At 70.7% G+C, this 57,307-nt stretch carries 52 protein-coding genes (1 of these 52 cut by a window edge); 26 read left to right on the plus strand and 26 right to left on the minus strand.

Features of this window, described 5'->3' with window-relative positions:
• Window positions 1–122 precede the first annotated feature (122 nt).
• Window positions 123–1,085: a hypothetical protein gene (locus tag RR49_RS04900; RefSeq protein WP_045246952.1), complete on the minus strand. Its 963-nt coding sequence runs from the start codon at window positions 1,083–1,085 to the stop codon at window positions 123–125.
• A 222-nt stretch (window positions 1,086–1,307) separates the two neighbouring features.
• The gene (locus tag RR49_RS04905; protein ID WP_045246953.1) at window positions 1,308–2,120 is read right to left on the minus strand and encodes a CPBP family intramembrane glutamic endopeptidase; all 813 of its coding nucleotides are present in this window, start codon (window positions 2,118–2,120) and stop codon (window positions 1,308–1,310) included.
• Between the two features lie 243 nt (window positions 2,121–2,363).
• Here RR49_RS04905 and RR49_RS04910 point away from each other — a divergent pair, with 243 nt between their 5' ends.
• The 3 genes from RR49_RS04910 (at window position 2,364) to RR49_RS04920 (ending at window position 6,799) form a co-directional block, all read left to right on the plus strand.
• Window positions 2,364–4,130, plus strand: coding sequence for an ABC transporter family substrate-binding protein (locus RR49_RS04910; protein ID WP_045246954.1), 1,767 nt, complete (start codon window positions 2,364–2,366; stop codon window positions 4,128–4,130).
• A gap of 201 nt (window positions 4,131–4,331) precedes the next feature.
• Window positions 4,332–5,789 (plus strand): ABC transporter permease, encoded by a 1,458-nt coding sequence (locus tag RR49_RS04915; protein ID WP_245610956.1) that lies wholly within the window; start codon window positions 4,332–4,334, stop codon window positions 5,787–5,789.
• On the plus strand, window positions 5,789–6,799 hold the full coding sequence (locus RR49_RS04920; protein ID WP_045246956.1) for an ABC transporter permease: 1,011 nt from the start codon (window positions 5,789–5,791) through the stop codon (window positions 6,797–6,799). Before RR49_RS04915 ends, RR49_RS04920 begins: the two co-directional genes overlap by 1 nt.
• A gap of 5 nt (window positions 6,800–6,804) precedes the next feature.
• Here RR49_RS04920 and RR49_RS04925 read toward each other — a convergent pair whose 3' ends face one another.
• On the minus strand, window positions 6,805–7,431 hold the full coding sequence (locus RR49_RS04925) for a PH domain-containing protein (RefSeq protein ID WP_045246957.1): 627 nt from the start codon (window positions 7,429–7,431) through the stop codon (window positions 6,805–6,807).
• 77 nt (window positions 7,432–7,508) lie between these two features.
• On the opposite strand from RR49_RS04925, the gene RR49_RS04930 reads away from it, so the two are divergent.
• Both RR49_RS04930 and typA read left to right on the plus strand, forming a co-directional pair.
• Window positions 7,509–9,269 carry an ABC transporter ATP-binding protein gene (locus RR49_RS04930; protein WP_045246958.1) on the plus strand — a complete coding sequence of 587 codons (1,761 nt, stop codon included), beginning with the start codon at window positions 7,509–7,511 and terminating at the stop codon, window positions 9,267–9,269.
• A gap of 87 nt (window positions 9,270–9,356) precedes the next feature.
• Window positions 9,357–11,267 carry a translational GTPase TypA gene (gene typA / locus RR49_RS04935; protein WP_045246959.1) on the plus strand — a complete coding sequence of 637 codons (1,911 nt, stop codon included), beginning with the start codon at window positions 9,357–9,359 and terminating at the stop codon, window positions 11,265–11,267.
• 18 nt (window positions 11,268–11,285) lie between these two features.
• On the opposite strand, the gene RR49_RS04940 is transcribed toward typA, so the two are convergent.
• Window positions 11,286–11,636: a DUF2200 domain-containing protein gene (locus RR49_RS04940; protein WP_045246960.1), complete on the minus strand. Its 351-nt coding sequence runs from the start codon at window positions 11,634–11,636 to the stop codon at window positions 11,286–11,288.
• 57 nt (window positions 11,637–11,693) lie between these two features.
• Here RR49_RS04940 and RR49_RS04945 point away from each other — a divergent pair, with 57 nt between their 5' ends.
• From RR49_RS04945 to ddaH, 7 genes are all read left to right on the plus strand, one after another.
• On the plus strand, window positions 11,694–12,428 hold the full coding sequence (locus RR49_RS04945) for an AzlC family ABC transporter permease (RefSeq protein WP_045246961.1): 735 nt from the start codon (window positions 11,694–11,696) through the stop codon (window positions 12,426–12,428).
• Window positions 12,425–12,739, plus strand: a complete 315-nt coding sequence (locus RR49_RS04950; protein ID WP_045246962.1) for an AzlD domain-containing protein — start codon at window positions 12,425–12,427, stop codon at window positions 12,737–12,739. The genes RR49_RS04945 and RR49_RS04950 overlap by 4 nt, the downstream gene beginning before the upstream one ends.
• Before the next feature lie 9 nt (window positions 12,740–12,748).
• Complete coding sequence (locus tag RR49_RS04955) at window positions 12,749–13,141, plus strand: DUF6113 family protein (protein WP_048809217.1); 393 nt, start codon at window positions 12,749–12,751, stop codon at window positions 13,139–13,141.
• 13 nt (window positions 13,142–13,154) lie between these two features.
• Entirely contained in the window at window positions 13,155–13,475 is a 321-nt protein-coding gene (gene fdxA, locus RR49_RS04960; RefSeq protein WP_045246963.1) for a ferredoxin, read from the plus strand.
• A gap of 2 nt (window positions 13,476–13,477) precedes the next feature.
• On the plus strand, window positions 13,478–14,590 hold the full coding sequence (gene dapC, locus RR49_RS04965; RefSeq protein WP_045246964.1) for a succinyldiaminopimelate transaminase: 1,113 nt from the start codon (window positions 13,478–13,480) through the stop codon (window positions 14,588–14,590).
• Between the two features lie 147 nt (window positions 14,591–14,737).
• The gene (locus RR49_RS04970) at window positions 14,738–16,033 is read left to right on the plus strand and encodes a citrate synthase (protein ID WP_048809218.1); all 1,296 of its coding nucleotides are present in this window, start codon (window positions 14,738–14,740) and stop codon (window positions 16,031–16,033) included.
• A 4-nt stretch (window positions 16,034–16,037) separates the two neighbouring features.
• Window positions 16,038–16,799, plus strand: a complete 762-nt coding sequence (ddaH, locus tag RR49_RS04975; protein ID WP_045246965.1) for a dimethylargininase — start codon at window positions 16,038–16,040, stop codon at window positions 16,797–16,799.
• Here the strand turns inward: ddaH and ppk2 are convergent.
• Both ppk2 and dapD read right to left on the minus strand, forming a co-directional pair.
• Window positions 16,768–17,610 carry a polyphosphate kinase 2 gene (gene ppk2 / locus RR49_RS04980; protein WP_048809219.1) on the minus strand — a complete coding sequence of 281 codons (843 nt, stop codon included), beginning with the start codon at window positions 17,608–17,610 and terminating at the stop codon, window positions 16,768–16,770. The two genes, ddaH and ppk2, sit on opposite strands and share 32 nt — an antisense overlap.
• Before the next feature lie 84 nt (window positions 17,611–17,694).
• Entirely contained in the window at window positions 17,695–18,636 is a 942-nt protein-coding gene (gene dapD / locus RR49_RS04985; protein ID WP_045246966.1) for a 2,3,4,5-tetrahydropyridine-2,6-dicarboxylate N-succinyltransferase, read from the minus strand.
• Between the two features lie 53 nt (window positions 18,637–18,689).
• Here dapD and dapE point away from each other — a divergent pair, with 53 nt between their 5' ends.
• The 3 genes from dapE to RR49_RS15375 all read left to right on the plus strand — a co-directional run bounded on the left by dapE (window position 18,690) and on the right by RR49_RS15375 (window position 21,253).
• Window positions 18,690–19,763, plus strand: a complete 1,074-nt coding sequence (gene dapE, locus RR49_RS04990; protein ID WP_045246967.1) for a succinyl-diaminopimelate desuccinylase — start codon at window positions 18,690–18,692, stop codon at window positions 19,761–19,763.
• A complete protein-coding gene (locus RR49_RS04995; RefSeq protein WP_045247004.1) occupies window positions 19,748–20,986 on the plus strand; it encodes a putative hexosyltransferase in 1,239 nt (412 codons plus the stop codon). Before dapE ends, RR49_RS04995 begins: the two co-directional genes overlap by 16 nt.
• Window positions 20,987–21,079: 93 nt before the next feature.
• A complete protein-coding gene (locus tag RR49_RS15375) occupies window positions 21,080–21,253 on the plus strand; it encodes a DUF3117 domain-containing protein (protein ID WP_019179788.1) in 174 nt (57 codons plus the stop codon).
• Between the two features lie 63 nt (window positions 21,254–21,316).
• Here the strand turns inward: RR49_RS15375 and RR49_RS05000 are convergent, their stop codons facing one another.
• Window positions 21,317–21,955: an O-methyltransferase gene (locus tag RR49_RS05000; protein ID WP_045247005.1), complete on the minus strand. Its 639-nt coding sequence runs from the start codon at window positions 21,953–21,955 to the stop codon at window positions 21,317–21,319.
• Between the two features lie 72 nt (window positions 21,956–22,027).
• Between RR49_RS05000 and RR49_RS05005 the strand changes: the two genes are divergently transcribed.
• Window positions 22,028–22,396 carry a twin-arginine translocase TatA/TatE family subunit gene (locus RR49_RS05005; RefSeq protein ID WP_045246968.1) on the plus strand — a complete coding sequence of 123 codons (369 nt, stop codon included), beginning with the start codon at window positions 22,028–22,030 and terminating at the stop codon, window positions 22,394–22,396.
• On the opposite strand, the gene RR49_RS05010 is transcribed toward RR49_RS05005, so the two are convergent.
• The 3 genes from RR49_RS05010 to RR49_RS05020 are packed head-to-tail and all read right to left on the minus strand — an operon-like array spanning window position 22,375 to window position 25,404.
• On the minus strand, window positions 22,375–23,550 hold the full coding sequence (locus RR49_RS05010) for an Mrp/NBP35 family ATP-binding protein (RefSeq protein WP_045246969.1): 1,176 nt from the start codon (window positions 23,548–23,550) through the stop codon (window positions 22,375–22,377). The genes RR49_RS05005 and RR49_RS05010 overlap by 22 nt on opposite strands.
• The gene (locus tag RR49_RS05015; RefSeq protein ID WP_048809220.1) at window positions 23,537–24,139 is read right to left on the minus strand and encodes a DUF1003 domain-containing protein; all 603 of its coding nucleotides are present in this window, start codon (window positions 24,137–24,139) and stop codon (window positions 23,537–23,539) included. The genes RR49_RS05010 and RR49_RS05015 overlap by 14 nt, the downstream gene beginning before the upstream one ends.
• Window positions 24,139–25,404, minus strand: a complete 1,266-nt coding sequence (locus tag RR49_RS05020) for a magnesium transporter MgtE N-terminal domain-containing protein (protein WP_045246970.1) — start codon at window positions 25,402–25,404, stop codon at window positions 24,139–24,141. The genes RR49_RS05015 and RR49_RS05020 overlap by 1 nt, the downstream gene beginning before the upstream one ends.
• A gap of 71 nt (window positions 25,405–25,475) precedes the next feature.
• Between RR49_RS05020 and RR49_RS05025 the strand changes: the two genes are divergently transcribed.
• Window positions 25,476–26,048, plus strand: a complete 573-nt coding sequence (locus RR49_RS05025; RefSeq protein ID WP_045246971.1) for a YflT domain-containing protein — start codon at window positions 25,476–25,478, stop codon at window positions 26,046–26,048.
• Between the two features lie 15 nt (window positions 26,049–26,063).
• Here the strand turns inward: RR49_RS05025 and RR49_RS05030 are convergent, their stop codons facing one another.
• Entirely contained in the window at window positions 26,064–27,473 is a 1,410-nt protein-coding gene (locus RR49_RS05030; protein WP_045246972.1) for an aminopeptidase P family protein, read from the minus strand.
• Window positions 27,474–27,504: 31 nt separating this feature from the next.
• Window positions 27,505–28,527, minus strand: coding sequence for an endonuclease/exonuclease/phosphatase family protein (locus RR49_RS05035; protein WP_045246973.1), 1,023 nt, complete (start codon window positions 28,525–28,527; stop codon window positions 27,505–27,507).
• A gap of 77 nt (window positions 28,528–28,604) precedes the next feature.
• Between RR49_RS05035 and RR49_RS05040 the strand changes: the two genes are divergently transcribed.
• Window positions 28,605–29,474: a PHP domain-containing protein gene (locus tag RR49_RS05040; RefSeq protein WP_045246974.1), complete on the plus strand. Its 870-nt coding sequence runs from the start codon at window positions 28,605–28,607 to the stop codon at window positions 29,472–29,474.
• Between the two features lie 28 nt (window positions 29,475–29,502).
• Here RR49_RS05040 and RR49_RS05045 read toward each other — a convergent pair whose 3' ends face one another.
• Together RR49_RS05045 and RR49_RS05050 are read right to left on the minus strand one after the other, a co-directional pair.
• Window positions 29,503–30,918: a DEAD/DEAH box helicase gene (locus tag RR49_RS05045; RefSeq protein ID WP_045246975.1), complete on the minus strand. Its 1,416-nt coding sequence runs from the start codon at window positions 30,916–30,918 to the stop codon at window positions 29,503–29,505.
• Between the two features lie 233 nt (window positions 30,919–31,151).
• Window positions 31,152–31,526, minus strand: coding sequence for an SPW repeat domain-containing protein (locus RR49_RS05050; RefSeq protein ID WP_045246976.1), 375 nt, complete (start codon window positions 31,524–31,526; stop codon window positions 31,152–31,154).
• 67 nt (window positions 31,527–31,593) lie between these two features.
• On the opposite strand from RR49_RS05050, the gene RR49_RS05055 reads away from it, so the two are divergent.
• A complete protein-coding gene (locus RR49_RS05055) occupies window positions 31,594–32,313 on the plus strand; it encodes a ferritin-like fold-containing protein (protein WP_137877841.1) in 720 nt (239 codons plus the stop codon).
• Window positions 32,314–32,355: 42 nt separating this feature from the next.
• Here RR49_RS05055 and RR49_RS05060 read toward each other — a convergent pair whose 3' ends face one another.
• Together RR49_RS05060 and RR49_RS05065 are read right to left on the minus strand one after the other, a co-directional pair.
• Entirely contained in the window at window positions 32,356–32,646 is a 291-nt protein-coding gene (locus tag RR49_RS05060; RefSeq protein ID WP_045246977.1) for a hypothetical protein, read from the minus strand.
• 5 nt (window positions 32,647–32,651) lie between these two features.
• The gene (locus RR49_RS05065; protein ID WP_045246978.1) at window positions 32,652–32,876 is read right to left on the minus strand and encodes a DUF3107 domain-containing protein; all 225 of its coding nucleotides are present in this window, start codon (window positions 32,874–32,876) and stop codon (window positions 32,652–32,654) included.
• 164 nt (window positions 32,877–33,040) lie between these two features.
• Between RR49_RS05065 and RR49_RS05070 the strand changes: the two genes are divergently transcribed.
• The gene (locus RR49_RS05070; protein ID WP_048809224.1) at window positions 33,041–36,136 is read left to right on the plus strand and encodes an ATP-dependent DNA helicase; all 3,096 of its coding nucleotides are present in this window, start codon (window positions 33,041–33,043) and stop codon (window positions 36,134–36,136) included.
• Entirely contained in the window at window positions 36,133–39,390 is a 3,258-nt protein-coding gene (locus RR49_RS05075; RefSeq protein ID WP_045246979.1) for an ATP-dependent helicase, read from the plus strand. Before RR49_RS05070 ends, RR49_RS05075 begins: the two co-directional genes overlap by 4 nt.
• Before the next feature lie 22 nt (window positions 39,391–39,412).
• On the opposite strand, the gene RR49_RS05080 is transcribed toward RR49_RS05075, so the two are convergent.
• Entirely contained in the window at window positions 39,413–40,720 is a 1,308-nt protein-coding gene (locus RR49_RS05080; protein WP_045246980.1) for a phosphotransferase, read from the minus strand.
• Window positions 40,721–40,782: 62 nt separating this feature from the next.
• On the opposite strand from RR49_RS05080, the gene nudC reads away from it, so the two are divergent.
• Window positions 40,783–41,676: an NAD(+) diphosphatase gene (gene nudC / locus RR49_RS05085; RefSeq protein ID WP_045246981.1), complete on the plus strand. Its 894-nt coding sequence runs from the start codon at window positions 40,783–40,785 to the stop codon at window positions 41,674–41,676.
• The gene (locus tag RR49_RS05090; protein ID WP_048809225.1) at window positions 41,673–43,418 is read left to right on the plus strand and encodes an ATP-dependent helicase; all 1,746 of its coding nucleotides are present in this window, start codon (window positions 41,673–41,675) and stop codon (window positions 43,416–43,418) included. Before nudC ends, RR49_RS05090 begins: the two co-directional genes overlap by 4 nt.
• 833 nt (window positions 43,419–44,251) lie before the next feature.
• Here the strand turns inward: RR49_RS05090 and RR49_RS05100 are convergent.
• The gene (locus RR49_RS05100; protein ID WP_045246984.1) at window positions 44,252–45,670 is read right to left on the minus strand and encodes a zinc-dependent metalloprotease; all 1,419 of its coding nucleotides are present in this window, start codon (window positions 45,668–45,670) and stop codon (window positions 44,252–44,254) included.
• Between the two features lie 119 nt (window positions 45,671–45,789).
• On the opposite strand from RR49_RS05100, the gene RR49_RS05105 reads away from it, so the two are divergent.
• Together RR49_RS05105 and RR49_RS05110 are read left to right on the plus strand one after the other, a co-directional pair.
• Window positions 45,790–46,959 (plus strand): YlbL family protein, encoded by a 1,170-nt coding sequence (locus RR49_RS05105; RefSeq protein WP_045246985.1) that lies wholly within the window; start codon window positions 45,790–45,792, stop codon window positions 46,957–46,959.
• 83 nt (window positions 46,960–47,042) lie between these two features.
• Window positions 47,043–49,961, plus strand: coding sequence for a UPF0182 family membrane protein (locus RR49_RS05110; protein WP_045246986.1), 2,919 nt, complete (start codon window positions 47,043–47,045; stop codon window positions 49,959–49,961).
• A 54-nt stretch (window positions 49,962–50,015) separates the two neighbouring features.
• Here RR49_RS05110 and RR49_RS05115 read toward each other — a convergent pair whose 3' ends face one another.
• Genes RR49_RS05115 through idi form a run of 7 tightly spaced genes read right to left on the minus strand, consistent with a single transcriptional unit; the run spans window position 50,016 to window position 55,519 of the window.
• Window positions 50,016–50,882, minus strand: coding sequence for a prenyltransferase (locus tag RR49_RS05115; protein ID WP_045246987.1), 867 nt, complete (start codon window positions 50,880–50,882; stop codon window positions 50,016–50,018).
• Window positions 50,879–51,190 (minus strand): lycopene cyclase domain-containing protein, encoded by a 312-nt coding sequence (locus RR49_RS05120; protein ID WP_045246988.1) that lies wholly within the window; start codon window positions 51,188–51,190, stop codon window positions 50,879–50,881. Before RR49_RS05120 ends, RR49_RS05115 begins: the two co-directional genes overlap by 4 nt.
• Window positions 51,187–51,510, minus strand: a complete 324-nt coding sequence (locus RR49_RS05125) for a lycopene cyclase domain-containing protein (RefSeq protein WP_045246989.1) — start codon at window positions 51,508–51,510, stop codon at window positions 51,187–51,189. Before RR49_RS05125 ends, RR49_RS05120 begins: the two co-directional genes overlap by 4 nt.
• Before the next feature lies 1 nt (window position 51,511).
• Window positions 51,512–53,056, minus strand: a complete 1,545-nt coding sequence (crtI, locus tag RR49_RS05130) for a phytoene desaturase family protein (protein WP_045246990.1) — start codon at window positions 53,054–53,056, stop codon at window positions 51,512–51,514.
• Window positions 53,053–53,922: a squalene/phytoene synthase family protein gene (locus RR49_RS05135; RefSeq protein ID WP_045246991.1), complete on the minus strand. Its 870-nt coding sequence runs from the start codon at window positions 53,920–53,922 to the stop codon at window positions 53,053–53,055. The genes crtI and RR49_RS05135 overlap by 4 nt, the downstream gene beginning before the upstream one ends.
• Window positions 53,919–54,977 carry a polyprenyl synthetase family protein gene (locus tag RR49_RS05140; RefSeq protein ID WP_045246992.1) on the minus strand — a complete coding sequence of 353 codons (1,059 nt, stop codon included), beginning with the start codon at window positions 54,975–54,977 and terminating at the stop codon, window positions 53,919–53,921. The genes RR49_RS05135 and RR49_RS05140 overlap by 4 nt, the downstream gene beginning before the upstream one ends.
• Window positions 54,974–55,519 carry an isopentenyl-diphosphate Delta-isomerase gene (gene idi, locus RR49_RS05145; protein WP_045246993.1) on the minus strand — a complete coding sequence of 182 codons (546 nt, stop codon included), beginning with the start codon at window positions 55,517–55,519 and terminating at the stop codon, window positions 54,974–54,976. Before idi ends, RR49_RS05140 begins: the two co-directional genes overlap by 4 nt.
• A 76-nt stretch (window positions 55,520–55,595) precedes the next feature.
• On the opposite strand from idi, the gene RR49_RS05150 reads away from it, so the two are divergent.
• Entirely contained in the window at window positions 55,596–56,072 is a 477-nt protein-coding gene (locus RR49_RS05150; protein ID WP_045246994.1) for a MarR family winged helix-turn-helix transcriptional regulator, read from the plus strand.
• Window positions 56,073–56,097: 25 nt separating this feature from the next.
• On the opposite strand, the gene efeB is transcribed toward RR49_RS05150, so the two are convergent.
• Window positions 56,098–57,307: the 3' portion of an iron uptake transporter deferrochelatase/peroxidase subunit gene (efeB, locus tag RR49_RS05155; RefSeq protein WP_045246995.1), read on the minus strand. Its footprint extends 83 nt past the window's final position; the window shows 1,210 of its 1,293 coding nt (coding positions 84–1,293); its start codon lies off the right edge, out of view; the stop codon is at window positions 56,098–56,100.

The following is a 57,307-nucleotide window of genomic DNA, read 5'->3' on the forward strand; positions in this document are numbered from 1 at the left end:
AACCGGCTCAAGCAGTGGCGCGGCATCGCGATGCGCTCCGACAAGCTCCTCCGCAGCTACCGAGCCGCCGTCAGCCTCGCCGCGACGCTCATCTGGATCAAATCAGACTTGATCAACACGGCCTAGGTCGAGCGCGGGTTGCGGCCCACGTCGGCGAGCAGCGACGGGCGTCGACGATCGGTGCGCGGCACACCGGCCTGCGCGAGGAGCCGCTCGAGATGGTGCGGATGGAGCGCATCCCGCCACTCCCATCGCACGACGGCGCGAAGCTGGCGTCGCAGGCGGTCCTCGCGTCGCTTCTCCGCGATGAATGCGGCCCGTGCGGCTCGCGGATCGTGGGTCGGGTACTTGTCCCACCCATCGAACTCCCCGGCGACCGACGCCCGTCGCCACAAGAAGTCCGTTCGATCGCGAGCACCCTCGCCCCGGAAGACGCACTGCAGCTCGGGTGCCTCGAACCCGAGCCAGGAGATCACGGCTCGACTGACCGACTCCCCGACGGACTCGCTGTTCGCGACCGCGAACCCCAACGCCCATTCCGCGCGGCGCCTCCCGTGGGCCGGTACGCGCGTCTCGAGGCGGTGCTGCAGTTCGTCACGCATCGTCGATGCTGCCGGGTGCGCGGCGATCGCGGCATCCATCACGGCGAGGCCGAACGCCGGGGGCAGCACGTGCGCGAGGTCGATGGATGTGTCGGCCGCGTCGACGACGGCGATCGTACCGCCCGCGTCGACGCGCCGGGCAGTCGCGCTGGTGTGCACGGTGACATCGCCGAACGAGGTGGATCGACGCAGCCCGGGAGCGAAGGCATGGATGCGGCGCGGCTCGCCGAACAACGGGAGTCCGAGGAGTGCCGCCGCGGACTCCATGCAGAACACGGTGTTCGGGCGTATCGCCGCCAGGGCGTGCACGCGCGTGAGGTAGCGCTCACGCGCTGCCAGGCGGTCCCACTCATGTTGAGGGGCGTAGACGCCGCGTCGGACGCGGTGATACCCGGGGCGGTCGCGCGGACGCCCGACCGGAGCATCGTCGTCGGCGATCTCGAGGGGGACCGGCGAGGGGACGAGGAACGCAGTGACGCTCATCGCGCCAGCCTCCCCGCCGCACCGCCGGATCGACCGTGCATCCCCTCACACCGGTGCACAGCGATCGCATTCGCCGCGCGGTGGAGGGAACGTCACGACGTGCCCGCTCCCGCAGCCGTGGGACGGAGCCTTCCGCGACGCACGGTCGGCCGTAGGTCGCGCGTCGTGCCTTCCGGCTCACTTGTGCACCGGCGCCTCGGCGCACCGGTGCACCGCGGCGGCTCAGCCGAAGACGCCCGGCCAGAGCGAGACGGCGAGCGGATATCCGATGAACGCGACGACGTCGATGAGGGTGTGGGCGATCACCAACGGCATCACCCGGCCCCAGCGGCGATAGCACCAGCCGAAGACGACCCCCATCACCGCGTTGCCGATGATCGCGGGAACTCCCTGATACGCGTGGTACAGCCCTCGCAGACCCGCTGCGGTGAGGATGATCGCCCACCACGACCAGCCGAGCCGCCGCAGCCTGTCGAAGAGGTAGCCGTTGAACACGACCTCCTCGAGCACGCCGGCGCGCAGCGCCGCGAGCAGGAGGAGCGGGACGGTGTACCACGCGGCATCCAGGGGCGACGCCTGCACCTGAAGGGTCAGCCCGAGCAGTCGACCGACCACGTAGAGCCCGAGCCCTGGCACGCCGATGACCGCGGCGAGAAGCGCCGCACGACCCAGGTCGCCGCCGAATCGGCGGAAGTCGAGCCCGATGCGTCGCAGCGCGCTGTCGCCCGCGCTCCACAGCAGGTAGACGACCAGCGCGATCAGCACGAAGCTGAAGAACACATCGAGGAACTGGTAGAGGATGTCCCAGAACGCCGCAGCGTCCTGCGTGGGGTTCAGCTGCGTCTGCGCGTCGCCGACCGTCTGGCCGCGAGACATCGTCTCGATCGTCGTGCGCACGATCGACAGCACCGAGTACAGGGCCGACTGGCCGACGCTGACGCCGAGGACGAGCCAGACCTCCCAGCGCAGCCGGGTGCGGTCGAAGCCCACGGCCCGCGGGCGCTCGGCGGGAAGGGGACGCGTCGTCTCGGTCACCCCGGCATCGTTTCACGGGATGCCGCTTCCGCCGTGATGCGCAGGTAAAAGGCGCATCGGCCCGCTCTGCACCCCGACTGTGCAGATTGCGCATCGCACCGTCATTCGCGTTAAGGGTATGTAACGGTTTCCGGTCCGGCTTTGAACAGGCGGATGGCCGTGCTTAGGGTTTCCGTATCTGCGCCATGCGAAGTTTTCGGACTTCGTGTGGGGCCACATCCCTTCTCATAAGGAGTCACCAAGTTGAAGAAGTCACGTCTCGGAGTGGTGATCGCGGCAGCTGCCGCGGGTGCCCTCCTGCTGGCGGGCTGCACCACGAGCGGCACCACCACCAAGCCCCGCTCGGGCGGCACCGTCACTGAGGCCATCGTCAACGACCTCACCTCGCTGAACTACAACACGCCGCAGGGCAACCTGGACACGAACGGTCAGTACGCGTACTTGACCAGTGCGGCGTTCCAGTACCCCGACAACAACTTCAACGTCGTGGCGAACACCGACATCGGCACGTACGAGAAGACCTCGGACAGCCCGCTGACGGTCAAGTACACCCTCAAGTCGGGTGCGAAGTGGTCGGATGGCCAGCCCATCACCGCAGATGACATGGTCCTCGCCTGGGCGATCGCCTCGGGTCACTACGACGACGCCACGTTCGACGCCGACGGCAACGTCACCAAAGGCACGCAGTACTTCGCCATCGCCGGTTCGACCGCGGGAATCAACAGCACCGCGTTCCCGACCGTGGGCGACAACAACACCTCGATCACGCTCGTCTACAGCCAGCCCTACGTCGACTGGAACCTCTTCTCGCCGATCGCGCAGCCCGCGCACATCGTCGCGAAGAAGGCCGGTCTCTCGTCGGCTGCCGACCTGACGAAGCTCCTCCAGGGCCTGCCCGCAGGTAACCCGTCGAGCCCGGTCGCCCCGAATGCGACCCTCGAGGCCGCGGCGAAGTTCATCAACACCGGCTACGACATCACGTCGTTCCCGACCGACTCCGACCTCCTCGTGTCGAGCGGCCCCTGGGTGCTCTCCGCGTGGACTCCGGGACAGTCGCTCGAGTTCTCGCTGAACCCGTACTACGACGGCAACCTGAAGCCGCAGATCGACAAGCTCGTGATGCGCGTCATCCCCGACGCCGCCGCACAGGTGACCGCCCTCCAGAACGGCGAGGTCGACATCGTCTACCCGCAGGCATCGGCCGACACGAAGAAGTCGCTCGAGGCCGTCACCGGCGCCACCGTGCTCACGGGTGACCAGGTCTCGTACGACCACCTCGACCTGAACTTCAAGTCGTCGGTGTTCAGCGACCCGACCGTGCGCCAGGCGTTCCTGCTCACGATCCCGCGCCAGCAGATCGTCGACGCGATCGTGAAGCCGGTCAACCCCGACGCGAAGCCGCTCGACTCGCAGATCTGGCTCCCGAACCAGTCGCAGTATGCGACCTCGGTTGCGCAGAACGGCTCGTCCGCCTACGACTCGGTCGACATCGAGAAGGCCAAGAGCCTGCTCGCCGGCAAGACCCCGACCGTGAAGATCCTCTACAACTCGAAGAACCCCAACCGCGTCGACGAGTTCCAGGCGATCCAGGCGTCGGCCAAGCAGGCCGGTTTCAACGTCGTCGACGGCGGTGACCCGAAGTGGTCGTCGCTGCTCGCCGGTGGCAACTACGACGCGTCGCTGTTCGGGTGGATCAGCCCGGGTGTGGGCACCGCCCAGATCCCGCAGCTGTTCACCAGCCAGGGTGGCGGCAACTACAACGGCTTCACCGCCGCGAACGACCTCGCCACGCAGACCCAGACGACGCTTGACCCCGCCAAGCTGACCGATCTGGAGATGCAGATCGACAAGATCGCCTTCGAGCAGGGCTACGGCCTCCCGCTCTTCCAGGCCGCCGGTATCTACGGCGTCTCCAGCAAGGTTCAGGGTGTCAAGTACATGGGCAACCAGACCGGACCGATCTGGAACTTCTGGGAGTGGTCGGTGCAGACGAGCACCAGCTCCAAGTAAGGTCATGATGCTGGGGGTGGCGTCCGATCAGGGCGCCACCCCCAACTTCTGTCAGTGATCACCGACGCGGGGTGAGCCGGAAGATCCCGGCGAGCTCCGCGCGTGAGCGAGGAAAAACACACATTGGTCGGATTCATCCTCAGAAGAATCGGCGTTTCCGTTCTGATTCTCGTCGCGGCGTCGTTCGTGATGTTCAACCTGGTGGCGTTGTCCACCGATCCCCTCGAAGACCTGCGCACCTCGATCCTCCCAAACAAGGAGCAGTTGATCCAGGCGCGCATCCAGATCGGCAATCTCGATGTCCCGCCGCCGCTGCGCTGGTTCATCTGGATCGGCGGGGCCGCCAAGTGCCTCGTCCCCTTCGCCGGGCAGTGCAGCCTCGGCCAGACGTTCCAGGGGGCGCAGGTCACCGACCTGCTGCCGACCGCCATGCTCTCGACCGTGCAGATGGTCACCGCGGCACTGATTCTCGCGATCCTCTTCGGCATCGCGACCGGCATCCTGTCGGCCATCCGTGAGAACAGCGGTTTCGACATCACGTTCACCGTCATCAGCCTGTTCCTGTACTCGCTCCCGTCGTTCCTCGCAGCAACGATGCTCAAGAGCTTCGTCGCGATCGGGTACAACAACTTCCTGGCCTCACCAGAGGTGCCGATCTGGCTCTCGATCGTGATCGGGCTGGTGCTCGCGCTGATCATCCAGGCGGTCGTCGGCGGCGAGATGCGTCGGCGCCTCATCACGACGGCGTCCGCCTTCGTGGTCTCCGCCGGCCTCCTGATCTACATGAGCGCGACCGATTGGTTCGCCCAGCCCGCCATCGGCCCCGTCGGCATCATCGTGCTGAGCCTCGGCATCGCGGCCGCGGTCGCGGCGATCCTCGCCGGCATCTACAACCGCCGAGGACTCATCACAGCCGGCATCGTGGCGGTCATCGGCATCGCGTCGTACTTCGCCGTGCAGCCGCTGCTGGATGTCTCGACCATTGGCACCATCGCGATCCTGGCGATCGCTGCGCTCGTCGTCGGTGCGCTCGTCGGCTTCCTCGTCGGCGGCGACGATCGTGGACAGAACATCCGCATCGGCATTCTCGTGGCGTTCTTCATCGGGTTCCTGATCATCATCGATCGGCTCATGCAGTCCTTCCCGGGCTACATGTTCGACATGAACGGCCGCCCGATCGCGACGGTCGGCTCGTCGACTCCCGGATATGATCCCGGCAACATGTGGCGGTCCGCGCTGGACACCTTCTTCCATCTGCTGCTGCCGACGGTCTCGCTGCTGACGATCTCCTTCGCGGGATACACCCGTTATGCACGCGCCGGCATGATCGAGGTGCTCGGGCAGGACTACGTGCGCACGGCCCGGGCGAAGGGCATGCCCGAGCGGGTCGTCGTGGTGCGCCACGCCTTCCGCAACGTGCTCATCCCGATCACGACGCTGGTCGCGACCGACCTCGGCGCCCTGCTCGGCGGCGCGATCATCACCGAGTACATCTTCGGCATCCCCGGCATGGGCGCGCTCTTCCAGAACTCGCTCGGTCGCGGTGACGTCTACCCGGTCATGGGCTACTTCCTCGTGATCGCCTTCATGGCCATCCTGTTCAACTTCCTCGCCGATCTCAGTTATGCGGCACTCGACCCGAGAGTGAGGGTCCGCTGATGTCCACCTCTCTGCCCAGTTCGGTCGACACGGTCGACCACCGCTCCGTCAGTCAGGGGCGCCTGATCCTGCGTCGGTTCCTGCGCAACCCCGCCGGCGTCGTCTCGCTGGTCGTGCTTCTCGCCATCGTGGTGTTCGCCACCACGGCGATCGGCGTCGGACCGATCCACGGGTGGTGGAAGTGGAACTTCACCGACCCCGACCCGAACATCGCCATCGATGGCGCACCCACCCTGCAGCTGTGGCCGTTCTCGTTCGGCGACCACCCGTTCGGACAGGACCGCATCGGTCGCGACTACTTCGCGATGGTGATGCGCGGCATCCAGAACTCGTTCGTCGTGATGATCCTCATCACGGGGATCGCGGTCGTGCTCGGCGTGATCGTCGGCGCGATCGCGGGCTACTACCGCGGCTGGGTGGATGCGGTGCTCATGCGCATCACGGATGTCTTCATCGTCATCCCCGCCATCGTGCTCGCCGCGGTCGTCGGAAACTACGCGGGCGCTGTCGGCGTGTGGATCCTCGGCGTCATGCTCGGCGCCGTGAGCTGGATGGTCATCGCCCGTCTCGTGCGCGGTGAGTTCCTCTCGCTGCGCGAGCGCGAGTTCGTCGAGGCGGCTCGGGTTGCCGGGGCATCCGACGCCCGCATCATCTTCCGTCACATCCTGCCCAACGCGACCGGTGTCATCATCGTCTCGGCGTCGCTGCTGGCCGCGGCCGCCATCCTGCTCGAGTCGGCGATCTCGCTGCTCGGCTACGGCATCCGCTCTCCTGATGTGTCGCTCGGTCTGCTCATCGGGGCGAACCAGTCGGCGTTCGCGGTGCGGCCGTGGCTGTTCTGGTGGCCGGCGTTCTTCATCGTGGCGCTCGCGCTGTCGGCGAACATCTTCGGCGATGCCCTGCGGGAGGCCTTCGACCCGCGCAGCCGTCGGTTCTCGCGGCGTCGCACCAAGGAGGCCCCGGTGCAGGACGTGCCCGCCGAGGTCGAGGCCGAGGTCGAGCTGAGGTGATCCGTTCAGGCCAGAGCGATCGCGGGCAGGCTCGCGGTGAGCAGCGCCACGACGGTCGCCAGGCTCGCCAGGTGAATGCGTACTCGCGCGCGCTGTGCGTCGGCCTGGCCGAGCGGGATCCGTTCCGCTTCGGCCAGGCGCATCCAGCGGTCGCGCACGATCACCGCGAGGTCGCCCGAGTCGGTCCCGAGCGTCGACGACGCGCGTCGTCCGCCGTCGCGATCGGCCGGTCCGATCGCCGGGTGGGCGCTGGCGGCGCCGGTGATCGGACGAGTGAGGGGTCCCGGCGCCGGAGCGGCTGCGGCGCGGTAGCGACGCTGCGGGGTGACGAGGGTCAGCGCGAAGCGCGTGTCGACATCGATCAGGCTGCTCCAGGCGACCGTCACGGTGTGGAACGGGTTCACGAGGGTGACATCCGCGTCCGTCACGACCACCCGCGGGCGCCAGAAGAGTTCCCACACCAGCAGCGCGAGCAGCGCGACCGGCACGAGCGCCCACAGGCGATGGGGCTCCCCGAGCGCGATCGCGTAGCCGACGGCTGTCGCCCCTCCCAGTCCGATGAGGGCCCAGCCGCTCACCGACAGCACGATGCTCGTGGTCGGTCGGAATACCAGGGTGTCGCGCTCATCCACAGCTTCATCCTCCCATCCGCGTCGGCGACCGAACCGGGTCGCCACGACGCCACCGAGATCCCGGAAGGATCCGCATCATGAACGCCACGACGCACAGCTTCACCCCCGGCGAGGTGGTCCTCGAGGTCAACGACCTCTCGGTGGACTTCGGCGTCGACGGGGTCTGGGTGCCCGCGGCCAAGAAGGTCTCGTACAAGGTCGCCACCGGAGAGGTGCTCGCCATCGTCGGCGAGTCCGGCTCCGGCAAGAGCGTGAGCTCGATGGCGCTGCTCGGCCTCCTGCCCAACAACTCTCGAGTGGCGGGAAGCGCGAAGCTGCGCGGCCGCGAGATCGTGGGGCTGCGCCCCAGCCAGCTGCAGCAGGTGCGCGGGCGTCAGGTCGCGATGATCTTCCAGGAGCCGATGACGGCGCTGAACCCGGTTCTCACCGTCGGCTCGCAGATCGTCGAGACGCTGCGCCAGCACTTCCACCTGTCGCCGTCGGAGGCCCGCACCCGCGCTGTCGAGCTGCTCACCCTCGTCGAGCTCCCCGACCCCGAGAAGGCCTTCGCCTCGTACCCCCACCAGCTCTCCGGCGGTCAGCGCCAGCGCGCCATGATCGCCCAGTCGATCTCGTGCGACCCGGTGCTGCTCATCGCGGACGAGCCGACGACGGCTCTCGACGTGACGGTGCAGGCGGAGATCCTCGAGCTCATGCGGTCGCTGCAGGAGCGCCTGGGCACCGCGATCCTGCTCATCACCCACGACATGGGAGTCGTCGCCGACATGGCCGACCGCATGATCGTGATGCGCTCGGGCGACGTCGTCGAGACCGGCACGGTCGCCGAGGTCTTCGCGGCCCCGAAGCATCCGTACACGCAGGCCCTCCTCGACGCGGTGCCGCGTCTGGGTGAAGGCTCGAGCGCATCGGAGGCCATCGACATCACGGCAACCCTCGAGGATGTCGACGCCGGCGATATCGACGCGGATGCCGCGGCCACCGACCCGCTTGTTGAGCGCGCTGTCGTCGTGAAGTTCGAGGATGTCGCGATCGAGTACCCGAAGCGCGGCCGCGTTCCTGCCTTCCGCGCCGCCGACAAGATCTCGCTCGAGATCCGCCAGGGCGAGGTGCTGGGTCTCGTGGGTGAGTCGGGCTCCGGGAAGACCACGATCGGCCGTGCCACGATCGGCCTGCTCCCGGTGCACTCCGGGCGGTTGACTGTCACCGGAGTCGACCTCTCCACGCCCACCCGCGACGCGATCCGCAAGGTGCACCACAACGTGGGCATCGTGTTCCAGGACCCGTCGAGCTCGCTCAATCCGCGAATGACGATCGGCGACTCCATCGCCGAGCCGATCCGACTCTCGCAGGGTCTCAAGGGCAAGGCTCTCGACACACGTGTGTCGCAGCTCCTCGACTCGGTGCGCCTGCCGCTGGCCTACTCGTCCCGGTTCCCGCACGAGCTCTCGGGCGGTCAGAAGCAGCGCGTGGGCATCGCGCGCGCCCTCGCGCTCGACCCGAAGCTGCTGGTCGCCGACGAGCCGACCAGTGCGCTGGATGTCTCGGTGCAGGCGACGGTGCTCGAGCTGCTGCGCGAGCTGCAGCGCGAGAAGGGCTTCGCGTGCCTCTTCGTCACGCACGACCTGGCTGTCATCGACGCCCTCGCCGACCGCATCGCGGTAATGCGTCGGGGCGAGATCGTCGAGGTCGGCACCCGTGAGCAGATCCTGCGCTACCCGCAGGAGGCGTACACGCAGCGCCTCCTGGCCGCGGTGCCGGTTCCCGACCCCGAGGTGCAGCACGCGCGTCGGGAGCTTCGTCTCGCGGCCCTCGGTCTCGACAACCCGGACGCCCCCTAAGCGCCTCAGGCGGCGCGGAGCCGCCAGACGGTAGGATGGGGGACGGTCCGGATCCGGGCCGTCCCCCTCTTCGCAAGGAAACCCTTCATGGCGCACGCCCTCCGTCCCGACCTCCGCAACGTGGCCATCGTCGCGCACGTCGACCACGGCAAGACGACGCTCGTGGACGCGATGCTCCGTCAGACCGGATCGTTCGGCGAGCACGCGCACGTCGAAGAGCGCGCGATGGACTCGAACGACCTCGAGCGCGAGAAGGGCATCACGATCCTCGCGAAGAACACCGCGATCACATACAACGGCATCCACACCGAGGAGCCGGTCACGATCAACGTGATCGACACCCCCGGCCACGCCGACTTCGGCGGTGAGGTCGAGCGCGGACTGTCGATGGTCGACGGCGTGGTGCTGCTGGTCGATGCGAGTGAGGGACCGCTGCCCCAGACGCGCTTCGTGCTGCGCAAGGCCCTCGAGGCGAAGCTTCCGGTCATCCTGCTCGTCAACAAGACCGACCGTCCCGATGCCCGCATCGCCGAGGTGGAGGAGGAGAGTCACGACCTTCTCCTCGGACTCGCGAGCGACCTCGTCGACGATGTGCCCGATCTCGATGTCGACGCGCTGCTGGACGTGCCGGTGGTCTACGCGTCGGGTCGTGCGGGTGCGGCATCCCAGAACCGTCCCGCCAACGGCGAGCTCCCCGACAACGACGACCTCGAGCCGCTGTTCGCCGCGATCCTCGAGCACGTGCCGGCACCGTCGTACGACGACGAGGCCCCGCTGCAGGCGTGGGTCACCAACCTCGACTCGAGCCCGTTCCTCGGCCGTCTCGCGCTGCTGCGCGTGTTCAACGGCACGCTGAAGAAGGGGCAGACGGTCGCCTGGGTGCGCCACGACGGCACGCACTCCAACGCGCGCATCACCGAGCTGCTGAAGACGAAGGCGCTCGAGCGCTTCCCGGCGGAGTCCGCCGGCCCCGGTGACATCGTCGCGATCGCGGGCATCGAGGAGATCACGATCGGAGAGACGATCGCCGATCCCGAAGATGTGCGCCCGCTGCCGGCCATCACGGTCGATGACCCCGCCATCTCGATGACGATCGGCACCAACACCTCGCCGCTCGTCGGCAAGGTGAAGGGCCACAAGCTCACGGCACGCATGGTGAAGGACCGCCTCGACCGCGAGCTCATCGGAAACGTGTCGCTCAAGGTCGTCGACATCGGCCGGCCGGATGCCTGGGAGGTGCAGGGCCGCGGCGAGCTCGCGCTCGCGATCCTCGTGGAGAACATGCGTCGCGAGGGCTTCGAGCTCACGGTGGGCAAGCCTCAGGTGGTCACGCGCAAGATCGACGGCACGGTGCACGAGCCGTTCGAGCACCTCACGATCGACGCGCCGGAGGAGTACCTCGGCGCGATCACGCAGCTTCTCGCGGCCCGCAAGGGACGCATGGAGACGATGACGAACCACGGCACCGGGTGGGTGCGCATGGAGTTCGTCGTGCCGTCCCGCGGCCTGATCGGATTCCGCACCGAGTTCCTGACGACGACCCGCGGCACGGGCATCGCCAACGCGATCTCGCACGGCTATGAGCCGTGGGCGGGTCACATCGTGACGCGTCAGAACGGCTCGATCGTCGCCGACCGTGCGGGCGTCGTCACGCCGTTCGCGATCATCGCGCTGCAGGAGCGCATGAGCTTCTTCGTGCTGCCGCAGGACGAGGTCTACGAGGGCATGGTCATCGGCGAGAACTCGCGCAGCGACGACATGGACGTCAACATCACCAAGGAGAAGAAGCTCACCAACATGCGCTCCTCCACGGCCGACACGTTCGAGTCGATGACGCCGCCGCGCACGCTCTCCCTCGAGGAGAGCCTGGAGTTCGCCCGCGACGACGAATGCGTCGAGGTCACGCCCGAGAAGGTGCGCATCCGCAAGGTCGTGCTGGACGCGACCGAGCGCGGTCGTGCCACAGCACGGCTGAAGCGCCAGGACGCGAACGCGTGAGTCGGTGCGGTCCGCGTCTCAGGATGCGGACCGCAGCACCTTCTCGAGCGCCTTTCCGCGGGCGAGCTCGTCGACGAGCTTGTCGAGGTACCGGATCTTCTGCATGAGGGGGTCCTCGATCGTCTCGACGCGAACGCCGCACACGACTCCGGTGATGAGTTCGACCTCGTCGGGCAGCCGGGCGTCGTCGAAGAACTCGCGGAATGTGGCGCCTCCGGTCAGTCGAGTTGCGAGGGCGTCGTCGTCGAATCCGGTCAACCAGGTCGTGACGGCATCGAGCTCCTCCCGGGTGCGTCCCTTCCGTTCGAGCTTCGCCTGATACAAGGGGTAGACCGACGCGACAGTGGTATCGAAGATCCGGTGCTCCATGTCGGGAAGGGTAGCTGTATGCCCGGCTGCGCGCACCCGCGCCGATAGGCTCGGCGGGTGCCCGACCCCGATGCATCCGCGCTCGAGCATCGGCGCGCATGGCGGCAGGGGCTCGCGGTCGCACTCGCCACGAGCGCGTACGGCGTCTCGTTCGGAGCGCTCGCGACGGCATCGGGACTCGACATCTGGCAGACGTGCGTGCTGAGCCTGCTCATGTTCACCGGAGGGTCGCAGTTCGCGTTCATCGGCGTGATCGCCGCCGGCGGGCTCGCCGCGGCGCCCGCCGCGATCACTTCTTCTGCACTACTGGGCGTGCGCAACATCGCCTATGGCATGCGCATGGCTCCCGTCATCGGGGGGTCGCTGCGTCGACGTCTCGCTGCGGCGCCGTTCACGATCGACGAGTCGACGGCGGTCGCTCTCGCTCAGGATGCGCCGCGGGCGCGCCGCGTGGGGTTCTGGGTGACGGGAGTGGGCATCTACGTCGGCTGGAATCTGTCGACTCTGCTGGGCGCCCTGTTCGGCGACGTGCTGGGTGATCCGCGCGCCTGGGGGCTGGATGCGGCGGCCGCCGCGGCGTTCCTCGCGCTGTTGTGGCCGCGACTGCGCGGTGCGCAGCCCATCGCCGTGGGGATCGCGGCTGCCGTTGTGGCGGTCGTGCTCACACCCGCGCTCCTGCCGGGGCTGCCCGTGATCCTCGCCGCGGTCGTCGCCCTCGTCGTCGGCTGGTTCGACGTCGGCGGTCGGCGCGCTCGCGGGCCGGGTGCATCCGCGGGGGAGGCCGTGCGATGACCCTCTGGAGCGCCCTGCTGCTGGCCGCCGTGCTGTGCCTCGCCCTCAAGGTCGTGGGCTATCTCGTGCCGCCGTCGCTCCTCGAGGCGCCCCGGCCGTTGCGCATCGCGGACCTTCTCACGGTCGCGTTGCTGGCGGCGCTCGTCGGTGTGCAGACGTTCGCCAGCGGGCAGGCTCTGCACGTGGATGCGCGTCTTCCGGCCGTGCTGGTCGCGGCAGGGCTGTTGGCCCTGCGGGCGCCCTTCCTCGTCGTGGTGGTGGCGGCGGCCGTCGTCGCGGCCGCGCTGCGGGCACTCGGGTGGGCCGCGTAGCATCGAGGCGTGACCCTGCTGCAGCGCCTCGGCGCATACGTGCTCGCCCTTGCGATCGGTCTGTTCTACGGCGCGGCGGGTTCGTTCGCGCATTCGATCGTCGTCGGAGGCTGGCTGCCGCTCGGACTCATCGTCGCGCTCATCGGCTCCACGGCGCTGCTGCTCGCGCTCCGGCTGCTGTCGGGTGACCGGTGGGCCGTGCTCGCGGCCGCCCTGGGCATGATGGGGGCGACCTGGGTGCTGGCCCAGACGTCGGCGGGAGGATCGATCATCTTCAGTCAGCTGCATCCCGTGCTGGCGAACGTCTGGATGATCGTGGTGCCGCTCGTGGCCGCCGTCATCGTCGCCTGGCCGGACCTCTCCCGGGCTCGGCGCGCTCCGCAGCCGGTCACGCACCCCTGACTACACTGGACGGGTGACGTATGTGATCGCCCTCCCGTGCGTCGATGTGAAGGATCGTGCCTGCATCGACGAGTGCCCCGTTGACTGCATCTACGAGGGGGAGCGTTCGCTCTACATCCACCCCGACGAGTGCGTCGACTGCGGCGCGTGCGAGCCCGTCTGCCCGGTGGAGGCGATCTACTACGAAGACGACCTCCCCGAAGAGTGGCAGGACTACTACAAGGCGAACGTCGAGTTCTTCGACGAGGTCGGTTCGCCGGGCGGCGCCGCGAAGGTCGGCGTGATCCCGAAGGACCACCCGATCATCGCCGCCCTTCCGCCGCAGGGCCACTGACCGTGGGGGTCGCCGACCTCGCCGACTACCCGTGGGACGCGGTGATCCCGTTCGCCGAGACCGCGCGGCGGCATCCCGATGGCATCGTCGACCTCTCGGTCGGGTCTCCCGTCGATGCGACGCCCGAGGTCGTCGCCCGTGCGCTTGCCGACGCGACCGACGCTCACGGCTATCCGCAGACGATCGGCACGGCGCCGCTGCGCGACGCGATCGTCGACTGGTTCGCGCGACGCCGCGGCGTCCCCGGGCTGGATGTCTCGCAGGTGCTCCCCACGATCGGCTCGAAGGAGCTGGTCGCTCTGCTGCCGCTGCTGCTCGGCCTTCAATCGGGCGACGTCGTCGTCCATCCGGAGGCGGCGTACCCGACGTACGAGGTCGGCGCACGCCTGGTCGGCGCGACCGCCGTGGCGAGCGATGATCCCTCGGAATGGCCTGCGGGCACCCGACTGGTGTGGGTGAACTCGCCCGGCAACCCCGATGGTCGCGTGTGGGATGCGGCCGCCCTTCGCGCGGCCTACCTGCGCGCCCGTGAGCTCGGTGCGCTGCTGGTCGGCGACGAGTGCTACGCGGAGCTCGGCTGGGACGGCCGGTGGGCGAGCGAACCGGTGCCGTCCGTGCTCGATCCGTCGGTGACGGGCGGCGGGTTCGAGGGCGTGCTGTCGGTCTACTCGCTCAGCAAGCAGTCGAATCTCGCGGGCTATCGCGCGGCTTTCCTCGCGGGCGACGCGGACGTGGTCGCCCGCCTCGTGACCGCCCGCAAGCACCTCGGTCTGCTCGTGCCCGCGCCCGTGCAGCGGGCGATGGCGGCGGCCCTCGGCGACGACGCGCACGTGGCCGAGCAGAAGCATCGCTACCGGGTGCGACGCGACATCCTGAAGCCGGCCATCGAGGCCGCGGGATTCCGCATCGACGGCAGCGAGGCCGGTCTGTACCTCTGGGCGACCGAGGGACGTGACGCGTGGGAGAGCCTCGGGCGCCTCGCGGAGCTCGGGATCCTGGTGGGTCCGGGACACTTCTACGGCCCGCATTTCCCGCAGCATGTGCGGTTCTCGCTCACGGCCACCGACGAGCGGATCGCGGCCGCAGCGAGCCGTCTGCGGGCGTCTTCGTCGTGATCCTCCACACGATCGCCCGGACCTTTGTGCGGTAACGGAGTACCCTCCCCGCCCGGCTAGGCTGTAGTCGGTGTGCATCGAGGACCCGATGCGCATCCTGCCGCTCGGCGGCAACGACCTCGACGATTTCCCTCACGAGGAGGCGCGGTGAGCGACGAAGACACGCAGCAGCTGAAGGCGACCCTCACGGTCGGTGAGCGCACGGCGGAATTCCCCGTGCTGACGGGTACCGACGGCTACCCGAGCATCGACGTGTCGAGTCTGACCCGTCAGACCGGTCACACCGCCCTCGACTACGGCTTCGTCAACACCGCGGCCACCAAGTCCGCGATCACCTACATCGACGGCGATGCGGGCATCCTGCGGTACCGCGGGTACCCGATCGAGCAGCTCGCCCAGCACTCCACGTATCTCGAGGTTGCCTGGCTGCTCATCTACGGCGAGCTGCCGACCGCGGCGGAGCTCGAGGAGTTCGACGGACGCATCCGCCGTCACACCCTCCTCCACGAAGACCTGAAGCGCTTCTTCTCGGCGCTTCCGCACACGGCGCACCCGATGTCGGTGCTGTCGGCGGCGACCGCGGCCCTCTCGACGTACTACGAGAACGAGTCCGACCCGCACAACCCCGAGCACGTCGAGCTGAACACCATCCGCCTGCTCGCCAAGCTCCCCGTGATCGCGGCGTACGCCCACAAGAAGAGCGTCGGCCAGGCGTTCCTCTACCCCGACAACGCCCTCGGGTTCGTCGACAACTTCTTGAAGCTCAACTTCGGCGTGCTGAGCGAGCTGTACGACATCGATCCCGTTGTGACCCGCGCGCTCGAGCGCCTGCTGATCCTGCACGAGGACCACGAGCAGAACGCCTCGACCTCGACGGTGCGGCTCGTCGGCTCGACCGGCGCGAACCAGTTCTCCTCGATCTCGGCCGGCATCAACGCGCTGTACGGCCCGCTGCACGGCGGCGCTAACGAGGCCGTGCTGAAGATGCTCGGCCAGATCCGCGACTCCGGCGAGAGCGTCGAGCGCTTCGTCGAGCGGGTCAAGAACAAGGAGGACGGTGTGAAGCTCATGGGCTTCGGGCACCGCGTCTACAAGAACTACGACCCGCGGGCGAAGCTCGTCAAGGAGTCGGCGGACGAGGTGCTGCAGGCGCTCGGCGTCAACGACCCGCTCCTCGACCTCGCGAAGCAGCTCGAGGAGATCGCGCTGAGCGACGACTACTTCAAGGAGCGTCGCCTGTACCCGAACGTCGACTTCTACACCGGCGTCATCTACAAGGCGATGGGTTTCCCGACCCGCATGTTCACCGTGCTGTTCGCGATCGGCCGCCTGCCCGGCTGGCTCGCCCACTGGCGCGAGATGAACACCGACCCGCAGACCAAGATCGGTCGCCCGCAGCAGCTCTACACGGGCTCGCCGGAGCGGTCGTACCCGGGCGTCTGACCGGATGCCGCGTCTCATCGTCCGTCCGCCGTCGAGCCGTCTGGCCGACGGCGAGCTGACCCACCTCGACCGCGTGCCGGTCGATGCCGCGCTGGCCCGTGCGCAGTGGGACGGTTACGTCGAGGCGTTCCGCTCGCGCGGATGGGAGATCCTCGAGGCCGAGGCCGCCGACGATCAGCCCGACGGCGTATTCGTGGAGGATGCGGTCATCGTCTTCGGCGACCTCGCCGTGCTCGCCCGGGCGGGCGCCGTCTCGCGCCGCGGGGAGCGGGACACGATCGCACGGGTGGTGGCGGCATCCGGTCTGGAGACGGTCGAGATCGTCGAACCGGGCACCCTCGACGGGGGCGACGTGCTGAAGGTCGGACGCACGGTCTACGTCGGTGCGTCCTCCCGCACGAACGCGGCCGGTATCGCCCAGCTCGCTGCCCTGCTCGATGCGCGTGGATGGACGGTCGTCACGCGCCCGGTCGAGCGGGTGCTGCACCTGAAGTCGGGGGTCACTGCACTTCCCGACGGCACGATCGTCGGCTACGAACCCCTCGTCGACGACCGCGAGGGCTACGCCGCGTTCGCGGCGGTGCCCGAGGAGCACGGCACCGCTGTCGTGGTGCTCGACGAGCGCACCGTGCTCATGTCGGCGGATGCGCCCCGCACCGCCGAGCTCTGGCGAGGGCGCGGACTCGACGTCGTCACGGTGCCGATCAGCGAGTTCGAGAAGCTCGAGGGATGCGTCACCTGTCTGTCGGTGCGGCTGCGCGACTGACGTGCGCGTGGTGATGCGCCTCGAGTGCCGCCGCGTAGTCGGGCACGAGCCCGGTCTCGTCGCGCAGCGGGCGCACGTACCCGCCTGATGCGGGGCGAGGGGGCACCTCGACCGGTGACGGATCGATGCGCTCGTAGGGGATGCGGGTGAGCAGATGGGTGATCATGTTGATCCGCCCGCGCCGCTTGTCCTCGTTGTCGACTTCGAACCACGGCGCCTCGGCGATGTCGGTGTGCACGAACATGGTGTCCTTCGCGCGGGAGTAGTCCTCCCATCGGGTGATCGACAGCAGGTCGTTGGGGCTGAGCTTCCACCGCCGCATCGGATCGTTCGCCCGCGAGCGGAAGCGACGCTCCTGCTCGACGTCGGACACGCTGAACCAGTACTTCAGGAGCCGGATGCCGTCGTCGACCAGCATGCGTTCGAAGATGGGAGCCTGCTGCAGGAAGCGGTGGTACTCGGCATCCGTGCAGTAGCCCATCACCCGCTCGACGCCCGCCCGGTTGTACCAGGAGCGGTCCATGAGCACGATCTCGCCCGCGGCGGGGAGGTGGGCGATGTAGCGCTGGAAGTACCACTCGGTGCGCTGCCGCTCGGTGGGCGTCGGGAGGGCGACGATGCGGGTGACGCGAGGGTTGAGGTATTCGGCGACGCGTTTGATGGTCGATCCCTTGCCCGCGGCATCCCGGCCCTCGAAGATCACCACGATGCGGGCGCCGGTGTGCTGCACCCACGCCTCGAGGTCGACGAGCTGGGCCTGCAGGCGCGCGAGCTCGGTGCGGTACAGCTTCTTCGGCAGCGATGCGCTCATCCTCGGCCTCCTCGGTGCGGATGAGGCGACCCTACGCCGCGTCGCGACCTCGCCGCGGGAGCGCCCGCCGGGAGAATGCGCCCCTCAGGCGTGCAGGATCGCGTTGAGCGTCACGCCGACGCCGGTGCGCCGCACGGCCTCGACCGCGCCGGTGACGGAGTTGCGCCGGAAGAGCACCCCGTCGCTGCCCGACAGCTGCGCGCCCTTCACGACGGGGCGTGCCCCCGCGGCATCCGCCGGCTCGTCGGCCAGCACGATCTTCGTGCCCGCCGTGACGTAGAGACCCGCCTCGACCACGCAGTCATCGCCGAGTGAGATGCCGATGCCCGAGTTGGCGCCGAGCAGCGTGCGTGCACCGATCGAGACGCGATGCGTGCCGCCGCCCGAGAGGGTTCCCATGATCGACGCGCCGCCGCCGATGTCGCTGCCGTCGCCGACGACGACGCCCTGCGAGATGCGGCCTTCGACCATCGAGGTGCCGAGAGTGCCGGCGTTGAAGTTCACGAAGCCCTCGTGCATCACTGTGGTGCCGGGGGAGAGGTGGGCGCCGAGACGCACGCGCGACGCGTCGGCGATGCGCACGCCCGGCGGGGTGACGTAGTCGAGCAGGCGGGGGAACTTGTCGAGGCCGGCGAGCTGGATGCCGGCGCGGACGAGGTGCGCCCGCCGCGCGGTGACGGCGTCGGGATGCATCGGCCCGGCGTTCGTCCACGCGACGTTGGGGAGGTGGGCGAAGATGCCGTCGAGGTTCACCCCGTTGGGCTGCACCAGCCGGTGCGAGAGCGCGTGCAGCCGGAGGTAAGCGTCCGCGGTGGAGGCGACGGGCGCGTCGAGGTCGATCTCGACCGACACCACGTCGATGCGCACCCCGCGGCGGTCGTCGGCGCCGGCGAGGGCGTCGAGGTCGCTCAGACCCGTGCCGGTGAGCCGACCCGACGCGGGCGACGGGTACCACGCATCGAGCACCGTGCCGTCATCCGCCGTCGTCTGCAGGCCGTGTCCGGACACCCATCGCTCATCGCTCATGTGCTCCAGGCTATCGGCGCGGCAGGGCCGCGACCGCCGATTAGGCTGGCCTCATGCCGTCCCTCGACCTGACCGCAGATGCGGTCGCCCTCACGCGGGCGATCTGCGACATCCCGAGCGTGTCCGGCGAGGAGACCACCCTCGCCGATGCGATCGCCGAGGCCCTCGCCCCGCTCGCGCACCTCGAGGTCTACCGCGACGGCGACACGATCGTGGCGCGCACGCAGCTCGGTCGCGCGCAGCGTGTGGTGATCGCCGGTCACATCGACACGGTGCCGATCAACGAGAACCTGCCGACCCGTGACATCGACGTCGACGGTGAGCCCTACCTCTGGGGGCGCGGCACCGTGGACATGAAGGCGGGTGTCGCGGTGCAGCTGCGACTCGCCGCCGAACTGGTCGACCCCCGTGTCGACATCACGTGGATGTGGTACGACCACGAGGAGGTCGACGCCGAGCTCAACGGGCTCACGCGTCTCGCCCGCACGCGCCCCGATCTGTTCCAGGGCGACTTCGCGATCCTCGGCGAGCCGTCCAACGGCACGGTCGAGGGCGGCTGCAACGGCAACCTCCGCGCCCTCGTGCGCACGCACGGCGTGCGCGCGCACAGCGCCCGAGCCTGGGTGGGGGAGAATGCGATCCACGCGGCGGCGCCCATTCTCGCCCGCCTCGCCGAGTACCGCCCGCGCACCGTGGCGGTCGAGGGACTGGAGTACCGCGAGGGGTTGAACGCGGTGCGCATCCACGGCGGGATCGCCGGCAACGTCATCCCCGACGAGTGCGTCGTCGAGGTCAACTACCGCTTCGCGCCGAGCAAGAGCGTCGCACAGGCAGAGGCGCACGTGCGCGAGGTGTGCGCCGGCTTCGACGTCGAGGTCGTCGACAGCGCCCCGGGCGCCCGGCCCGGGCTCGACGCCCCTCTCGCTCAGGAGTTCCTCGCCGCCGTCGGGGCCGACCCTCGCCCCAAGTACGGATGGACGGATGTCGCCCGCTTCTCGGCACTCGGCGTGCCCGCCGTCAACTACGGTCCGGGCGACCCGAGCCTCGCCCATCACGACCAGGAGCGCGTCCCCCTTGGGCAGATCCACGACGTCGAGCGCGGACTGCGGGCATGGCTGAGCGTCTGATCGACCACCCGCGGGTTGTCGCTGCGCGCACCACCTGGCGGGGGCTCCCGCCGTTCGTGCGGATCGCCGTCATCTACCTGCTCGCGCGTGTCGTCACGACCCTTCTCATGGTCGCTGCCGCGGCCGCGTCGACGGCGTCGTCGCGCTTCGGTGCGCACGCGACGATCGGCGATCTCGCCGTGGGGTGGGATGCCGCGTGGTACTGGTTCACAGCCCTCAACGGCTACCCGGTGCACCTGCCGACGAACACCGCCGGCCTCGTGACCGAGAACTCGTGGGCGTTCATGCCGCTCTACGCCTACCTCGCACAGGGCCTCGGCACGGCGCTCGGCGGCTGGGGTGCGGGGGCCGTCGCGATCTCGCTGATCTCCGGCTACCTCGCCTCGATCGTGCTCTTCACGATCACGCGGATGCGCCTCGACGAGACCTCCTCGATGTGGGCGGTCGCCTTCTTCGCATCGGGGCCGCTCGCCGCTCTGTTCCAGGTCGGCTATGCCGAGTCTCTGTTCCTCCTCTGGCTGTTCCTCGCCCTCTGGGCGGTGCTGCGCCGACGATACGGATGGGTGTATCCGCTCATCATCCTCATGGCCGCAACCCGACCGGGAGTGCTGGCCTTCGCCCTGTTCCTCGGCCTGCACGGCATCGTGCGGCTGGTGCACCGCAGGACCGAGCCGCTGCGGGGACGTGACGTCGCCCACATCCTCTCCCTCGGAGCGCTGGGCGTGGTCGCCGGCTTCGCGTGGCAGTTCATCGCCGGGTGGGTCACGGGAAACCCGAACGCGTACCTTCTCACCGAGCTCTCCTGGCGCCGCAACTGGATCGCGGACGCGAGCCCGCACTTCGCGCCGTTCGACGGATTCGCCGTCGCCGTGCCGTTCTGGTCGACCCAATGGGGGTGGCCGGCCGCCGTCGGCTTCGTCGTGCTGGCCCTGGCTCTCGCCGGCATCGCGGCGCTGTTGCTGTTCGAGCCGCACGTGCGGCGAATGGGGGTGGAGCTGCGGCTGTGGACGGCGAGCTACCTCCTCTACCTTCTGGCCGTGTTCTTCCCGCAGTCGAGCATCTTCCGCCTGCTCGTGCCCGTCGCCCCGCTCACGGCGGGTGCGCTCGCGGTGGCCCGCGCGTGGTGGTGGCGCGTCGGTGTCCTCCTCGTCTGCATCGCGCTGCAGTGGCTCTGGATCTACAACGTCTACGGACTCGCGAACACGTTCTGGCGCATCCCCTGACCCAGTGGCATCCACAACCGCACGGCCCGCGGTGCGGGGCCCGGCGACCCGGAGCGATAGACTGGATCGTCAGCCACCAGGAAGGGGAGCACGATGGCAGCCATGAAGCCGAGAACCGGTGACGGTCCGATGGAGGCCGTGAAGGAGGGCCGGCTCATCATCGTCCGCGTGCCGCTCGAAGGCGGTGGACGCCTGGTCGTCTCCGTGAACGACGCCGAGGCCAAGGAGCTCTACGACGTCCTCGGTGGCGTCGTGAACGCCGCCTGAGACGACGCATCCGTCATCGAGAACGGTCGGTCTGTGCAGACCGGCCGTTCTCTGCGTCCGGGGTCAGTCCGCCGACGGAACGGTGGTCAGCTGCAGCAGTCCGTCGCCGACGATCGACACTGCGGCGATGACCGCGGGTGAGGCCTGGGTCTCCTGGATGAGCGAACGGTAGGCGGTGGTGATCGCGTCGCGGCGCACCGGGTCGGAGACGGCGCCACCGGCGAGCACGCGCGCGACCAGGACGGTGCCGCCGGGACGCACGAGCCGCAACCCGTGCTCCACGTAGTCGAGCACGTTCTCGGGGTCGGCGTCGATCAGCACGATGTCGTACGAGGCTTCGTTCATGCGCGGAAGCACATCGACCGCGCGACCCGTGATGAACCGTGAGCGTGCGGGGGCGATGCCCGCGTCCGCGAACGCGTGGCGGGCGGCCGCGAGGTGCTCGTGCTCGGTGTCGATGGTCGTGAGGATGGCGCGGGGCGCACCGTGCAGCAGCCAGAGCCCGGACACTCCGGCTCCGGTGCCGATCTCGACGATGTTCAGCGCGGCGGACGCGGCGGCAAGGAGGGCGATCTGCGCGCCGAGCGCGGGGTCGACCGGCTCCGCGCCCAGCTCCAACGCATGCGCACGCGCTTTGGCGATGGCCTCCGGCTCGATCGTCGATTCGGCGATGAACCGCGCGTCAGCGTTGTGATCCCTCATGCTCACTCCCTCTTCGTCAGCCTAGGGCTCGTCCTCAGCTTCCCCATGCAGGCGCGGCGCTAACCTGAATCCATGTTCCTGGGCCTGACCTTCGAGAAGCTGGTGCTCATCGGCGTTCTCGCGGCGGTTGTGCTCGGACCCGAGCGACTGCCCCGTGCGGCCGAGTGGCTCGCGAAGGCCACCAAGCGGGCTCGCGCCTACGCCCAGGGTGCCCGCGAGCGCATGCGCGACGAGATGGGCGACGATTTCGACGAGGTCGACTGGCGAAAGCTCGACCCGCGGCAGTACGACCCCCGCCGCATCATTCGTGAGGCGCTGCTCGACGACGCCCCCGCGGCGCCGGCGGTGCGGGCCGCGGCCCCGGCCGCGATCGCGGTGGCGGCCGCCTCCCTCGACCTCGCCGACGGCGAGATCCCGCCCTACGACTCCGAGGCGACCTGAGTCGAGACCCCCACGCGCAGGGACCGTCCGGCGAGACCTCGCGGGCGCCGGGCGAGGGTGTCCGCGAGGCGAAGGATCTCCGCCGCCGCCGGGTCGGCCGGGGCGCTGAGGGTCACCGGTGACCCGGTGTCGCCGCCGGTGCGCAGCGCGGGACTCAGCGGCACCGACGCGACGAGCGGCACCTCATCTCCGTCTCCCTGTGAGAGCGCGGATGCCGCGGCTCGCCCGCCGCCCGAGCCGAACAGGTCGAGCACGGTGCCGTCGGCGAGCCGCAACGGCGCCATGTTCTCGATGACCCCGATGACGCGCTGCCCGGTCTGGCGTGCGACCAGGCCGCTGCGCACAGCGACTTCCGCTGCGGCCGCCTGCGGGGTCGTGACGACCAGCACCTCGGCGTGGGGGAGCAGCTGACCGAGCGAGATCGCGACGTCGCCGGTTCCCGGGGGCATGTCGATGAGCAGCACGTCGAGGTCGCCGAACCACACGTCGGTGAGGAACTGCTGCAGTGTGCGGTGCAGCATGGGACCGCGCCACGCGACGGGGCTGCGCTCCTCGCCCTCGCGCAGGAACATGCCGATCGAGATCGTCTTCACGCCGTGGGCCACGGGGGGCACGATGAGGTCGTCGATGCGGGTGGGGTGCGGCATCCGCCCGTCGGCGTCGACGAGCCCGAGGATGCCGGGAATCGAGAAGCCGTGCACATCGGCGTCGACGAGGCCTACCGCGAGCCCCCGGTCGGCGAGGGCGACCGCGAGGTTCGCCGTGACCGTCGACTTGCCGACGCCGCCCTTGCCGCTCGTGACGGCGATCACCCGGGTGAGCGAGTCGGCGGTGAACGGGATGCCCCGGGGCCGCCCCGCCCGCAGGCGCTCGGTCAGAGCGGCGCGCTGCGCCGGCGTCATGACACCGAGCTCGACGCGCACCGGGCGGTCGGCGACGGTTGCGGCGGCCGCCGCAACCTCCCGTTCGATGCGATCCGACGCCGGACACCCCACGATCGTGAGGGACACGGCGACGACGATCGCGTCGTCGGCGGCGCGCACGTCCGCGATCATGTCGAGCTCCGACAGCGGACGCCGCAGCTCGGGGTCGACGACCGCACCGACCGCGGTGCGCACCCGGTCGGTCAGACCCCCCGGGTCACTGCTGCTCACGGGCCGCCTTGCGCTCGGCCTGCTCGCGGCGTTCGGCGCGCTGACGCTTGCGCTCGCGCTCCTCCGTGGCTGCGGCATCCTCACCCGTCGCCCGTGCGTCGAGGTCTTCGAGCAGGGCGCGCAGCTCGTCGCGCAGCGAGTCGCGCGTGAGCACGTCACGGCTGAGGTCGGTGAGCGCGAGGCGCAGCGCCACGATCTCGCGGGCCAGGTACTCGGTGTCGGCGAGGTTGCGCTCCGCGCGCTGGCGGTCCTGCTCGATCTGCACCCGGTCGCGGTCGTCCTGACGGTTCTGGGCGAGGAGGATGAGGGGCGCCGCGTACGAGGCCTGCAGCGACAGGATGAGGGTCAGGAGGGTGAAGTTCGTGACCGCCGGGTCGAACTGCGCCTCCCGCGGCACGAAGATGTTCAACAGGAGCCACACCACGACCACGACGGACATGCCGATGAGGAACCCGGACGTGCCCATCGCCCGCGCGAACGACTCCGAGAACCGGCCGAACGTGTCGTTCGACGGACGCGAGGAGCGCCCGAGCACCGAGTTGCGTCCGCGAGGCGCGTCGAACGCGCCGTCGCCGCCGCGGCGAGCCATCAGCGCGTCCTCCGGGTGGTCGACGTGCCCGTGCTGTCGGCGGAGCGCCAGTCGCGAGGCAGCAGGTAGTCGAGCACGTCGTCGATGCTGACGGCGCCGAGGAGGCGCCGTGCCGGGTCGACGACGGGGAGGGAGACGAGGTTGTACGTCGCCAGCAGGCGAGCCACCTCGCCGGCGGTCGCCGTCACCGGCAGCGGGTCGACCGTGTCGTCGATGATCGCGCCCAGCCGCTCATGCGGCGGGTAGCGCAGCATCCGCTGGAAGTGCACAGTGCCGAGCAGGCGTCCGGTAGGGGTCTCGTACGGGGGAAGCGTGATGTAGACCGCGGCCGCGAGCGCGGGGTGCAGCTCGTGGCGGCGGATGAGGGCGAGCGCCTCCGCGATGGTCGAGTCGGCCGAGAGCACGATCGGCTCCGACGTCATCAGACCGCCGGCCGTGTCGGGCCCGTACTGGAGCAGCGTGCGCACGTCCTCCGCCTCGTCGGGCTCCATGAGGTCGAGCAGCTCCTCGCGCTGGTCCTCGGGGAGCTGGGCGAGCACGTCGGCGGCGTCGTCGGGCTCCATCGCATCGAGGATGTCGGCGGCGCGCTCGTCGCCCAGGGCCTCGAGGATGTGCACCTGCTCGTCTTCGGGCATCTCTTCCAGCGCGTCAGCCAGACGATCGTCGGGAAGCTCCTCCGCCACCTCGAGGAGGCGGTCTTCGGGGAGGTCGAGGAGCGTATTGGCGAGGTCGGCGGGCTTGAGGTCGGAGAAGCTCGCGACCAGATGCTCGGCGGTGTGCTCGTGGCCGGGCGTGCTGCTCTCGCGCACGTCGCTCCAGTCGGCGAACGCCGTCGGGCCCTTCGCGAACGGCGACGCGCTCGTCTTCGGGCGACGCAGGAACAGCTGGCCGATCTCCCACTCCCCGAGGCGTGTGCGCTCGATGGCGACGTCCTCGACGACCGCGGTACCCGATCCGTCGACGAAGTGCATGGTCTTGCCCAGAAGCTCGGCCATGACACGCACCTCGCCCGCGCGGGGCTGGAAGCGTCGCACGTTGATCAGGCCGGTCGTGATCACCTGCCCGCTGGCGATCGACGTCACCCGTCCGATCGAGACGAACACATGTCGGCGCCCGGGGATCTCCACCACCAGACCGATGACGGCGGGGGAGTCGTCGGCACGGTACATGACGACGACGTCGCGCACCTTGCCCAGCCGGTCGCCGGCGGGATCGAAGACGCTGCAGCCGGCCAGCCGAGCCACGAAGACGCGCTGAGTGCTCACCCGACCAGCGTAGTCGCGCGCGAGGTGACGCCCTCGGCGGAACACGGGAACCCGCGTGGGATGATGGGGCCATGAGCATGATGTCGGGTCCGGCGCCGGAGGGCGAGGTCGTCGCCTCATTCCCCGCCTACGAAGGGGCGCAGAAGGCGGTCTCGGCGCTCATCGCCGCCGACATCCCCGCACGCGACATCATGATCGTCGGACACGACGTGCGCTCGGTCGAGCGGGTCACCGGGCGGCTCGGCTGGGCCGCAGCCGCTCGCAGCGGTGCAGTGAACGGTCTGCTGCTGGGCATGCTGTTCTCGTTCATCTTCGTCTTCGGCACCGCCAACGTCCCGATCCAGACGTTCGTCGGGGTCATGATCGTCGGCATCGCGTTCGGCATGCTGCTGAGCCTCCTCATGTTCGCGGTGGTGCGCCGCCGCCGCGACTTCGCATCGGTCATGCAGATGGTCGCCGAGCGCTACGACGTGACCGTCGCCCCCACGAGCATCCACCGCGCCCGCGAGGTCGTGGGCCACCGGGCGCCGCATCCGCACCCGCCCGTTGCGGAGCGTTCGCCGATCGACGACGAACCTCCACGGTACGGCGAGCGGATCACGCCGCCCGCATCCCGTCCCGACGACGAGACGCCCGCGTCCTAGCCGCTGCCGCGCCGGTCAGGATGCCGCGACCCGCGCCATCCACGCCTCGACGTCGTCGGCCGAACGCGGCACGTCGGCCGACAGGTTGACCGGCCCCGACTCGGTCATCAGCACGTCGTCCTCGATGCGCACCCCGATGCCGCGCAGCTCTTCGGGCACGGTCAGATCGTCGATCTGGAAGTAGAGGCCGGGCTCGATCGTGAACACCATGCCCGGCTCCAGGATGCCGTCGTAGTAGAGCTCCCGCCGGGCCTGCGCGCAGTCGTGCACGTCGATGCCGAGGTGATGGCTCGTGCCGTGCACCATGTAGCGGCGGTGCTGGCCGCCCGCGTCGGCGTGCAGCGCTTCCTCGGCGGTGACGGGCAGCAGTCCCCATTCGGCGACGCGCTCGGCGATGACCCGCATCGCCGCCTCATGGATGCTGCGGAACGTGACGCCCGGACGCGCCGCGGCGAACGCCGCATCCGCGGCCTCCCGCACCGTCTCGTACACGCGGCGCTGCACCGGGGAGAAGGTTCCGGACACCGGCAGAGTGCGGGTCACGTCGGCGGTGTAGAGACTGTCGACCTCGACGCCCGCGTCGACGAGGATGAGGTCGCCGGGCACGACGGCCCCGTCGTTGCGGGTCCAGTGGAGGTAGCAGGCGTGCGGGCCGGATGCGGCGATCGTGTCGTATCCGACGCCGTTGCCGTCGAGCCGGGACCGCTGGTGGAACGCCCCCTCGACCACGCGCTCGCCGCGGTCCGCGGCGACGGCGCGGGGGAGCGCGCGGATGATGTCGTCGAAGCCGCGGGCGGTCGCCTCGACCGCCAGACGCAGCTGGCCGATCTCGTACTCGTCCTTGATCAGGCGGAGTTCGGAGACGACCCGCGTGAGGTCGTCGTCCTCATCGAGCACCAGGTCGTCGTCCGAGGCGACGAAGTCCTCGATCCCCGCCGTCGCGATCTCGAGGTCGGCGGCGACGGCGACGAGCGAGGGCCGCGGCCCCACCCAGAACTCGCCGATCTGGGCATTGCCGTAGAACTCGGGCGTCGTGCGATCCGCGCGCTCGCGGAAGTAGACCGTGGCCGTGTGCCCGCCGTCGACGGGGTCGAGCACGAGAACGGCGCCGGGCTCGGTGTCGGCACCCCACCCGGTCAGGTGGGAGAACGCAGAGTGCGCGCGGAACGGGTAGTCGGTGTCGTTGCTGCGCACCTGGAAGTCACCGGCGGGAAGCACCAGTCGGCGCCCGGGGAACGATGCCGAGACTGCGGCACGCCGCGCAGCCGCGTAGGGCGCCTGAGGTCGCGCCGGAGGCAGCGACTCGGGGCGCTCGGCCCAGCCGGAGCCGATGGAGGAGAGGAAACCCCGGGGGAAGGGCTGCTTGCGGTTGGTGGTCGCGGGAGCCGCGGCATCCGTCGTCGTCTGGTCGTCGCTCGAAGCCATGCCTCCAGTCTCGCACCGCAGCACGGCACTGTCAGCCGGAGGTGCGCTCGAGCTGCACGATCAGAGGCCGGTGGTCGCTGCCGGACCCGTCGAGCGCCGTCAGCACCACCGACCCGGTCGCCCGCCACGCCGACGTCGCCATGACGTGGTCGATCGGTGCGCCGAGCAGCGCCGGCACCGACGTCGGCCAGGTGCCGACGGCGCCGTTGCCGGTGACGGATGCCGCGTCGTGGCATCGTCCGAGGGTGCCGCCGTCGCTGCCGAGTCGAGCCATGTGCTCGACGGTCGCGTTGAAGTCGCCCGCCATGATGACGTTCGCGCTCGCGCACTGATCGGCCAGCCACTGCAGATCGTGGCGCCAGTCCGCCATCGCGCTCTGCCGCGGCGCGACAGCGTGGGCGGCGACGATGATCGGGCCGTCGCCCGACACGGGCATCGCCACCGCACTCGGCACGGTGGACGTGTTGCTCGTGCCGTTCTGCGACGACGCGATCACGGAGTACTCGCCGAGCGAGGGACTGATGAGAAGCGTCGTGGAGTCGGCGGCCCAGCCGTCCACGCCGTACTCGGTGTGGAACGCCCACATCGGATGGCCGAGCTCGCGCATCTGCACGGCGACCTTCTCACCCACCTCGATCGTCGTCTCGGGGAGCGTGACGATGTCGGCCGACATCGCGACGGCGGTGCGGGCGATGTCGTCGGGCGGGGTGGCCTCGCCGGCGGTGTTCCACGTCATGACGCGCACACTGTTCGCGTCCTTCTCGGGCAGGGTCGTCGAACCCATCCCGCGGGACGTGAGCGTCGCCCCACCGATCGCCGCGCCGGCCAGCAGCACGAGCGTCATCGCGAACGCGAAAGCCCGCACCCGACGCACGACCGCGAGCAGGAGGAACAGCACGGCGATGCCGGCCAGAGCGAGCACGACGGGCGCTCGGAACGAGATGATCTGCGCCACCGGGAACAGCCCGTCGATGCGGAAGAATCCCGGCCAGGTGAGGGCTGCGACCGCGATCGCGGTCACGAGAGTCACGAGGATCCCCGTCAGGCGCAGCATCCTTCCACCGTAGGTCGGCAGTCTGGGAGAAGCCGGGAGGGAGCCTCTGCGGTGTGTCAGCCGGTACGCTCGCAGACATGGCGGCGCACGGCGGATTCGAGGGTCCGAGCGACCTCCACCTCCACTCGGTGCACTCCGACGGCACCCAGTCGCCGCAGGACGTCGTGCGCGCCGCGCACCGGCACGGCCTGCGCACGATCGCCCTCACCGACCACGACACGACCTCCGGGTGGGTCGAGGCTGCGGAGGCGACCACCGCCCTCGGTATGACGTTCCTCCCGGGCATGGAGCTCTCCGCCCGGCACGAGTGGCGCAGCATCCATCTGCTCGCCTACCTCATCGATCCCGACGACGCCGATCTGCGGGCCGAGACCGAGCGCATCCGCCTCGACCGCCTCAGCCGGGCCGAGCGCATCGTCGCCGCCATCGGCCGCGACTACCCCCTGACGTGGGAGGACGTCGTCGCCCAGACCACCGACGGGGCGACCGTCGGGCGTCCCCACATCGCCGACGCGCTCGTCGCCCGCGGCGTCGTCGCCGACCGCTCGCAGGCGTTCGAGGGCATTCTGCACCCGCGCGAGGGGTACTACCTGCCCCACGACGCGCCCGATCCGTTCACCGCTGTCGACCTCGTGGTGGGCGCGGGTGGGGTGCCGATCATCGCGCATCCCGTGCCCTCCGGTCGCGGGCGCATGATCCCGGTGCCCGCGATCGAGCAGCTGATCGCCCGCGGGCTCGCGGGATTCGAGATCGACCACCGCGAGAACACGGCCGCGGGCAAGGCCGTGCTGCGGGAGATCGCCGCCCGACACGACCTCATCGTGACGGGATCGAGCGACTACCACGGTGCGGGAAAGCCGAACGTGCCGGGCGAGAACACCACGAGTGACGAGATGGTCGCCCGCATCATCGAGCGCGGTACCGGCACGGTGCCCGTCTACGCCTGAGCGCCGCCGGACGCCGCGTCAGCGGTCGTCAGGCCTGAGCGGCCGTCTCTCCGCCCGCCGCAGACGCCCCGCCGCCACCGCGGCGACGACGACGACGCCGACGCGCGGCTGCGCCGTCCGCTGCCGGCGCAGCCGCGGCATCCGTCGACGTAGCGTCGCCCGCCGCGGGGCGGTCGGTGCGACGACGCGTGCGCGTGCGCTCCTCGCGCGGCGCCGAGCTCGTCGCCTCGCGGGGCTCACGCGGCTCGCGGCGCGGCGCCGTGACGATGCGTCCCTTCGTGCCGGCCGGGATCGACAGGTCGGAGTAAAGGTGCGGGCTCGACGAATAGGTCTCGACCGGGTCGGGCTGGCCGAACTCGAGGGCCCGGTTGATCAGGGCCCACTTGTGCAGGTCCTCCCAGTCGACGAAGGTGACCGCGATGCCGGTGCGACCGGCACGGCCGGTGCGTCCCGCGCGGTGCAGGTAGGTCTTCTCGTCGTCGGGGATCGTGTGGTTGATGACGTGGGTGACGTCATCGACGTCGATGCCGCGGGCCGCGACATCCGTGGCGATGAGCACGTCCTTCTTGCCCGCCTTGAACGCCGCCATCGAGCGCTCACGCGCCTCCTGGCTCATGTCGCCGTGCACCGCGCCGGCGTTGAAGCCACGGTCGCTGAGCTCGTCGACGAGTCGCTGCGCGGCGCGCTTCGTGCGGGTGAAGATGACGGTCTTGCCGCGACCCTCCGCCTGGAGGATGCGGGCGATCACCTCGTCCTTGTCGAGCGAGTGCGCGCGGTACACGAGGTGACGGATGTTCGCCTGCGTGAGACCCTCGTCGGGGTCGTTGGCTCGGATGTGGATCGGGTTCGACATGAACCGACGCGCCAGCGCGACGATCGGCCCGGGCATCGTCGCCGAGAAGAGCTGGGTGTGACGCACCGTGGGCACCTTCTGGAAGATCTTCTCGATGTCGGGCAGGAAGCCGAGGTCGAGCATCTTGTCGGCCTCGTCGAGCACGACCTCGGTCGCGTTCGACAGGTCGAGCAGGCGCTGGCCGGCGAGATCGATGAGGCGGCCGGGCGTGCCGACGACGATCTGCGCGCCCGCCTGCAACTGCTCGATCTGCCCTTCGTATGCCTTGCCGCCGTAGATCGCCACGACGCTCGTGGCGCGGCCCTGGGTCAGCAGGTCCATGTCCTCATAGACCTGCACCGCGAGCTCACGGGTCGGCACGACGATGAGCGCCTTCACGCCGGGCTCGGGGTGGGCGCCGAGGCGCTGCACCACGGGGATGCCGAAGCCGAAGGTCTTGCCGGTGCCGGTCTTGGCCTGGCCGATGATGTCCTGGCCGGGGAGCGAGAGCGGGATCGTCTGCTCCTGGATGGGGAAGGCATCCACGATGCCCTTGTGCGCGAGTGCGTCGAGGATGTCCTGGTCGACGCCGAGATCGGCGAACGTCGTCACGATATGAACCTGTCTGATGAGGGCGGCGTCTGCGCCGCGAGATCGTCCACGCCCTCATTCAGCCGCAGGCGCGGGGCCCCGATCCCTGCCGGGGCACTCCGTCCAGGGTACCCGGTCACCGCCCGCGCACCCGCCGACGCGCGGCATCCGGAGCCGTACGCCGCCCGACATGACCGTGCCCTCCGCCGCACGAGGCGGGGAGGGCACGGCTCCGGGGGGAGGAGCGACGAGGCTCAGCGACCGACCGAGGGTCCGGGCGCGGGCTTCGAGAAGATCACCACGACGATGACGGCGATGCCCACGACGACGTGCGGGAGCCACACGTTCGGCGGGTAGGACGAGAAGCCGAAGATGAACGGGGACAGGGCGAGGAACAGGCTCGCCACGACGTCGAACACGAGGTGGACCGGCATCGGGATGAGCTTGAACGGGCCCCACTCGTACCGGGTGAACAGGCTGTAGACGATGAGGCCTGCACCGAGGATGAGGGGGATGACGACCGCAGCGCCTCCGACCGACGAGAAGCCGAAAATCAGCGGTGCGAACAGCAGGGCGAGGCCGACGATGTAGTCGAGCGCTCCGTGGACTTTCGTGGGAATGAACCTCATGTCACTCATTCGGCGCACCGCCCCGAACGGATGGGATCGCGTGTGGAACCGGCATCCGCCTACGCTGGTGTGCGTGTGGGACTGGTTCCGTCGTCGTCGACCCGTGGGGCGCGTGCTGCGTCTGCGCACCCGAGGCGAGGCGTCGAGGGCGACCCGCGTCGACTTCGCCGAGCTCGCCCCGCCCGTCGACACGTTCCTCGGCCAGGCGGCCTATCTGCAGCTCGGCTACTTCGAGACGCTGAGCGCCCTCATCGCGCCCACGCCGTCGCTCGCCCAGAAGGAGGCGCTCTCCCGCGCATCCGGGGCGGCCCTCACCAAGCACCAGCAGCTCGTGGCGGTCATCCGCGAGCGCGGCGACGACCCGCTGACGCTGATGTTGCCCTTCCGCGAGCAGCTCGACGCGTTCCGTCGTCGCACCCAGGGGGAACGCTCGCTCGAGACCATGCTCACCGTGCACCTGACGGCGGGCATCCTCGACGACTTCTACCGCTCGCTCGCCGCGAGCTACGGCGAGACCGGGCGCCGCGTGGCGCGCATCCTCGAGGCCGACACCGACCGCAAGGCGATCGCCGACATCATCCACGACGCGATCTCCGCGGACGAGGAGTGGCGGTCGCTGCTCGCGATGTGGGGGCGGCGTCTCGTCGGCGACACCCTGCTCGTCGCCCGTGCGGCCCTCAGCCGTTCGCCGGAGACGGCCGAGGAGGACGCCACCGTGGAGCCGGTCTTCACCGCACTCATGGGCGCTCACGCGGCCCGGATGAGTGCGATGGGCCTCGAGTCCTGAGAGATCGGATGCCCCGCCTCGCCGTGGCGGGGAAGCGGGACGTCAGCCGATCTTGAGGCGGGACTTCTCGCGCGCGTCGTGCGTGGCGCGCACGCGCGAGAGCACGACACCGACGGGCACGGTCACCACGACCGCGGCGAGGATCGACAGGACCCACAGCAGCGGGTTGTCGGTGGTCAACCCCGCCCAGGTGAGAGCCAGCCACACCGCACCGCCGGCGACCGCCCCGACGGCCGGAAGCAGCGCGACACCGCGCGAGTCGCGACCCGGGAGCGCATAGTGCAGCACCAGCCCGATGCCGATGCCGAAGAGGAACGCGAGGACGATGTCCATCGTGCTCAGGCCACGAAGCCCACGCGACGCGACTCCTCGGTGCCGAGCTCGATGTAGGCGAGTCCGGCCGTCGGCACGATGAGCGTGTTGCCCTTGGCGTCGACGAGCGAGATGTGGGTCGCGTTGTCGTCGAGCGCGGCGGCGATCTGGGCCTTGACCGAGTCGGCCGACTCGTTGGTCTCGAAGTTGAGCTCGCGCCCCGTGTTCGCGATGCCGATGCGGATCTCCACGTCCCGGTCCTCCCTGTCGTCCCCGTCGATCGCGAGGGCGATCGGTGGCCGGGGCGCGCCCGCCGCGGGCGCATGATCGAGCGTAGCCTGCGCCTCGCGGCGGACCGGCCGCGCACGTCACGCTGTCGGCGAACGATGTCGGGCGGCGTCGGTAGCGTGGTCGGGTGACGTCCGACACCGTGCCCCCCGCCGACGCGGCTGTGCGGGCGCTGGTGCGCTCGGCGCCCGCGGCGCTCACGGGCGTCGTGACGGGCGCTCCCGGCTCGGGCAAGACGACGCTGCTCGTCGAGCGTGCCGCCGCGCTCGTCGCGGCCGGGTCGGACCCCGACGCGGTGCTCGTCCTCACGCCCACGCGTCAGACGGCGACGGCGCTGCGCGACCGCTTGTCCCTTGCGCTCGGGCGCGCGACGTCAGGCCCGCCGGCGCGTTCGCTGACCTCCTTCGCGTTCCAGCTCGTCCGCGCGCATGCCGTGCACACCGGCGACGAGCCGCCCCTGCTGCTCACGGCGTCCGACGACGACCAGATCCTCGCCGACCTCCTCGCCGGCGACGCCGAGGACGAGGCATCCGGTCGCTCGCGCTGGCCGGACGCGCTCGGAGCCGCCACCCGCGCAACCCGCGGCTTCCGCGGTGAACTGCGGGCCTTCATCGCCGACGCGCGCACGCTCGCGCTGACCCCCGCCCGCATCGCCGCGCTCGCCGACGCCGAGGCCGAGATCGTGTGGACGGCGCTCGCGTCGTTCCTCGCCGAGTACGAAGGCGTGCTGGGCGACATGCGCGCCTCGACGCGTGACGCGGCGGGCCTCACGCTCGAGGCCGTCGAGCTGGTGCGCGCTCTTCCCGTCGACCACCCCGTGTTCGCTGCGGTGCGGCGGCTCGACGCCGTGATCGTCGACGACGCCCAGGAGCTGACATCCGGGGGCGTCGATCTCCTCGCCGCGCTGCGGGACCGTGGCGTCGGCGTCGTCGCCTTCGGTGACCCCGACCTCGCCTCGGGCGCATATCGCGGGGCGAGGCCAGAGAACCTCGCCGCGCTGGGCGCGCGTCTCGGATCTCTCGGCGCGCTCACCGAGCCGCACCGAGCGCAGGGCGACCTGATCGAGGCACAGCGGCGCGTGACCGTGCGCATCGGGGCCGCGGGGGGCGTCGCGCACCGCACCGCACCCGCCGGGGAATGGGTCGGCGACGGCGGCCTGCGCGCGGTGGTGGCGACATCCGTCGACGACGAGCTCGACGAGATCGCGCGCACCCTGCGCGAGCGCCGACTGCGTGACGGAGTGCCGTGGGGCGAGCTGGCCGTCATCGCGCACGACACCCGTCAGGTGCAGGCGCTCGAGGCGGGTCTCGCCGCCCGGGAGGTGCCCACGCGCGGTCAGGGCCAGGGGGTTCCGCTCGGACAGGTGCCCGCCGTGCGCGACCTGCTGACGGTGGTGCTGGCGGCCGGCGACGCGGTGGTGGCACCCGCGGCCGCGGCCGACGTCCTCGTGGCGGCGGGGCTCGATCCGCTCGATGTGCGACGGGTGCGCACGGCGCTTCGCCATGCCCACCTCGGCGACGGCGGCGGGCGCACCGGTGCGGAACTGCTCGCCGCGGCGCTCGACGACCCGATGCACGCCGCGGCGATCGACAGCCGCGAGGGGCGGGCGGTCGTGCGCACCGCCGAGGCCCTCTCGCGCATGCGTGCGCAGCTCGCCGACGGTGCAACCGCGCACGATCTGCTCTGGACCGCGTGGGAAGCGAGCGGCCGTCAGGCGGGGTGGCTGGCCGCGACGAGCGGCCATGGCCCGGTCGCCGATCAGGCCCACCGAGATCTCGATGCGGTCGTCGCCCTGTTCCAGGCCGCCAAGCGCGACGCCGAGCGCGATGAGGATGCCGCCTCGCACCCGCTGCGGTTCGTGCACGCGGTGCTCGCCACCGATGTCGCCCCCGACCTGCTCGGCCGCGACCCCGATGCCGACGTGGTCGCGGTGCTGAGCCCGGCAGCCGCGCTCGGACGCGAGTTCGACACCGTCGTCATCGCGGGCGTACAAGAGGGCGTGTGGCCCAACACCCGACTGCGCGGCACACTGCTCGGCACGTGGCGCCTCCACGACGCCGCGGCCGGCGTCACGGCCGCTGCGGGTGTGCTCGACCGGCGGCGTGCCGTGCTCCATGATGAGCTTCGCCTGTTCGTGCGGGCCCTCTCCCGCGCCCGCACGCGGGTCGTCGTGACCGCGACGTCCGACGACGATCATCGCCCCAGCGGGCTGTTCTCCCTGCTCCCCGACGCGGAGGCGGCGCGGGCGCTGCCGCCCCTCACGCTGCGCGGGGTCGTCGCCCAGCTGCGGCGGGCTGTCACCGCCGATGTCCCCGACAGGTCGGCGGCGGCGCAGCTCGCCGCGCTCGCGTCCGCCGGTGTCGCCGGGGCCCGCCCCGACGACTGGTACGGCGTGGGGGCCGCGACATCCGATGCCCCGCTGCATTCGCTGGCGCACGGTGACATCCGCGTCTCGCCCTCCCGGCTCGCGGCGCTCGAGCAGTGCGAGCTCGACTGGGTCGTGCGCGAGCTCGGCGCCGACGCGGGAAGCACCGTCGCCGGGCTCGGCACGCTCATCCACGCGGCGCTCGAGGCGGCGCCGGACGCCGACGCCGTCGCGTTGTGGGAGGTCGTGGACGCCCGGTGGAACGAGCTCGGCTTCGAATCCGAGTGGCTCGAGCGTGCCGGGCGCGAGCGTGCCCGCGACCTCGTCGATCGTCTGGCGCAGTACCTCCGCGACTTCGCGGCGGGCGGCGGTGAGCTGCTCGCGAGCGAGACGCCGTTCGAGGTGGAGATCCCGCTGCCACCCCACGACGGCGAGGGACGTGCGCTGCTGCGCGGCGTCGTCGACCGCGTCGAGCGGCGGGCCGACGGCACCGTCGTGATCGTCGATCTGAAGACGGGTCGGGCCGAGCCGCGCACCGACAAGGCCGTGGTCGAGAACCCGCAGCTGCTCGCCTACCAGCTCGCCCACGACGCCGGGGCGATCGCGCCGTCGGCGGGCCTGCCCGCGGGCGGCGCCGAACTGCTGGTGCTGCACACCGGCACGGCGAAGCCCTACCTCGAACCGCGGCAGGCGCCGCTCGACGACGAAGCCCGCGAGCGGTTCATCGCCCGGCTGCAGCACGCGATCGCCGTGATGGCGGGCACGCGGTTCGCGGCGCCCTACGAGCAGCACTGCCGAGACGAGCACGCCCACGGTGTGTGCCGCATCCATGTGGTCGGAGCGGTGAGCGCGCCGTGACCGTCTCCGCTGCCGCGGTCGCCGCGGCCCTCGGCCAGTTCCCCCCGACCGACGAGCAGGCCCGCGTCATCGAGGCTGCGCTGGGCCCGGCGCTGGTGGTCGCCGGCGCCGGAAGCGGGAAGACCGAGACGATGGCGGGGCGCGTCGTCTGGCTCGTCGCCAACCGGCTGGTCGCCCGTCACGAGGTGCTCGGCCTCACCTTCACGCGAAAGGCGGCCGGCGAGCTCGCCGAGCGCATCGAACGACGTCTCGCGCGCCTCGCCGAGTTCGAGGCGGCGGGCCTGGTCGACCGCCTCGACGAGCTGCACGCGGTCGGCGCGCTCGATGCCTTCGGCGAGCTCGAGCGCGCCGGAGCCCCCGCCGCGGAGCGCCGAGCACGCATCGCCGATCTCGCCGGACGGCTGGGAGCGGATGCCGCGGCGGGTGCCGTCGACCCCGACGACCTCCTCGATCGCCCCACCGTCGCGACCTACAACAGCTTCGCCGACGCCCTGGTGCGCGACAACGCGGTGCTGATCGGGCGCGACCCCGATGCGCAGGTGCTGTCGGAGTCGGCATCCTGGCTTCTCATGCGGCGGGTCGCGCTCGACAGCGACGATTCCCGGCTGGAGAGCCGCAGCGAATCGCTCGGCACGATCGTGTCGGCGGCCTTGGGGCTCGCGGGCGCCGCCGTCGACAACCTCGCCGACCTCGGCGACGTGGCCGCGTTCCCGTCGCGGTTCCGCGGCATCCTCGAACGGCCCTCCGAGACGGCACGGGTGAGTGTCTACGCGGACTTCCCCCGGTTCGTCGAGAAGGTCGACGGCCTCGAGGTGCTGGCGGGTCTCGCGGCCGGCTACGCGTCGGCGAAGGAACGTCGCGGAGTCATCGACTTCGCCGACCAGGTGGCCGGTGCGCTGCAGATCGTCGAGCGCCACCGGGATGTCGCTGAGGGCCTGCGCTCACGGTTCCGGGTGGTTCTGCTCGATGAGTACCAGGACACCTCGGTCGTCCAAGCGCGGTTGCTCGCGGCACTGTTCGCCGACACCGCCGTGATGGCGGTCGGCGACCCGCACCAGGCGATCTACGGCTGGCGGGGTGCCAGTGCGGGCAACCTCGACGACTTCCCGCGCGCCTTCGTGACTCGTGGCGCATGCGAACGCTTCTCCCTGCTGACCAGTTGGCGCAACAGCGCGGATGTGCTCGAGATCGCTTCGGCGCTGCTCGCACCGCTCGCCGGCGGGGCGGATGTCGCGGCCCTCCGCCCACGGCCGGGTGCGGCAAGGGGAGAGGTCGACCTCGAGATGGCCTCGACACTCGACGATGAGGCGGAACGGGTCGCGGAGTGGTTCGTGCGGGTCCGTGCCGAGCGCCGCTGCGTGGGCCTCTCGACGACCGGCGCGGTGCTGTTCCGGTCGAAGCGGCGCATGAGCGTGTTCGCCGAGGCCCTCGTGCGTCACCGCGTGCCGCATCGCGTGCTCGGACTCGGTGGGCTTCTCGACACCCCCGAGGTGGTCGACATCGTGTCGGCGCTGCGGGTCATCGCCGATCCGCTCGCCGGGTCGGAGCTCATCCGTCTGCTGGTCGGGCCGCGGTGGGCGATCGGCGTCGCCGATCTGCGCGAGCTGCGGGCGCTCGGCGCCCGGCTCGCGCGACACGACGCGGCGCTCCAGCCCCTGGCCCCCGACGTCGTCGCGACCTTGCGCGCATCCGCGGCCGACGATCACGGCTCGCTCAGCGACGCGCTCGACTTCTTCCCCCGCGTGCGCGACGACCACGGCTGGCTCGCCGGCTTCACCCCGGCCGCGCGCACCCGACTGCGCGAGGCGGCCGGCGTGATCGCGGCCTGGCGCCGAGCCGCGGGACTTCCCGTGCTCGATCTCGTGCGACTGATCGAGAGCGAGCTGCGCCTCGACCTCGAGCTCGCCGCGAATGAGGCCCGCGGGCCTCAGCGCACCGCCCACGCGCAGGTGCGGGCTTTCACGGCCGAGATCGCGGGCTTCCTGTCCTCCGACGATGCGCGGTCGCTGCCCAGCCTGCTCGCGTGGCTCGACCACGCGGCATCCGTCGACGAGCTCGCCCCCCGACCGGAACCGACGGAGCCCGACGTCGTGCAGCTGCTGACGATCCACGGGTCGAAGGGTCTCGAGTGGGATGCGGTCGCGGTCGTGCGGATGGTCGAGGACGAGCTTCCCGCCGCGAGCCGCGACGCCAAGGGATGGCTGACGTTCGGTGCGCTGCCGTTCGAGTTCCGCGGGGATGCCCCGTGGCTCCCGCGCCTCGCGTGGTCTGCGGCCGAGGCTCCCACCCAGCAGGCCCTGCGCGATGCGGTCGAGGCGTTCGGCGAGCAGAACCGCGACCGGCAGGTCGCCGAGGAACGCCGGCTGGCGTATGTCGCCGTGACCCGCGCGCGCGACCACCTGCTTCTCACCGGCTCATCGTGGGCGGGAACGGTGCAGCCACGGGCGGCGAGCCGGTTCCTGCGGGAGGCCGCGTCCGCGCTCGGGCGCGGCGCGGTGGACGTCGATCCGGGCGAGCGCCCCGATGACGTGGTGCGTACGGTGAGCTGGCCGCTCGATGCGCTGGGCAGTCGGAGGGAGAGGGTCGAGCGTGCGGCGGAGCTCGTGCGGGCGGCGGACGCCGTCATCCTCGATCCGGACCTGTCGCTTCTTCTCGTCGAACGCGACGAGCAGCGGCGCGGGGGCGATCGTTCGGCACCGACCCGCATTCCCGCCTCGGCCTACAAGGACTTCACGACCGACTATTCGGCCGCCGTCGCCGCGCGGTCCCGTCCGCTCCCCGAGCGGCCGTACCGTGAGACGCGGATCGGCACGAGCTTCCACTCGTGGGTGGAGCGCCGTGCCGGACTCGCCGGCACGGCGGGGCTCGACGACGAACTCTGGGATGGGGACGAACCGGGCGGCGTCGCTGAGCCTGCCGCCCTCGCGCCGCTCATCGACGCCTTCCTCGCGTCGGAGTGGGCGCCTCTGCAACCGATCGAGGTGGAGACCGAGATCGACTTCCGACTCGACGATCTCGACGGGCGCCCTCACGTCATCGTGTGCAAGCTCGATGCCGTCTACCGGCGCGGCGACCGGATCGAGATCGTCGACTGGAAGACGGGCGCGCCGCCGCGGACGTCGTCGGAACGCGCCGAGCGGATGGTGCAGCTCGACCTCTACCGTCGGGCCTACCACTCCCGGCACGGGGTGCCGCTCGACCAGATCGACGTCGCGCTGTTCTACGTCGCGCACGGCCTGGTGCTGCGAGGCTGACCTGCGCCAGGACGCGCGGGGGTCAGTCCCCGCCGACAGCCCAGCGGCGCAAGGCGGCGCGGGATGCCCGCTCGGCCTCGTCGGCATCTGCCACCGGGTCGAGATCGAGGTCGAGTGTCGGAGGAGCCGGGTCGTGGGGGATCGTGCGGGAACCTGCTCCCCATGAAGCGGCTTCGATCGGTTGGGTCGCCTGCGGATCGCCGTCGACGTCCCCAGCGGGGTCGGCGTCGCCGTCGACGACTGCGAGGTCGTCACGTGTCTCGCCCGTCTCGATGTCGCCGAAGGCCGAGAGGTCGGCGCGGTCGAAGGCGTCGGTCTGCAGCGAAGTGTCCCCGCGCGGCGTGGCGGCCGCGGGAACACGGTCGAGCACGTCCATCGCCGCCTGCACATCGCTGTGACGTACCGGAGTGAGGTCTTCACCGCGCGTGCTCTCGTCGAGCGAGGCCAGCAGGCTCGCCGCGTCGGCGACGACGTCGTGATCGTCGCTCTCGAGTCCGTGCACGAGCCACTTCGCGAACTCGAGCTCGGCGTAGAGGCGCGAGCGCTCGGTGAGATGGGCATCGCCGGCGCGCACGGATGCCGCGGCATACGCCTCGCGCACGGTCGCCGCGGCCACCGGGGCCGCCGCGAGCCAGTGCAGGTCGGCGGCGGCGTCGCCGACGGACAGCCCGTGCCAGTCGATGAGGCCGGATACGCGGAGGTCGTCGTCGCCCGTGAACACGAATGCGCCCGCGTCGACGCCGCCGAGCACGACGACGGTCTCGAACTCCCAGAGCGAATCGGCGTCGATCGCGGTCATCCAGCGCGCCCGGAGGGTGCGCGGCAGGTGCCCGCTCGCGGCGGCGCGATCGATGAGACGACGGGTCTCGTCGCGCACCTGATCGCTCGTGCGCACCGGCAGGCCCTCGGAACGCACGACGGCGACAGGGAGCGCGTGCACGGCAGCGAGCGCGGCGCCCAGCGCCGTCGCCACGCCGCGACCGTCCGGGATCTGCGCGGCGTCGACGTGCCAGCCGTCGACCAGGTCGGTGACCAGCGCGGGGGAGCCGTCGACGACGGTCTGACCGACGGCGACGGGAGCGGCGAACGGGAGCACCGCGCGCACGCCATCGGTCAGTGCGGCGAGGGCGCGTGCCTCGGCGCGCAGCTGCTCGGCGGCGTCTACGGTGGCGGCGACCCGCACGGCGAGGCGCCGGCCGTCGTCGAGTACGACGACGGCCGAGTCGAATCGTCCGGCCGCGCCATCGGTGAGCGCGCCGGCGGCGACGATGCGGGCACCCGGAACGGCGGCGGTGACGCTCGCGGCTAGAGTGAACGGGGTGCGCGCCATGCCCTCAGGGTAGGTTGCGAGGTCCCCCCTCGCCCGGCGCCACGCCCTGGGAGGAGCGATCGATGTCGGCACGTAACGCGCCCGAGGACGGTGCGACGGCAGGCTTCGATCGGGCCGGCGATGAGCGCTCCGACGCCGCCCTGGTCGACGCGCTCCGCGCCGACCCGGCGACCCGCGTGCTGGTCGTGCGCGGCGACCGGGTGTCGCTCACACCCGACAGCGCGCTGGAGCTCGTCCCGCCCGCGGCGGTCACCGGTCATCGCGTCGTGTGGGCGCTCCTCGGGCGCCTCGACGGCGTCGCCGTGCTGCTCGCCGCGTCGGCCGCGCAGCCGGCGGAGGAGACCACCGGCTCGCCGCTGCGCGCCGTCGCCGCGGCGTTGGTCCCCGCCGAGGCGGAGCTCGCGGTCACCGGCGTCGCGCTCGGACGATGGCTGCTGGATGCCCCGTACTGCCCCGCCTGCGGTGAGCTCACCGATCTGGTCGCCTCCGGCTGGGCGCGGCACTGCCCCCGCTGCGGGCGCGAGCACTTCCCGCGCACCGACCCCGCGGTGATCGCGGCGGTGCGGCATCCGACCGATCCCGATCTGCTGCTCCTCGGCGCCAACGCCGCGTGGGAGCAGCGGCGCTACTCATGCTTCGCCGGTTTCGTGGAGGCGGGCGAGTCGCTCGAGCAGACCCTGGTGCGCGAAATCCGCGAAGAGGCGGGCATCACCGTCGGCGACGTCGATTATCGCGGCTCGCAGGCGTGGCCGTACCCTCGCTCCCTCATGCTCGGCTTCCTCGTACGCGCGCTCGATGCTGCCGCGCAGGGTGACGGCGAAGAGATCGTCGAGGTGCGCTGGTTCCACCGCGATGAGATCGGTCGGGCACTCGCCGGCGAATCCGATCTGCTGCTGCCCGGTCCGTCCTCGATCGCCTACCGTCTCATCACGGCCTGGCACGCGGAGCGGCCGTGACCGGCTCCGGAGTGCTCTCCGGGCTCGATGACCGCCAGCTGGAGGCCGCACGCGCGCTGCGCGGCCCCGTGTGCGTGCTGGCCGGCGCCGGCACCGGCAAGACAAGGGTGATCACCCGCCGTATCGCGCACGGCGTCGAGACAGGCGCCTACTCGCCGCAGCGGGTGATGGCGGTGACCTTCACGGCGAAGGCCGCGGGAGAGATGCGCGGGCGCCTGCGCGCTCTCGGGGTCGAAGGGGTGTCGGCGCGGACCTTCCACGCGGCAGCCCTCGCGCAGCTGAACTTCTTCTGGCCTCAGGTGGCGGGGGACACCGTACCCGCGATCGTCGACAGCAAGGTGCGGGCGCTCGCCCACGCCGCCGACGGCATCGGCATGGACCCGTCGGCGGCGACGCTGCGCGACGTCGCGTCGGAGATCGAATGGCGCAAGGTCACCATGCGTTCGGTGGAGGCGTACGTCGATGCCCGGCCCCGGGGGATCGGCTCGTTGGATGTCGCGGCCGTCGCGGCACTCATGCGGGCCTACGAGAAGCTCAAGGATGAGCGTCGTCAGATGGACTTCGAGGATGTGCTCCTCGCGTGCGCCGGCATGATCGAGGCGGAGCCGCGTGTCGCTCAGGCCGTGCGGGAGCAGTACCGGCACTTCACCGTCGACGAGTACCAGGATGTCTCGCCACTGCAGCAGCATCTGCTGGACCTCTGGGTGGGTCAGCGCCACGACCTGTGCGTCGTGGGTGACGCGAGCCAGACGGTGTATTCGTTCGCGGGCGCCGATGCCCGGTTCCTGCTGGAGTTCGAGCGGCGGTACGAGAACGCCCGCGTCGTGCGCCTCGAGACGAACTACCGCAGCGTGCCCGAGGTGCTGCGCACCGCCAACGCCCTCATGCGCGGACGTCCGGGCGCCCTTGAGCTGCACCCGCCCGCGGGGAGGGCGGATGCCTCGCCGCCGACGTCGCTCACGGCGTACCCCGATGAGCGAGCCGAGGCGCAGGGCGTGGCCGCGTCGGTCGCGGCGCAGCTGGCGTCGGGGACGGCGCCTCGCGAGGTCGCGGTGCTGTACCGGTCGCACGCGCAGTCGGCGGAGCTCGTGCAGGCGTTCGCCGATGCGGGCATCCCCGTGACGGTGCTGGGCGGGGCGCGCTTCTTCGACGTGCCGCAGGTGCGCCAGGCGGTGATGGCGCTGCGTGCCGCAGCCGTGTCACCCACGGGGCACGATTTCCGGGGCTCGGTGCGGGATGTGCTCCGCTCGCTCGGCCACACCGACGAGGCGCCGGCGGCGGGGGGAGCGCTCCGTGATGCGTGGGAGGCTCGCGCGGCCCTGCTGAGGCTGGCCGACGAGGCGCCCGACGGAACGACCCTCAAGGGGTTCACCGACGCGCTGCTCGCCCGGGCGAAGGACCAGCACGAGCCGACGCTGGAGACGGTGACCTTCGCGACCCTCCATGCCGCCAAGGGCCTCGAGTGGCACCACGTGCACCTCGTCGGGTTGTCGGAGGGACTGCTGCCGATCTCGTACGCCCAGACGTTCGAGCAGGTCGACGAGGAGCGCCGACTGGCCTATGTGGGCATCACGCGGGCCGCGCGAAGCCTGTCGCTGTCGTGGTCGCGCGGGGAGGGGCGCTCGGAGCGTCGGGTGTCGCGTTTCGCCGAGGAGATCGGCATCCGCACTCTGGATGTGCGCGATGGGCGAGCCACTCGCGGCGCATCGACTGGTTCGGGATCGTCACGGAGTGGCCGCTGAGAGCGAGGTCCTCCTCGCCGGAGACGAAGCCGGCGAGCATCGTGATGGCCTCGACCAGAATGTGATCGGCGATCTCGGGCGTGGGCGCCGTGAGCAGCTGAGCCGCGATCATCGGCCACGCCGGATCGCGGTCGCGCCGATCGGCGTCGACGCACGCGAGGCAGGCCGTCGCGCCCGGTTCGACGCGCGGGCCGATGGTGATTCCCGTCGTGGTGAAGACCACCGGGATGTGCACGACGTCATCGCCGAGAGAGGCCGCATAGGCGGCCGGATGCACGGCGTGGCTGGCGACGAGCACCTGAATGGTGCCGCGTGGGCGAGGCGCGCCCTCGGATACGAGCGGCGCGAACGGCGCGAGCCGGTGGCGCACCAGGCACACGAGTTCTTCGTCGACCCCCGGCCCGCCCGCGACCTCGACTGAGCGCAGCGGCCGGGGGACCCGCTCGAGCACCGGCTCGAGCGTTGCGACGAACCGCTCGAGGCTCTCGATGTCGATACCCGCCCGGTGCGCGGTGTACCCGAGAGAACCTTCGCCGATTCCGGTCACGAGGTCGGCGATCGCTCGCAGCTGCCAGTCGGGCGGGGAAAGGAGCACGAGCCGCGCATCGGCGCCGAACTGCACGTCGACGGGGCTGCGCCACAGCGGCGGGTGGGCGGGGTCGATGCGGTACATGCCCCGATTGTGCGTGCCCGCAGGGCTCAGTCGCGGGAGTCCACAGGAACTCGCGCGAGCGTCGCGGTCTGCGGGCGCTGGGGAGGAGCCGTCGCACGCGACGCCCGTCCCCGGTGACCACGGCGGACGATGCCGCGGCGATTCCCTCGCGGATGCCGCCTCAGACCGGCCGTCCGCCGTCCGCGGTGCCGGTCGGGTCGTCGTCGCGCTCGTCATCCGTGCCGGCTGCGCGCGGCGCGTCGCCCGACTCCTCGGCGAGAAGCTGGCGCAGTGCGTCGTCGAACTCGTCCGGCTCGGGCGCCGTGCCCGCGGCATCCGCCTGCAGACGGGCGATGAGCGTCGACGGGTCGTCGATGTCGGCCGACGTCGGCATCAGGTCGGGGTAGTCCCAGAGCGCGTCGCGCGCCGCGACGCCGACCGCGTCGGTGATCGCCCGCCACATCGAGGCCGCCTCACGGGCGCGGCGGGGACGCAGCTCCAGCCCGACGAGAGACCCGAGGGCCTTCTCTGCGGGTCCTCCGACGGCGCGGCGCCGGCGCACGACCTCGGCGATGCGGTCGGCGTGCGGGAGACGGGCGGTCGCATCCGCGGTGACGACTTCGACCCAGCCCTCGACGGTCGCGAGCACGTCCTCCAGGCGGCTGAGCGCCGCGTTCTGCTGGTCGCTGCGAGGGGGGATGAGCGCCCCCGACTCGAGCAGCTGGCGCAGCTCGTCGGGCGACGACGGGTCGAAGCGCGACGCGACGTCCTCGAGAGCCGACACGTCGATGCGGATGCCGCGGGCGAACTCGCCGATCTGAGCGATCACGTCCAGGCGCAGCCACTTCGCGTGCCGGAACAAGCGGGCGTGCGCGAGCTCGCGGGTGGCGGTCGCGAGCGCGAGCTGGTCGTCGGGGATCTCGAGTCCTGCTCCGAAGTCCGCGAAGTTCTGGGGGAGGATCGCGGCGTGACCGGCGGGCAGCAGCGGGATGCCCACGTCACCGCCGGAGACGACCTCCATCGACAGACGTCCGACCACCTGACCGAGCTGGGTGGCGAACAGCGAGCCGCCGACGGTGCGCATGAGGCGGCCCGCGCCCTGTGCGACTTCCCCGAACTCCTCGCCCGTCTGCTCGACCAGCGCGGCCGTCATCGCATCGGCGATGCTGCCGGAGACGGGCTCAGCGAGCTCGCGCCAGACCGGCAGTGTGAGTTCGACCCAGCGGGCGCGCGTGATCGCACCGCCCGGCTGCGCGAGCTCGGGGACCGTCGTCGCTTCGCCGAGCCACAGGTTCGCGAGGGAGAAGGCCTGATCGAGGTCGCTGCGCTGAGCGGAACTGACGGCGAGATCGCTCTGGCCGGCGATCTGCAGGGCCTGGCGCGAGGCCATCTCCCAGGTCGCCTCCTCGCCGCCGGCGAAGGCGGCCTGCATCTGCGTCATCATCTGCTGCAGCGTCGCCGGGTCGATGTTCATCCCCGACAGGCGGGAGAGCAGCTCGGGATCGAGCTGGCCGCCGTCCGTGCCCCCCCCGAGCAGCCGCCGGAGCAGCTCGTTCAGGTCATCGCCCTGCGATGCATCGTCGTCGTCGTCGTGTGCCACCTCAGTCGCCTCTCAGCCGCATGTCGAGCTGCCAACTACGCTAGTTGCACACACCCTCGCAATGCCCGGGACGAGCCAGATCGTCGTACGCCGGCCGCGAACGACACGACGGAGGCGGCGTGACGCTGTTCGACGAGACCGGGCCCGCGGCATCCGAACGGCCCCGGCGTCCGCGGTCGCGCGCGGGGGTCGCCGGCATCTGGGCGCTCGTCGTCGCGCTCGTCGCGCTGCTCGTGCTGTCGTTCCTTCCGTCGGCGTATGTGATCGAGACGCCCGGGCCGGTGTTCAACACGTTGGGCACCGTGCAGAACGACCAGAAGCAGCAGGTGCCGATCATCACCGTCTCGGGTGCGACCACCTACCCGACGGCCGGCGAGCTGTCGCTGTTGACCGTGCAGGTCGTGGGAACGGCCGACGCTCGTCCGTCGTGGCTCGAGTTGATCCCGGCGTTCTTCGACCCGTCGCGCTCGATCGTGCCCGCCGACGCGATCTATCCGCCCGACCAGACCTCACAGCAGCTGAGCGACCAGAGCTCGGCGCAGATGGTCGATTCGCAGCAGGAGGCGACTGCGGCGGCCCTCACCCACCTCGGGTACACCGTGACGCCCTACCTCTCGGTCTACTCGGTCGAGTCCGACGGTGCCGCCAACGGGGTGCTGCAGAAGGACGACGTCGTCGAATCGGCCGACGGCACCGCCGTGACGGATGTCGCGTCGCTGCGTGCGATCATCGCGGCCAAGGACGGCGCACCGGTGAGCCTGACGATCCAACGCGGGGGCACGACGCAGCAGGTGAGCATCACCCCGAAGCAGCAGATCATCAACGGCCAGTCCACGTGGTTGATCGGGGTGTCGCTGCTGACGCAGTTCCACTTCCCGATCGATGTGAAGCTGCAGCTGTTCAATGTCGGCGGCCCGAGCGCGGGGATGATGTTCGCGCTCGGCATCATCGACACGCTCACCCCCGGCAATCTCAACGGCGGCAAGAACGTGGCCGGCACCGGCACGATCGACGCCGCCGGCGAGGTCGGGGCGATCGGGGGCATCCGCCAGAAGATGTACGGGGCCCGTTCCTCGGGCGCCGAGTACTTCCTCGCACCGGCCGACAATTGCGACGAGGTCGTCGGGCACATCCCGCAGGGGCTCTCGGTCTACGCGGTCTCGACGCTCGACGACGCGGTCAAGGACCTCACGGTGATCGGCTCGGGCGGGGACACCTCCACCCTCGCGACATGCTCGACGGTCATGGCCTCGCCGACGCCGTCGGTCTCGCCGACGCCGACGCCCTGACCACTCCCGACACACCCGGAGGACGCGGCGACGCCGGGAAGATGCTCGGCGTTCCTCCAGAGCCCGCCTCGTAGGATGACAGGGTGACCTCCGCCACGGCGCCGAAGCCCACCCGTCCGAGTCGAACCCGTCGCGTCATCGCGATCTCCCTCGTGGTGATCGCGCTGCTCGTGGCCGCGTTCTTCATCTTCGCCAACGTCTACGCGGACTGGCTGTGGTACTCCCAGCTCGGCTTCCTGAACGTGCTCACCACGCAGTGGGTGTGGCGCATCGGCATGTTCGTGGTGGGCTTCCTGGGGATGGCGGTGCCGACCTGGCTGGTCATCAACCTCGCCTACCGGCTGCGCCCGGTATACGTGCGGTTGAGCTCTCAGCTCGACCGCTATCAGGAGGTCGTGGAGCCGCTGAGACGACTCGCGATGTGGGGCATCCCGATCTTCTTCGGGCTCTTCGCCGGCTTCGCCTCATCTGCGCAGTGGCAGACCGCGGCCCTCTGGGTCAACGGCGTGCACACCGCGACCGGCGACCCGCAGTTCAACCTCGACACCGGCTTCTACCTGTTCGCGCTGCCGTTCTACTCGGCCGTCCTCGCCTTCGCGTCGGCCGTGGTGTTGATCTGCCTGCTGCTCACGGCCGCGGTGTCCTACCTGTACGGCTCCGTTCGGGTAGGCCAGCGCGAGCTGCGCATCTCGCGCCCCGCGCGGGTGCAGCTCGCCATCATCGCCGGCGTCTACCTTCTGCTCCAGGCGGTGAGCCTGTGGCTCGACCGCTACAAGACGCTCACCAGCGCCGACGACCGCATCACCGGGGCGGCATACGTGAGCGTGAACGCGACGATCCCGGGTCTGGCCATCCTCTCGATCGTGGCCGTGCTCGTGGCGATCCTGTTCTTCGTCACCGCCGTGATCGGCCGGTGGCGCTACCCGCTGATCGCGACGGCCCTGCTGATCATCACCTCGCTCGTCGTCGGTGTCGGCTACCCGTGGATCGTCAATCTCGTGCAGGTGCGTCCGAACCAGCTGAGCGTCGAGAGCCAGTACTACCAGCGCAACATCGACGGCACCAAGGCGGGCTTCGGCCTGAGTGACCTGCAGGAGACGAACTTCTCCGCGAACACCACGGCACAGCAGGGGCAGCTGCGATCGGATGCCGAGACGACGGCGCAGATCCGCATCATGGACCCGGCGATCATCCCGCCGACGGTGGCCCAGCTCGAGCAGTACCGGTCGTACTACCAGTTCCAGAGCCCGCTGAGCGTCGACCGCTACACGATCGACGGGCAGACGCAGGACACCCTGGTGTCGGTGCGCGACCTCAATCTCAACGCGCTCGGCACGACCGCCAGCACGTGGCAGAACACCTCGCTCATCTACACGCACGGCTACGGGCTTGTGGTCGCCAAGGGCAACGCTCGCACCTCCGACGGCAACCCCGTCTTCCTCGAGCGCGGCATCCCGTCCGCGGGCTTCCTGACGTCGGGCGAGAAGTACGAGCCGCGGGTGTACTTCTCGGCGAACGCTCCGACGTACTCGATCGTCGGCGCCCCCGCGGGCACCGCGCCGATCGAGCTCGACTACCCGGCCGGCGACGGCAGCAGCACCGAGACGAAGACCACCTTCGCCGGCAACGGCGGCCCAAACATCGGCAACGTGTTCAACCGGCTCATCTACGCGATCAAGTTCCAGGCGGAGCAGATCCTGTTCTCCGACTCGATCAACCAGGATTCGCAGATCCTCTACGACCGCGACCCCGCAACGCGCGTGCAGAAGATCGCCCCGTACCTGACCCTCGACGGCGAGCCGTACCCGAGCGTGGTGGACGGCCGCATCGTCTGGATCGTCGACGGCTACACCACGAGCGACCAGTACCCGTATTCGACGACGACGAGCATGTCCCAGGCCATCGCCGACGCGAACAACCCCACTCCGCGGGTCGCGCTCGACAACGTCAACTACATCCGCAATTCGGTGAAGGCGACCGTCGACGCGTACGACGGTCATGTGACGCTCTACGCCTGGGATCCGACGGACCCGCTCCTGCAGGCGTGGCAGAACGTCTACCCGTCCACGGTCAAGCCGATCGCCGACATGTCGGCCGATCTCATCAGCCACGTGCGCTATCCGACCGATCTCTTCAAGGTGCAGCGCACGATGCTGGGCGTGTACCACGTCAACGATCCGCAGTCGTTCTACCAGCGTGACAACGCCTGGACGACTCCCGCCGACCCGACCGACAACACCGTGCTGCAGCAGCCGTACTACATGACGATGCAGATGCCGGGCCAGGCCTCGCCGACCTACTCGATGTTCACCTCGTTCATCCCGCAATCCGACGGGACGAATGCGCGGAACGTCCTGATGGGCTATCTCGCGGTCGATTCGGATGCCGGCACCACCGCCGGCACGAAGGGTGCCGATTACGGCAAGCTGCGGATGCTGGTGATCAACGCCTCGACTCCGGTGCCCGGGCCCGGGCAGGTGCAGAACACGTTCAGCGCCGACCCCGCCGTCTCATCGTTCATCAACCTGCTCAAACAGGGGCAGTCGCAGGTGCTCAACGGCAACCTGCTGACCCTGCCCGTCGGTGGCGGCCTGCTCTATGTGCAGCCCGTGTTCGTGCAGTCGTCCGGCGCGACGAAGCTGCCGACGCTCCAGAAGGTGCTCGTCGCCTTCGGCAGCCAGGTCGCGTTCGAGGACACCCTGACGGCAGCGCTCGACTCGCTGTTCGGTGGCAACTCGGGCGCCGCCGCGGGCGACAACGGTGTGACGGCATCCCCGGTGCCCACCGGGACGTCGACCCCGAGCGCCACGCCTACGCCGTCGCCCTCTGCGAGCGGAGGCACCGGATCGTCGACCGCCTACCAGGCGGCGCTCCAGGAGGCCAAGCAGGCGATGCTCGATCGTCAATCGGCTCTCCAGGCCGGCGACTGGACGAAGTACGGCGAGGCCGACGCGCGTCTGACCCAGGCGATCAACACGCTGCTGCAGCTCTCCTCGCAGTGAACCGACGGTGGGGTGGGCGCGCGGGCGTCCACCCCACCTTCGGGCATTCGAGGCTCAGCGCGCCAGCTGCCACCACCAGATGAGCAGCAGCGTCACCGCGAACCCCGAGAACTGATTGATCCAGAGGAACCGATCCCATCCGACGGTGGCGCGGTGCGCGGTCTCGGCGGTGACCGCGCGATACGGCCACACGGCGACCAGGTAGGGCACGGCGAGCAGCGCGGCCAGCGGTGCGGGCCAGGCTCCCCCCGTCACGACGAGCGCGGCGGCCGCGTAGCAGGCGAGCGAGAACCAGACGGTCGCGCGGGGGCCGATCGCCGTCGCGACGGAGGCGATGCCGGCCTCGCGGTCGGCCGCGACATCCTGCACCGCGCCGAAGGCGTGCGACGCGACCCCCCACAGGGCGAATGCCCCGATGACCGCGGCGAGGGCCCACGTCCAGGTGGCCTCGGCGAGCACGAGGCCGTAGATGGCCGGTGAGAAGAAGTGGATGCTGCTGGTCGCCGAGTCGGCGAAGGGACGCTCCTTGAGGCGCAGCGGCGGCGCGGAGTAGAACACCACGAAGAACAGGCTCGCGGCGAGCGCCAGCCACGAGAGCGCGGAGCCGACGATGACGAGGTAGACGACGAACGGCAGGCAGCTGAGGCCCGCCGCCCAGAGCGTCACGCGGTGCAGCCGCCGATCGAGCACAGCACCGTGAGCACCGCCCTTGCGGGGGTTGCGCAGGTCGGACTCGTAGTCGAACACGTCGTTGATGCCGTACATCGCGAGGTTGTAGGGGATGAGGAAGAACACCACGCCGACGACGAGCGTGACGGAGATCTCGCGGGTGGCGAGCAGGTAGGCGGCGCCGAACGGGTAGGCGGTGTTGATCCAGCTGACCGGCCGCGAGGACACGAACAGGGTGCGCACGACGTTCATGCGTCGCTCCTCTCGCGCCGCGAGACGAGGGCGGCGATCGCGGGCACGAGGAACGCCGCGCACAGCGGGTAGGAGAAGTCCTCGATCGGGGCGAGGCCGATGCGGATGCCGCTCAGATGCTCGGGCGGGTAGGAGAACAGTCCGGCGCCGATCATGACGTTGTCGAAGACGGCGGTGAGGGCGAGCAGGGCGACGGCGGCGAGGGCGGATGCCGCCATCCGCCGTCCGAATCCGGGGCGCACGGCGCTCAGCAGCGTGACGACGACGGTGATCGCGAGGAACGGGAGCAGGAGCAGCGCGTAGGTCATCGAGGTTCCTTCCGCGCGAGGAGGCGGGTGCCGGCTCCGGCGCAGACGGCGGCGAGGTAGCAGAGGAACAGCAGGAAGGTGATCTCCTCGAGGGGGAGGTGCGGGGCCAACTCGATGCCGAGGTAGAGCGGCGAGTCACCCTGCACGAAGACGCCCGCGGCGATGCCGACGAGATCCCAGACGACGAAGAACGCGGTGCCGACGAACACCGCGATCGCGGTGGTCAGCGGCCGCGCCCACAGGGCCAGCCGGTGTCGCGCGTCGAGCAGCGCGACGCCCGCCGCGGAGACGACGATGACGAGCAGATATAGGCCGGGCACGTCAGCGACCCGCCGGCTCGACGAGCGGCGCCGCGCTGCGGTCCGCGCGCAGGCGTTTGGCGACGAGCTCGGCCGAGATCAGGCACATCGGCAACCCGATGCCCGGAAGCGACGAGGTGCCGGCGTGGAACAGGTTCGGGACCTTCGCCGAGCCGTTGCGCGGGCGGAACACCGCGCTCTGGCGCAGTGTGTGCGCGAGTCCGAGCGATGTGCCGCGCCAGGCGTTCAGGTCGTCGGCGAAGTCGGCGGGCGCGATCGTGCGTCGCACGACGACGCGGTCCACGAGGTCGGGCACGCCGCACCACGAGGCGATCTGGGCGATGGCGGCATCCGCTGCCCGTTCGATTCCCGCGTCTCCCGCCCCGTCGATGCCGCCGTGGCCGAGCGAGGGATCGGCGGGGACCGGTACGAGCACGAACAGGTTCTCGTGGCCTGCCGGCGCGACGGTGGGGTCGGTCGCGCTCGGGCGGCACACGTACAGCGACGCCGGGTCGGGGATCGCCGAGGGCTCCCCGAAGATCGCGTCGAAGTTCTCGCGCCAGCGCTCGGTGAACAGCAGGGTGTGGTGCGCGAGCTCGGGCAGTTCGCCCCGCACGCCGAGGAGGATCAGCAGCGACCCCGGTCCCGGCGTGCGTCGTTCCCACCAGCTCTCCGGCAGCTCGCGGTGGGTTTCGTCGAGCAGCGCCGTCTCGGTGTGGTGCCGGTCGGCGGTGGACACGACGACGTCTCCCGCGAGCATGCTGCCGTCGGCGAGCCGCACGCCGCGCGCCCGCCCGGCCACGACGTCGATCGCGGTGACGTCGGCGCCCGTCTCGATGACGACGCCGCGCGCCCGCACGAGGCGCTCGATCGCCCGGATGAGGGCGGTGAAGCCTCCCTGCGGGTACCGCACGCCGTCGGTCAGGTCGAGGTGGCTCATCAGGTGGTAGAGGCTCGGCACACCGTACGGCGATCCGCCCAGGAAGACTGCCGGGTACTCGAGGATCTGCCGCAGCCGGCGGTCCGTGAACGTGCGCTCGACGCGCGACGCGAGCGGCTCGACGAGCAGCCGCGCGAGCCGCGGCAGCTGCCGCGCGACGGCGCCGTCGGCGAGGCCCGCGTACCCGAGGTACGGGTCGTACAGGAAGCGCGAGACGGCGAGGTCGTAGGCGTCGGCGGCGGAGTCGAGGTAGCGCTCGAGCTTCGCGCCCGCGCCGCGCTCGATGCTCTCGAACAGAGCGGATGCCGCGCCCCGCCCGCTCGGCACGTCGAGGGCGTCGTACCCCTCGGAGTAGACGCGGTACGCGGGGGAGAGCGGGACGAGGTCGAGCTCTCGCGCGGTGGTGGTGCCGAGAAGACGGAAGAAATGCTCGAACACGTCGGGCATGAGGTACCAGCTGGGGCCGGTGTCGAACCGGAATCCGTCGCGGTCCCACGTGCCGGCCCGACCGCCGACGTCATCGCCGCGTTCGACGATCGTCACGGTGTAGCCGTCGTCTGCGAGGAGGGCGGCCGTGGCGAGCCCCGCGATGCCGGCGCCGATGACGATCGCGGTGCGGCCCGTCATCCGCGCACCCCGAGGCGCTGGGGCCGTGCGCCCAGCAGGGCGCGAGCGGCGAGGTACGCCTTGACGGGGTCGGGGACGCGCACACGGCCCGCGGCGGCATCCGCTCGACGCAGCCGTCGCGAGAGGGCGGCGAACAGGTCGTGGGCGGCGGTCACGGCGGGTCGGCAGTCGCGGGGGAGGAGCGGCACGGTGTCGGCGGCGAGGTCGAGGTCGCCGTCGATGCGGTCGAGCACGTCGGCGCGGGAGCGGGCGTCGGTCGCGCCGAGGTAGTCGCGGCCGAGGCCGGCCGCGTCGTGGTCGAGGTCGCGCAGGAAGTTGACGTCCTGGAACGCTCGCCCGAGCGCGCGGGCGCCGGCGACGAGTCTGTCGTCGGGCTGGATCGGTGCGACCGCCCCCGCGTTCACGAACACCGCCAGGCACATGAGCCCCACCACCTCGGCCGAGCCGTAGACGTACTCGTCGTGCGAGCGGGCGTCGTGCACGGTCGCGTCGAGGTCGGTGCGCATCGACGCGAAGAACGGTGCGGTGAGGTCGGTGCCGATGCCGCACGCGCGCGCCGTGCCGGCGAAGGCGTGCACCACCAGGTTGCTGCTGAACCCGCGCGCGACGGCCGCGGCGACCTCGGCCTCCAGGCCGGCGAGAAGCTCCGCCTGGCCGTCGCGGGCCACTCCCGCCTCGGCGGCGGGACCGTCGACGATCTCGTCGGCGATGCGCACGAGCGCGTAGACGTTGCGGATGTGGGGTCGCACCCGACGTCCCAGCAGGCGGGCGGCGAGGGCGAACGACGTCGAGTAGCGCGCGATGACGGTGGCCGCGGCATCCGCTGCCGTGCGGTCGTAGAGCGCGATGCCGGGTGCGTCGGTCACGGGATGCGCTCGCGGATCGCGTCGGCGGCATGGTCGACGAGGGCGGATGCCGCGACGCCGAGCTCCTGCGCACGGGTGCGCGCGGCGTCGAGGGTGCTGTCGATGAGCGCGACCAGCGCCGCACGGGCGCCGCTCTTGTCGAGCGCGCGCTGCGCGTCGAGCACGGCGATCGGACCGGTGTGGGCGACGGCGAGTGTGTCGCGCACCGCGTGCCACCCCTCGGTGCGACGGGCCAGGGCGATGAGGGGCGTCTGCTTCGCTTCGCGCAGGTCCACGCCGGCGTCGCGACCGGCCTGCGCGGAGGTACCGAACGCGCCGATCAGGTCGTCGACGAGCTGGAACGCGAGGCCGAGGTGGGTGCCGCACGCGGCGAGCGCCGCGGCATCCGTCTCGTCGGCACCGGCGATCACGGCGCCGGCGGCGAGCGGGGCGGCGAAGGAGTAGACGGCCGTCTTGTCGTGAGCGGTCGCGATGAGGCTGTCGTCTTCGGCCTCCGCGTCGGCGGCCGCATGCTCGACATCGGCGAGCTCTCCCGCGGCGGAGACGAGAACCGCGTCGTCGAGCAGATCGAGAAGGCGGGAGCGCAGGTCGGCGGGCAGATCGACCGCCGCGACCAGCCGGGTCGCCTCATAGAGGAGCACGTCGCCCGCGAGGATCGCCGCCGCCTCGCCGACGCCGGTCGCCGCCGACGGTGTGGCGCCGTGACCGAGCGCGCGACGGCGGAACTCCCCGGCGACGTTCGGCACGCCGCGACGCATCGTGTCGTGGTCGATCACGTCGTCGTGGATGACGAACGCGGTGTGCAACAGCTCGAACGCCGCGGCGACGGATGCTGCGGCATCCCTGCGCCCGTCGGTACCTCCGCAGGCGCGGAACGCCGCGAGCACGAGCGCGGGACGGAAGCGCTTCCCGCCGGATGCCGCGCGGACCATCGAGGCCGCGAGGTCGTCGAATGCGTCGCCGAGCCCGGCCCCTCGCTTCTGCAGCCGTGCCAGGGAGGCGTCGATCGCGTCGTCGACGGCGGCGCGATCGACCGCGGAGATGCGGGCGATCATGGCGCCGCCCTCGCGGCGGTGTCGTAGAGGGCGAGTCGGGGGACCTGCAGCCCGAGCCACGGGCTGAACGCCCACGGTGCCGCAGAGACGGCGGCCGCGACATCCGAGGGTTCGACCCACGCCCATTCGGCGACCTCGTCCGGATCGGGATGCAGCGGTCCTGTCGCGTGCGCGACGAAGACGGGGCACACCTCGTTCTCTACGACGCCCGATGCGTCGACGGCGCGATAGCGGAAGTCGGGGAGGGTGAGCGTCACGTCGTCGAGGGCGAGTCCGAGCTCGACGCGCGCGCGGCGGTGCACCGCCGCCTCGAGGTCTTCGCCCGGGCCAGGATGGCCGCAGAAGGTGTTCGTCCAGACGCCCGGCCAGGTCTGCTTGGAGAGCGCGCGGCGGGTGATGAGCACCCGTCCGTCATCGTCGAGCACGTGGCACGAGAACGCGAGGTGCAGGGGGGTGTCGGCGCCGTGTACCGTGCTCTTGGGAGCCGTCCCGACGGGACCGGCGCGCTCGTCGAGCAAGACCACCTGCTCGACGTCTGACACTGTTGCTCTCCCCTTTTGCTAGCTAAACTAGCGATCTCTGAGTCCGATGCTACAAGAGGTGTGGAGGAGTGTCCACATGTCCGAGTATCGACCCGACCCCGCGTCCCGCGAAAGCGCCGTACAGCGGGTGCTCGTTGGCGTGCGGGCGCTGAACGACGCCCTCGACCGCATGCATTCGGGCGTCAAAGACGACATGGGAATGAACGCCACCGATCTCGCGACGCTCCGCATGCTGATCATCCGCGAGCAGCAGGGGCAGCCGGTCAGTCCGCACGACATCGCCCGGCATCTGCGCATCTCGACGGCCTCGACGACCAAACTGCTCGACCGGCTCGCGGCGGCGGGGTACCTCGAACGCCGCCCCCATCCTCACGATCGCCGCGCGCGGGTGATCGCGCTCCTCCCGGCATCGCGCACCGCGTTCTTCGCGCACTATCGCGAGAGCCTCGGCGCGATGCGTGACGTCGCCGGAACGTACTCCGACGCCGATCTCGACGTGGTCGCGCGGTTCCTCGATGGGCTGGCCGACGCCGTCGCCGCGCACGACGGCTGACGCGCGGGCCGCCTCGCCACGCAACTCAGGCGAACGCGCCCTGCGCGAGGTATGTCCCCGACCGGGCTGCCGACGGCACGAAGAAGATGCCCGAGCCGATGTGCGAGATGTACTCGTTCAGTGCGTCCGACGAGCCGAGACGGCGCTGCAGCGTCTCGAACTGCGCGGGGTCCTTCTGGTAGCTGATGAACAGCAGGCCCGCGTCCAGGAACCCGTACTGGTTGATGCCGTCGGTGTAGTTGTACCCGCGGCGGAGGATCTTCAGACCGTTGTTGTTCTCGTGCGCGGCCAGCCGGATGTGGGCCGTCGGATCGATCACCGGTGCGCCCGAGGCATCCGTCTTCGAGAAATCCGGGGTGTCGGATTCCACCGTGCCCGTCAGCGGCGCGCCGCTGAGCTTGTGGCGCCCGAACACACGGTTCTGGTCGGACACCCGGTCGGTGTCCCAGTTCTCGATGCGCATCTGGATCTTGCGCACGACCTGGTAGCTGCCGTCGCGCTGCCAGTCGGGACCATCACCGGTGAAGACGAACTGCGAGAAGTCCGCGTCGTCGACGATGTTGCGCGTGCCGTCCTTGAAGCCCATCAGATTGCGCGGCGTCGACTGCCCCTTTCCGGCTGAGGCCCGCCCGAAGCCGGTCACCGTCCATCGGGTGGATGCCGCGCCGAGCTTCTTGCCGATGCGGGCCAGCGACCGCACCGCGTGATAGGCGACCTGGGGGTCGTCCGCGCAGGCCTGCACCGACAGGTCGCCGCCGGTGAGCGACGGATCCAGGGCCTCGCTCGGGAGCTGCGAGAGCTCCCGCAGCAGCGGCGGCTTCTGAGCCGCGAGACCGTACTCGTCGCCGAACACACGCGGACCGAGACCGATCGTGACGGTCAGCGACGCCGGGTCGAGGTCGACGGCCTCGCCGGTGTCGTCGCCGATGGCGCTCGGCTGCGACGGCTCGACCTGGCCGATCGTGGCGCCGCGCATGAGCTGAGCGCTCGCCGCCGACCAGGTGGCGAGCAGGGTCTGCAGTTCGGTGCGTGAGGACGTGGTCAGGTCGAACGTCATGAACACGCAGTGCCGCTGCGGAGGGGTGCGGATGCCCGCCTGCTCGGCGTCGCCGTAGAACGAGACCGCATTGTCGAGCCGCACGACGTCGCCCGACGACGCGGTCGGCTGCGCCGCGACGGCGCGCCCGCCGGCGAAACCGGTCGCCACCCCCGCCACCAGGCCGCCGGCTGCGGCG

The sequence above is a fragment of the Microbacterium ginsengisoli genome, assembly GCF_000956535.1.
Lineage (GTDB): Bacteria > Actinomycetota > Actinomycetes > Actinomycetales > Microbacteriaceae > Microbacterium > Microbacterium ginsengisoli.

Excerpts from the sequence above, each read along its gene's own strand:
- RR49_RS05150 (WP_045246994.1), top strand. The coding sequence starts at position 55,596 with ATGTCCGAGTATCGACCCGACCCCGCGTCCCGCGAAAGCGCCGTACAG.
- RR49_RS05115 (WP_045246987.1), bottom strand. The coding sequence starts at position 50,882 with ATGAACGTCGTGCGCACCCTGTTCGTGTCCTCGCGGCCGGTCAGCTGG.
- RR49_RS04940 (WP_045246960.1), bottom strand. The coding sequence starts at position 11,636 with ATGGAGCACCGGATCTTCGATACCACTGTCGCGTCGGTCTACCCCTTG.
- RR49_RS05025 (WP_045246971.1), top strand. The coding sequence starts at position 25,476 with ATGAGCATGATGTCGGGTCCGGCGCCGGAGGGCGAGGTCGTCGCCTCA.
- typA (WP_045246959.1), top strand. The coding sequence starts at position 9,357 with ATGGCGCACGCCCTCCGTCCCGACCTCCGCAACGTGGCCATCGTCGCG.
- RR49_RS05015 (WP_048809220.1), bottom strand. The coding sequence starts at position 24,139 with ATGGCTCGCCGCGGCGGCGACGGCGCGTTCGACGCGCCTCGCGGACGC.
- nudC (WP_045246981.1), top strand. The coding sequence starts at position 40,783 with ATGTCGGCACGTAACGCGCCCGAGGACGGTGCGACGGCAGGCTTCGAT.
- RR49_RS05005 (WP_045246968.1), top strand. The coding sequence starts at position 22,028 with ATGTTCCTGGGCCTGACCTTCGAGAAGCTGGTGCTCATCGGCGTTCTC.
- crtI (WP_045246990.1), bottom strand. The coding sequence starts at position 53,056 with ATGACGGGCCGCACCGCGATCGTCATCGGCGCCGGCATCGCGGGGCTC.
- RR49_RS05030 (WP_045246972.1), bottom strand. The coding sequence starts at position 27,473 with ATGGCTTCGAGCGACGACCAGACGACGACGGATGCCGCGGCTCCCGCG.
- RR49_RS05000 (WP_045247005.1), bottom strand. The coding sequence starts at position 21,955 with ATGAGGGATCACAACGCTGACGCGCGGTTCATCGCCGAATCGACGATC.
- RR49_RS05050 (WP_045246976.1), bottom strand. The coding sequence starts at position 31,526 with ATGAGGTTCATTCCCACGAAAGTCCACGGAGCGCTCGACTACATCGTC.
- RR49_RS05040 (WP_045246974.1), top strand. The coding sequence starts at position 28,605 with ATGGCGGCGCACGGCGGATTCGAGGGTCCGAGCGACCTCCACCTCCAC.
- RR49_RS04920 (WP_045246956.1), top strand. The coding sequence starts at position 5,789 with ATGTCCACCTCTCTGCCCAGTTCGGTCGACACGGTCGACCACCGCTCC.
- RR49_RS15375 (WP_019179788.1), top strand. The coding sequence starts at position 21,080 with ATGGCAGCCATGAAGCCGAGAACCGGTGACGGTCCGATGGAGGCCGTG.
- dapD (WP_045246966.1), bottom strand. The coding sequence starts at position 18,636 with ATGAGCGATGAGCGATGGGTGTCCGGACACGGCCTGCAGACGACGGCG.
- RR49_RS05060 (WP_045246977.1), bottom strand. The coding sequence starts at position 32,646 with ATGGACATCGTCCTCGCGTTCCTCTTCGGCATCGGCATCGGGCTGGTG.
- RR49_RS05080 (WP_045246980.1), bottom strand. The coding sequence starts at position 40,720 with ATGGCGCGCACCCCGTTCACTCTAGCCGCGAGCGTCACCGCCGCCGTT.
- ppk2 (WP_048809219.1), bottom strand. The coding sequence starts at position 17,610 with ATGAGCGCATCGCTGCCGAAGAAGCTGTACCGCACCGAGCTCGCGCGC.
- RR49_RS04900 (WP_045246952.1), bottom strand. The coding sequence starts at position 1,085 with ATGAGCGTCACTGCGTTCCTCGTCCCCTCGCCGGTCCCCCTCGAGATC.
- RR49_RS04995 (WP_045247004.1), top strand. The coding sequence starts at position 19,748 with ATGGCTGAGCGTCTGATCGACCACCCGCGGGTTGTCGCTGCGCGCACC.
- RR49_RS05120 (WP_045246988.1), bottom strand. The coding sequence starts at position 51,190 with ATGACCTACGCGCTGCTCCTGCTCCCGTTCCTCGCGATCACCGTCGTC.
- RR49_RS04930 (WP_045246958.1), top strand. The coding sequence starts at position 7,509 with ATGAACGCCACGACGCACAGCTTCACCCCCGGCGAGGTGGTCCTCGAG.
- dapE (WP_045246967.1), top strand. The coding sequence starts at position 18,690 with ATGCCGTCCCTCGACCTGACCGCAGATGCGGTCGCCCTCACGCGGGCG.
- RR49_RS04950 (WP_045246962.1), top strand. The coding sequence starts at position 12,425 with ATGACCCTCTGGAGCGCCCTGCTGCTGGCCGCCGTGCTGTGCCTCGCC.
- RR49_RS05035 (WP_045246973.1), bottom strand. The coding sequence starts at position 28,527 with ATGCTGCGCCTGACGGGGATCCTCGTGACTCTCGTGACCGCGATCGCG.
- RR49_RS05140 (WP_045246992.1), bottom strand. The coding sequence starts at position 54,977 with ATGATCGCCCGCATCTCCGCGGTCGATCGCGCCGCCGTCGACGACGCG.
- ddaH (WP_045246965.1), top strand. The coding sequence starts at position 16,038 with ATGCCGCGTCTCATCGTCCGTCCGCCGTCGAGCCGTCTGGCCGACGGC.